Source organism: Streptomyces sp. NPDC091287 (assembly GCF_044768525.1).
In the GTDB taxonomy this organism is placed as follows: Bacteria; Actinomycetota; Actinomycetes; order Streptomycetales; family Streptomycetaceae; genus Streptomyces.
On the sequence record NZ_JBIVUV010000005.1, the window covers coordinates 330,371 to 388,041 of the forward strand.

A 57,671-nucleotide genomic window follows, 5' to 3' on the forward strand; every position below is an offset into this window, starting at 1 on the left:
CAGCCGCCCTGGGGCAGGCAGACCACGGTGATCCCGGCGGCGGCGAGCTGGTCGGCGGCACGGGCCGCGGCGTCCAGGGGCAGGTGGGCCAGGCCCCCGCAGGGGCCGAGGGTGACGCCGGGGCGCAGGCCCGCGGCCATCGCGGCGAGCCGGGCCAGGCGGGCGGGGTCGTCGCCGTCGGTGTGCAGGTCCACGGGGCAGCCGTGCTCGGCCGCGATCTCCAGGACGGCCTCGGTGTAGCCCGTGGGGTCGGGGTCGAGGTCGGGGCAGCCGCCGACGACGGCCGCGCCCATCTTCACCGCGTCCCGGAGCATCGCCAGGCTGTCCGCCCCGGCGATGCCGGTGAGGAGCCGGGGGACCGCGACGGGCATGACGTCGGCGAGGCCGCGCAGGGCGCGCCGGGTCTGCAGGACGGCTTCGAGCGGGGCGAGGCCCTGGACGTCGCCGACGCGGACGTGGGTGCGCAGGGCGGTGGCGCCGTGGCCGAGCTGGAGGAGGGCGGCCTCGGTCGCTCGGCGCTGGATGTCCTCGGCGCGGTGGGAGGCGGGGCCGGGGCTGTCGGGGCCCGCGCTGTCGGCGGTGAGGGCGGTGTCGCTGTGGGCGTGGGGTTCGACCGGGGCGGGGAGCAGGAGATAGCCGCGTAGGTCGATGCGGGGGCCGCGGGCGGTGAGGCTGCCCGCGGTGCCGACGGCCTCGATCCGGCTGCCGCTCAGGCGTACGTCGACGGCTCGTCCGTCGACGAGGCGGGCGCCACCGAGGACGAGGGCGGGGTTGTCGGCGGTGGTGGCTGCGTCGGCGCTGTCGGGCGCGTTGTCGTCGGGCCGCCGTGGCTGGCTGTCAGGCATCGCGCTCCTGGGAGGGGTGCAAGATCACACGGAGTGACCACACCCTAGGGGCGTGCGGGGGCGGCGTCCGGGAGGAGCGGAATAGTCGTACCGGTGCGCCTGCGCCGGCCGCCGGCCGGGCCGGTTCCCGCGGTGGACGCGGCCTGGATCAAGGCCTGATCAGGGGGTGTGGGCGGCCCCGGACGGAGGGCCGGAGAGTGCGGCACAAACGGATTTGGGCAACCGGCGGGGGACCGTGTAATGTCTTCATCGCTCGCCCCAATAGCTCAGTCGGTAGAGCGTCTCCATGGTAAGGAGAAGGTCTGCGGTTCGATTCCGCATTGGGGCTCTGGTGATCGGGAAACCCCGCTTCGGCGGGGGGACTCATCATCAAAGCGGTGTAGCTCAGTCGGTAGAGCAAGCGGCTCATAATCGCTGTGTCACCGGTTCAAGTCCGGTCACCGCTACTAACGGTAGCCGATTGCTGGGTCGGTCCTTCGATCGGCTACCCTTTTATGCGTTCATCCGTCCACCGTCCGTCCAAGGAGCACTCACGTGGCTGCCACCGACGTCCGCCCGAAGATCACGCTGGCCTGCGTGGAGTGCAAGGAGCGGAACTACATCACCAAGAAGAACCGGCGTAACAACCCGGACCGTCTTGAGATGAAGAAGCACTGCCCGCGCTGCAACTCGCACACCGCGCACCGCGAAACGCGCTGAATCAGGCTCGTACACGAGGCCGTCCCCTCCTGGGGGCGGCCTCGTGTCGTTGTAGGGGGTCGTTCCCGCACAGGGGCGTGCCCTCATTCGTCTTTCACCAGGTTTCTCAGGAGGTAGCGAGCTCATGGCGCTCGACCAGTCCTTCGTGGGGCGGACCTATCCGCCCACTCCGGCGTACGAGGTCGGCCGGGAGAAGATCCGCGAGTTCGCCGAGGCGGTGGGCGACACCCACCCGGCGTACGTCGACGCGGAGGCCGCCCGTGCGCTCGGTCACGCCGATGTGATCGCGCCGCCCACGTTCGTCTTCTCGATCACCTACCGGGCCGCCGGAGAGGTGGTGCAGGACCCACAGCTGGGCCTGGACTACAGCCGGGTCGTCCACGGCGACCAGAAGTTCAGTTACGTGCGTCCGGTGCGGGCGGGGGACCGGCTGACGGTCACGTCCACGATCGAGGCCATCAAGTCCCTCGCGGGCAACGACATTGTGGACATCCGCGGGGATGTGCACGACGAGGCCGGCGAACTGGTGGTCACGGCGCTCACGAAGCTGGTGGCACGCGCCGCCGAGGAGGCGTGATGACGGCGAAGGTCTCTTACGGATCGGTCGAGGTCGGTACGGAGCTGCCGGCGCAGTCGTTCCCGGTGACCCGGGGCATGCTCGTGCAGTACGCGGGCGCCTCGGGCGACTTCAACCCGATCCACTGGAACGAGAAGTTCGCGCTCGAGGTCGGACTGCCGGACGTGATCGCACACGGCATGTTCACGATGGCCGAGGCGATCCGGGTGGTCACGGACTGGGCCGGCGACCCGGGCGCGGTCGTCGACTACGGAGTGCGTTTCACGAAGCCGGTCGTCGTGCCCAACGACGACAAGGGCGCGCTGATCGAGGTCAGCGGCAAGGTCGCGGCGAAGCTGGACGACAACCTGGTCCGGGTGGACCTGGTCGCTCTGTGTGACGGCAAGAAGGTGCTGGGGATGTCCCGGGCCGTGGTCCGGCTCGCCTGAGACGTATCGGCGCTGTGGTCGGAAGTGAGGGGCGTTCCTCCTGCGGAGGGGCGCCCCTCACTTGTGCTCGTTCCCCCGGGGGCCGCCTTGCCAGGTTGGTTATTGAGCAATAACTTACTTTCATGGCAAGGATGAGTGCGGAGGAGCGGCGCGAGAGCGTCGTCCGGGCGGCTATCACCGAGTTCGCCCGCGGTGGCTACAACGGGACGTCCACCGAGGTGATCGCCCGGCGGGTCGGCGTCTCGCAGCCGTATCTGTTCCGGCTCTTCCCCAACAAGCAGGCCATCTTCCTCGCCGCCGCCGAGCGCTGCCTGGAGGAGACCCGGCGGGTCGTCGCGGAGGCTTCGGAGGGGCTGGAGGGGGAAGAGGCGCTGAGCGCCATGGCCGAGGCGTACCAGCGGCTGATCGTCGACGACGGCGAGAAGCTGATGATGCAGATGCAGACGTACGCGGCCGTCGCCGCGGCGGAGGCCGCGGGTGATCGCGCGTTCGGTGAGTCCCTGCGGACGGCCTGGGAGCGGATGTGGAGCGACGTCCACCTCGCGCTCGGCGCCGACGAGAACGAGACGACGTCGTTCCTGGCGTACGGGATGCTCATCAATACGCTCGCCTCGCTCGGTTTCCCGTCCGATCACCGCGTCTGGTCGGGGTTCCACATCTCGTCCAGGCCCGCCGAGTGAGCAGCGCGGTCCGGGGCCGCCCGGTTTTCTGACCGTGAAAGTTAGTGATCAATAACTAATCAGCAAGGGGAGACATGTCAGCAGGGGGAGAAGTGAACGCACGGCACGGCACGACCGGCCGCGGGGGAGCGGTCTGGGTCCTCGTCATCACCAGCGTCGCCGGATTCATGGCGGCCCTTGACAACCTGGTCGTCACGACCGCCCTTCCCTCCATCCGCGAGAGCCTCGGCGGCGGCCTGGAGGAGCTGGAGTGGACGGTGAACGCGTACACCCTGACCTTCGCCGTGCTGCTGATGCTCGGGGCCGCGCTCGGGGACCGGTTCGGCAGACGACGGCTGTTCATGGCCGGACTCGCCGTCTTCACGGCCGCCTCCGCCGCGGCGGCCCTCTCCCCGGGCATCGGGGAACTCATCGCCTTCCGGGCGGTCCAGGGCGTGGGGGCGGCGATCATGATGCCGTTGACGCTCACCCTGATCGGCGCCGCCGTCCCGCCCGAGCGGCGGGGAGCGGCGCTGGGCGTCTTCGGGGCGGTGACCGGGGTCGCGGTCGCCAGCGGCCCGCTGATCGGCGGCGCGCTCACCGAGCACATCTCCTGGCAGTGGATCTTCTGGCTGAACGTGCCGATAGGCCTGGTGCTGCTGCCGCTGGCCCGGCTGCGGCTCACCGAGTCCTACGCGCCGAAGGCGCCCCTGGACATCCGCGGCACGGTCCTGGTCAGCGCGGGCCTCTTCGGCATCGTCTACGCCCTGGTCAACACCGCGAGCCACGGATGGACCGATCCCGTCGTCCTGACCGGGCTGATCGCGGGCACGGTGCTGCTCGCCCTGTTCGTCCGCCACGGCATCCGGGCGGAGAACCCGATGCTGCCGATGCGGCTGTTCCGCAGCCGGGCCTTCCTCGGGATCAACGCCGCGAGCCTGCTGATGTTCCTCGGGATGTTCGGATCGATCTTCCTGCTCAGCCAGTTCCTGCAGAACGGCCTCGGGCACTCGCCCACCGAGGCCGGGCTGCGGATGCTGCCCTGGACCGGGATGCCGATCCTCGTGGCCCCCCTGGCCGGCTATCTCGCCGACCGCTTCGGGGGCCGTCCGGTGGTGGTCAGCGGGCTCGCGCTCCAGGCCGTCGGGCTCTCCCTGTTCGCCCTGATCATCGAGCCCGGGGTGAGCTACCCCGCCCAGTTCCCGGCCCTGATCATCGGCGGAGTCGGCATGGCCATGTACTTCGCGCCCGCCGCGAGCCTGGTGCTCTCCAGCGTCCGGCCCGGCGAACAGGGCATCGCCTCCGGAGCCAACAGCGCGCTGCGGGAGGTCGGCGGGGCGCTCGGGGTCGCGGTACTCGCCGCCGTCTTCGCCGCGCAGGGCGGCTACGGCTCACCACGGCTGCTCGCCGACGGGACCGTGCCCGCCGTCTGGATCGGGGCCGGTGCGGTCGCCCTGGGCGCGCTCGCCGCGCTCCTGATCCCGGGCCGCCGCAGCGCCGGCCGCCCCGCCCCGGAACCGGCCGCTCAGGGCCCGGCGCAGCCGGAGCGGGCAGCCGCCTGAGCCCCCGGACCCGCTCGTACGGTCCGTGGCCCCGCACGAGCGGCGGGGCCACGGACCGTACTCTTGTCCCCGTGCAGGAACTCCACGACGCCCCCCTCGCCCCCCTGACCACCTTCCGGCTCGGCGGCCCCGCCGCCCGGCTGCTGACCGCCACGACCGACGCCGAGGTGATCGCAGCCGTGCGCGAGGCCGACGCGAGCGGCACCCCGCTGCTGGTGATCGGCGGCGGCTCCAACCTGGTCATCGGGGACAAGGGCTTCGACGGCACCGCCCTGCGGATCGCCACGAAGGGCTTCGCGCTCTCGGGGACGTCCCTGGAGCTGGCAGCCGGCGAGGTGTGGACCGACGCCGTCGCCCGGACCGTCGAGGCGGGCCTCGCGGGCATCGAGTGCCTGGCCGGCATCCCCGGATCCGCGGGCGCGACGCCCATTCAGAACGTCGGCGCGTACGGACAGGAGGTGTCCACCACCATCACGGAGGTCGTCGCCTACGACCGGCGCACCGAGGAGACGGTGACGATTCCGAACGCCGAGTGCGCGTTCTCGTACCGTCACAGCCGCTTCAAGGCCGAACCCGACCGCTTCGTGGTGCTGCGTGTCCGATTCGAGCTGGAAGAGGCGGCCGGGCTCTCCGCGCCCCTGAAGTACCCCGAAACGGCCAGGGCCATGGGCGTCGAGCAGGGCGAACGCGTCCCGCTGACGGCCGCCCGCGAGACCGTGCTGCGGCTGCGCGCCGGCAAGGGCATGGTGCTGGACCCGGAGGACCACGACACCTGGTCGGCGGGGTCCTTCTTCACCAACCCGATCCTCGAACCGGCCGCGTTCCAGGACTTCCTCATTCGGGTCGGCGAGCACCTCGGCCCGGACGTGACGCCCCCGGCCTTCCCCGCCGAGGACGGACGCACCAAGACCTCGGCGGCCTGGCTGATCGACCGGGCCGGATTCACCAAGGGTTACGGCAGCGGCCCCGCCCGGATCTCCACCAAGCACACCCTCGCCCTCACCAACCGGGGCGCGGCCACCACCGAGGACCTGCTCGCCCTGGCCCGCGAGGTCGTCGCCGGGGTGCACGAGGCCTTCGGCGTCACCCTGGTCAACGAACCGGTGACGGTCGGCGTCAGCCTGTAGGAGACGTACGGGAGCCTGTAGGAGACGTACGGGAGCCTGTAGAAGACGGACGGGGTCAGTACGCGACACCCACGCCCTGCTTCACGGCCGCCGGGTCCTCCGCCAACGCGAGCATCGCGTGTGCCACATCGGCCCGGGAGATGGACCGGCTGCCGCGCGGCGTACCGCCCACGACCTGCCGGTAGACGCCCGTAAGCGGCCCGTCCGTCAGCTTCGGCGGCCGTACCACGGTCCACTCCGTCGCACTGCGGGCCAACGCCGCCTCCATCCGGGCGAGATCGGCGTACAGCTCCGCCAGGACCGCGCCGACCGCCTTGCGCATCAGCCGGTCCACCAGGGGATCGCCCGCCGGCTCCGGACCCACGGGCACCGCGCTCACCACCAGCAGTCGCCGGGCGCCCTCGGCCTCCATCGCCGCCAGGATCTGCCCGGTCAGCCGTTCGGCGATGCCGTTCGCCTTCCGGCCGCGCGAGCCCAGCCCCGACAGGACCGCGTCCCGCCCCGCCACCGCCGCCCGCACCGCCGCCGGATCGTCCAGCCGGACGACTGCGTGCGACGCCGCGCGGTCCAGCCGCTCCGGGAGCCGGTCCGGGTCGCGGACCACGACCGTCACCTCGTGGCCCGCCGCGAGGGCCTGCCCGACGATCTCCTGACCGACGCCGCCGGTCGCCCCGAACACGGTGATTCTCATAGCGCCCCCTGGTGGGTGAGTGTTCACTAACCTCTAGGGTGGGTGGCTCCCCACCCGGACGTCAAGATCTCCGGGTCACGGCCTGTTGGAGCACGCATGGACCAGAAGCCCGCCCGCGTCCGGATCGTCGACGCGGCGCACGAGCTGATGCTCTCCATCGGCCTCGCCCGGACCACCACCAAGGAGATCGCCCGGGCGGCCGGCTGCTCGGAGGCCGCGCTCTACAAGTACTTCTCCGGCAAGGAGGAGCTGTTCGTCACCGTGCTCGCGGAGCGGCTGCCCCGGCTCGGGAACCTCCTCGGAGACCTGCGCGCGGGCGAGGGCAGCGTCGAGGGCAACCTCACCGAGATCGCCCGGGTGGCCGCCCTGTTCTACGAGCAGACCTTCCCCATGGCCGCGTCCCTGTACGCCGAACCTCAGCTCAAGCGCCGTCACGAGGAGGGCGTGGGCGGGCTCGAAGCCGGGCCCCACCTGCCGATCCGGCAGCTCGACGCCTATCTGCGCGCCGAACAGGGCGCGGGCCGGGTCCGGGCCGAAGCGGACACCTACGCCGCCGCCTCGCTGCTGCTGGGCGCCTGCGCCCAGCGGGCCTTCGCCTACGCCGCGCTCCCCGGCGGTACGCCCCCACAGCCCCTGGACGAATTCGCCGCCTCCCTGGCCCGCACGCTGCTGGGCGGGATCAGCTAGCCAGCCAGTCGTCGATCCCGGACAGCAACTTCTCCCGTACGTCCACGGGGGCCGCCGATCCGCGCACCGACTGGCGGGCCAGCTCGGCCAGCTCCTCGTCGGTGAAGCCGTGGTGGCGGCGCACCAGCTCGTACTGGGCGGCCAGCCGGGAACCGAACAGCAGCGGGTCGTCCGCCCCCAGCGCCATCGGCACGCCCGCGTCGAACAGAGTGCGCAGGGGGACGTCGGCGGGCTTCTCGTAGACGCCGAGCGCCACATTGGACGACGGGCAGACCTCGCAGGTGACCCCGCGCTCGGCGAGCTTGCGCAGCAGCCGGGGGTCCTCGGCGGCCCGGACACCGTGTCCGATGCGCGAGGCGTCCAGGTCGTCGAGGCAGTCGCGCACGCTGGAGGGCCCGGCGAGCTCCCCGCCGTGCGGAGCCGCCAACAGGCCGCCCTCGCGGGCGATCGCGAAGGCCCGGTCGAAGTCGCGGGCCATTCCGCGCCGCTCGTCGTTGGAGAGCCCGAAGCCGACGACGCCCCGGTCCGCGTAACGGACGGCGAGCCGGGCCAGGGTGCGGGCGTCCAGCGGGTGCTTCATCCGGTTGGCGGCGATCACCACGCGCATGCCCAGACCGGTGTCCCGGGCGGCGCTGTCCACGGCGTCGAGGATGATCTCGATGGCCGGGATCAGCCCCCCGAGCAGCGGGGCGTACGAGGTGGGGTCGACCTGGATCTCCAGCCACCCGGAACCGTCCGCCACGTCCTCCTGGGCGCTCTCGCGCACCAGACGGTGAATGTCCTCGGGGGACCGCAGACACGACCGGGCGATGTCGTAGAGCCGCTGGAAACGGAACCAGCCGCGTTCGTCGGTCGCCCGCAGTTTGGGCGGTTCGCCGCCGGTCAGGGCGTCGGGGAGATGGACCCCGTACTTGTCGGCGAGTTCGAGCAGGGTGGTGGGCCGCATCGACCCGGTGAAGTGCAGGTGCAGGTGGGCCTTGGGCAACAGACGTACATCACGCTCCATTGGAAGATCCTGCCGCACGGGCGGGCCGGAGCGGTAGCCGCTTTCCCGTCCAGGGGTGCCGCTCGAACAAAAAGCGCCCCCGGCCGGTGGAGGATTCCAGCGGCCGGGGGCCCTTCTGTTCGAGCGGTTCCGGAACCGGTCAGGCCTTGGCCTCGCCCAGCAGCTTCTGGATCCGCGAGACGCCCTCGATCAGGTCCTCGTCGCCCAGGGCGTAGGACAGGCGCAGGTAGCCCGGGGTGCCGAAGGCCTCGCCGGGCACGACGGCGACCTCGGCCTCGTCCAGGATCAGGGCGGCCAGCTCGACGGTGGTCGCCGGACGCTTGCCGCGGATCTCCTTGCCGAGCAGGTCCTTCACCGCCGGGTAGGCGTAGAAGGCGCCCTCGGGCTCCGGGCAGAACACACCGTCGATCTCGTTGAGCATCCGCACGACGATCCCCCGGCGGCGGTCGAAGGCGGTGCGCATCTCGGCGACGGCGTCCAGCGGGCCGGAGACGGCCGCGAGCGCGGCGACCTGGGCGACGTTGGAGACGTTGGAGGTGGCGTGCGACTGGAGGTTGGTCGCGGCCTTCACCACGTCCCGCGGGCCGATGATCCAGCCCACCCGCCAGCCGGTCATCGCGTACGTCTTGGCGACGCCGTTGACGACGATGCACTTGTCGCGCAGCTCGGGGACGATCGCCGGCAGCGAGGTGAAGGTGGCGTCGCCGTAGACGAGGTGCTCGTAGATCTCGTCGGTGAGCACCCACAGACCGTGCTCGACGGCCCAGCGGCCGATGGCCTCGGCGTCGGCCTCGCTGTAGACGGCGCCGGTCGGGTTGGACGGCGAGACGAACAGGACGACCTTGGTCTTCTCGGTACGCGCGGCCTCCAGCTGCTCGACGGAGACCCGGTAGCCCGTGGTCTCGTCGGCCACGACCTCGACCGGGACACCGCCGGCGAGCCGGATCGACTCGGGGTAGGTGGTCCAGTACGGGGCGGGGACGATGACCTCGTCGCCCGGGTCGAGGATCGCGGCGAAGGCCTCGTAGATGGCCTGCTTGCCGCCGTTGGTCACCAGGATCTGGCTGGCGTCGACCTCGTAGCCGGAGTCGCGCAGGGTCTTCTCCGCGATGGCGGCCTTGAGCTCGGGGAGCCCGCCGGCCGGGGTGTAGCGGTGGTACTTCGGGTTGCGGCAGGCCTCGACCGCGGCATCGACGATGTAGTCGGGCGTCGGGAAGTCGGGCTCGCCGGCCCCGAAGCCGATCACCGGACGCCCGGCGGCCTTGAGGGCCTTGGCCTTGGCGTCGACGGCGAGGGTCGCGGACTCGGAGATCGCACCGATGCGGGCCGAAACCCGGCGCTCGGACGGTGAAGTTGCAGCGCTCATGGCCCCATGCTCCCAGACCGCGAAAGCCGTCGGCACAGGGGTTTCAGGGACCGGACAGGACCCGGACAGCATGCGGACAGGACCGGTCGGTTGTGGTCTGTTCGACGCGGCGGCCCGGAACACGTACACTCACCTGTCGTTGGCCTTCACCAGCCGCACCGTTCCTGCACCCGGTCACCGGGAAAGATGCGGTAGGTTGGTGGAAACCACAAAGGGTCGTAGCTCAATTGGTAGAGCACTGGTCTCCAAAACCAGCGGTTGGGGGTTCAAGTCCCTCCGGCCCTGCTACACACTCCTTCGCCAGGATGTGTGCGCATGTACGTACTTCATTGCACAGCCGTGCGGCTCCACCGGGCGCGGCACGGCCACGACCCGGAATCAGGTGAGTAGCGTGACGGACGCCGTGGGCTCCATCGACATGCCTGATGCTGAGGATGAAGCTCCCGAGTCGAAGAAGAAGACTCGGAAGGGCGGCAAGCGCGGCAAGAAGGGCCCTCTGGGTCGGCTCGCGCTGTTCTACCGCCAGATCGTCGCCGAACTCCGTAAGGTTGTCTGGCCGACTCGTAGCCAGCTCACGACGTACACCTCCGTGGTGATCGTGTTCGTCGTCGTCATGATCGGTCTTGTTACCGTTCTCGACATGGGCTTCGCCCGGGTCATCAAGTACGTCTTCGGCTGATCTCGCGGAAGGCGTCCGACCCGGCGCCCCTTTCGCACGTTCCACCCTTTGTATCCAGGAAGAAGCAGCCATCGTGTCTGACCCGAACCTGAACGACGCCGTCGAGCCCGAGGCTGGCGCCTTCGAGTCCGCCAAGGACGAGCTCGACATCGTTGAGGCTGCTGACTCCGTGGACCCGGACCAGGCCGAGGCCGCCGACGTCGCCGCGGGCGAGCCCGCCGAGCAGGCCGCCGTGAACGTGGAGGCGGAGGAGTCCGACGAGGACGACGCCGCCGAGGCAGCCGAGTCCGTCGAGGCCGACGACGAGAGCGCCGACGAGGAAGAGGCCGAGCCGGCCGCGCCCGTCGACCCCGTCGCCGCCCTGCGCGACGAGCTCCGCACCCTCCCCGGCGAGTGGTACGTCATCCACACGTACGCCGGTTACGAGAAGCGCGTGAAGGCCAACCTGGAGCAGCGTGCCGTCTCGCTGAACGTGGAGGAGTTCATCTATCAGGCCGAGGTGCCTGAAGAGGAAATCGTCCAGATCAAGAACGGCGAGCGCAAGAACGTCCGGCAGAACAAGCTCCCCGGCTACGTGCTGGTGCGCATGGACCTGACGAACGAGTCCTGGGGCGTCGTGCGGAACACGCCGGGCGTCACCGGCTTCGTGGGCAACGCCTACGACCCGTACCCGCTGACCCTGGACGAGATCGTCAAGATGCTCGCCCCGGAGGCCGAGGAGAAGGCCGCCCGCGAGGCCGCCGAGGCCGAGGGCAAGCCGGCTCCGTCCCGCAAGGTCGAGGTCCAGGTGCTGGACTTCGAGGTCGGCGACTCGGTCACCGTCACGGACGGCCCCTTCGCCACGCTGCAGGCCACGATCAACGAGATCAACGCCGACTCGAAGAAGGTCAAGGGTCTCGTCGAGATCTTCGGCCGCGAGACCCCGGTCGAGCTCAGCTTCGACCAGATCCAGAAGAACTAGCTCTTCCCGCCGGTTTCTGGACACATGCCTACCCAGCAGGTCAGAGGGGCTTCGCAGCCGCTCTGACCTGCTTGGTTTTTGGTCGCGCAGCTATACCCGTTATCGTTGTGCGGTATGCCTCCATCCGGATGACCGGAATCGGCGGCGAAACACTCTCATAGGACCCGGAGAGAGCAATGCCTCCCAAGAAGAAGAAGATCACGGGGCTTATCAAGCTTCAGATCAACGCCGGTGCGGCGAACCCGGCCCCGCCGGTCGGCCCCGCGCTCGGTCAGCACGGCGTCAACATCATGGAGTTCTGCAAGGCCTACAACGCCGCGACCGAGTCGCAGCGTGGCATGGTCGTGCCGGTGGAGATCACGGTCTACGACGACCGCTCCTTCACCTTCATCACGAAGACTCCGCCGGCCGCCAAGCTGATCCTCAAGGCCGCGGGTGTGGACAAGGGCTCCGGCGAGCCGCACAAGACCAAGGTTGCCAAGCTGACGGCCGCCCAGGTCCGCGAGATCGCCACGACGAAGCTCCCCGACCTGAACGCCAATGACCTCGACGCCGCGTCGAAGATCATTGCCGGCACCGCCCGTTCCATGGGCATCACGGTCGAAGGCTGATTCAGCCCCGTAACCCCCAGTGGTAGGACCAAGCGCTGGTCCGCACCACGACTCCACACTCTGAAACCACAGGAGTAGAAGTGAAGCGCAGCAAGAACCTCCGCGCTGCGGACGCCAAGATCGACCGGGAGCGCAACTACGCCCCGCTCGAGGCCGTCCGTATCGCCAAGGACACCGCCTCCACGAAGTTCGACAGCACCGTCGAGGTCGCCTTTGCCCTGGGTGTCGACCCGCGCAAGGCCGACCAGATGGTCCGTGGCACCGTGAACCTCCCGCACGGCACCGGCAAGACCGCCCGGGTCCTGGTCTTCGCGACCGGTGACCGTGCTGCGGCCGCGGAAGCCGCTGGAGCCGACATCGTCGGCGCCGACGAGCTCATCGACGAGGTGGCGAAGGGCCGTCTGGACTTCGACGCCGTCGTCGCGACCCCGGACCTCATGGGCAAGGTCGGCCGCCTGGGCCGCGTGCTCGGTCCGCGTGGTCTGATGCCGAACCCGAAGACCGGCACCGTCACCCCCGATGTCGTGAAGGCTGTCAACGACATCAAGGGCGGCAAGATCGAGTTCCGCGTCGACAAGCACTCGAACCTGCACTTCATCATCGGCAAGACCTCGTTCGACGAGACCAAGCTGGTGGAGAACTACGCAGCGGCGCTGGACGAGATCCTCCGTCTGAAGCCGTCCGCCGCCAAGGGCCGCTACATCAAGAAGGCCACGCTGGCCACCACGATGGGCCCCGGCATCCCGCTGGACGCCAACCGCACCCGCAACCTCCTCGTCGAGGAGGACCCGGCCTCCGTCTGAGCTTCCATGCTCACCCGGTAGCCGCGTCGTACGCGTGCACTGTGTGAACGGGCCCCGCAACCTTTCGAGGTGCGGGGCCCGTCCTCGTATCCGTAAGGAGCCATGTCTGTCAGTGCCCTGTGCCACTGTTGTGCGGGGGACGACGGACGATACGAGGGGTGGACGGGTACATGAGGACGAGCACGGCACGACGCATGGGCACGGCTCTGGCCGCCGCGGCGGCACTGACGTCGATAGCGGCCTGCAGTGGCTCCGACGGCTCGAAGGGCTCCGACGGCGCCGGTGAGGGCAAGGCGGGCGCCGTCTCCAAGGCGAGCCCCGTGGCCGCGCTGAAGCAGGTGCAGCAGAAGACCGGAGGCGCCCAGTCGGCGAAGGTCGAGGGCACCACCGAGATGGGCAGCGCCATGTCCATGAAGCAGTCCGGGTCCATCGGCTGGGCCGACGGCCTGTCGGGCGCGCTGACCATCACGTACACCGGCGGCACCATGGGCGACGCCCTGAAGCAGGCCGGCGGTGACGGATCGGTCGAGGCGCGCTACTTCAAGGACGAGTACTACGCCAACATGGGCGACGCCATGGCGGCCAACACCGGCGGCAAGCACTGGATCCGGTATTCCTACAAGGACCTCGCCGAGCTGGGCGGGGCCTCCGGCGACGTCATGAAGGACCAGATCCAGAACAGCACGCCCGAGCAGGGTGTGAAGGCGCTCCTGGCCTCCGGCGACGTGAAGAAGGTCGGCCAGGAGGACGTCCGCGGGGTCCCCGCGACGCACTACTCCGGCACGGTCGACGTGGCTGACCTGACCGCGAAGAACAGCAACCTGGACGCGAAGCAGCTGGCCGCCTTCAAGGAGCAGCTCGCCCTGGCCGGGGTGACCACCCAGACCGTCGACATCTGGGTCGACAAGAACGACCTGCTGGTGAAGAAGACCGAGCGCGGCGAGATGAAGACCGGCGCGTTCAACTCGACGCTCTTCTACAGCGACTACGGCACCGAGGTCCCCTCCGAGAAGCCGGCGGCCTCGGACACCGTGGACTTCAAGGAGATGCTGAAGCAGGGCGGCGCTACCCCGGGCGCCGCCTCCTGACACCTCCCGCAAGGGACGAACGGGGACGGATTTGCTCGTCCCGCATCCGGTCGCGTACTCTCACCAAGAAGCCAAAGACCGCTGGTCGTCACTGCGCCTCGTCAGAGGGACAGTGACCGAAGGTTCCGCTAGATCGGACGACCTGCGCAGGTGACTGTGGAACGCTCCCGGACTCTGTTCGGTCGAGCCGCGCCCTGGCACTTGTGCTGGGGCGTTTCGTCTTTCCCGGCCCCTTCTGAGCGGTCCTCATCACCCGGAAGGAGGCCGACGCTCATGGCAAGGCCCGACAAGGCTGCCGCGGTAGCCGAGCTGACGGACCAGTTCCGCAGCTCGAACGCCGCCGTGCTGACCGAGTACCGGGGTCTCACCGTGGCACAGCTCAAGGAGCTGCGCCGTTCGCTCGGTGAGAACGCCCAGTACGCCGTGGTGAAGAACACGCTGACCAAGATTGCGGCCAACGAGGCCGGGATCGACACGCTGGACGACCTGTTCTCGGGTCCGACGGCGGTTGCCTTCGTCACCGGTGACCCGGTGGAGTCGGCGAAGGGTCTTCGTGACTTCGCCAAGGACAACCCCAACCTCATCATCAAGGGCGGTGTCCTTGACGGTAAGGCGCTGTCCGCCGATGAGATCAAGAAGCTCGCGGACCTCGAGTCCCGCGAGGTTCTGCTCTCCAAGCTGGCCGGTGCCTTCAAGGGCAAGCAGACTCAGGCTGCGCAGCTCTTCCAGGCACTGCCGTCGAAGTTCGTCCGCACCGCGGAAGCGCTTCGCGTCAAGAAGGAAGAGCAGGGCGGTGCCGGTACTCCGGCTCCCGCCGAGGCCGCCGAGTAATTTCGCTCAGCGGTCCAGCGGGCTCCACGTACGCCCGCCGACATATACATCCGGCACCTGCCGAATAGTGGAAGGACGCCTATCATGGCGAAGCTGTCCCAGGACGACCTGCTCGCGCAGTTCGAAGGCATGACCCTCATCGAGCTCTCCGAGTTCGTCAAGGCCTTCGAGGAGAAGTTCGACGTCACCGCCGCCGCGGCCGTCGCCGTCGCCGGCCCCGCCGCTGGTGGCGCCCCGGCCGAGGCCGAGGCCGAGCAGGACGAGTTCGACGTCATCCTCACCGGTGCCGGCGAGAAGAAGATCCAGGTCATCAAGACCGTGCGTGAGCTGACCTCGCTGGGTCTCAAGGAGGCCAAGGACCTCGTCGACGGCACCCCGAAGCCGGTCCTCGAGAAGGTCGCCAAGGACGTCGCCGAGAAGGCCGCCGAGTCCCTCAAGGCCGCCGGCGCTTCCGTCGAGGTCAAGTAACACCTCGGGAGTCCTCCGGACTCCCTGGGCACCTCAGGTGTCCGCGCCAAGGGCGATCACCCATCCGGGTGGTCGCCCTTCGGCGTGCCCGTGGCGGGTGCCTTGCTCTTCCGCCGACGACGAGTAGGGTGATCTTCGCCGTGCGCCTCTCGCGGGCCCCTCAGGGGCGTCCTGCGGGCATCCCGGGGGCGGCCGGTGAAGGCTCCTGGAGGTCCGATCGGACCGGCGGGCCTTGACGAACCGGACGCGGCGCGCAATTCTCAGGACGCGTCATCACTTCGATCCGTATCCGAGGCATGGATCGAGCGTGAAGAGGGCAGTAAAGAAGAGCGCACCCCGCGCGAGGGCTAGGGCTAGACATAGGTGTTGAGAACAGCTGTTGAGAGCAACGTGGGTCTCTGAGAACCCCGACTGGACATCAGTGTGCCGCTTGGCTACACTGACCCTTTGCGCTGCCTGTTAGCTGCCTCCTGCCCGTCACCAGGGGCATGCCCACGCTGAAGCACCGATGGCCGACTCCCTCCGACCTGGTCGTTTTGCGACCGATTCGGAACGGTTTGTCTTTGTGTCCAGAGTGGGACCGGTACGCGCGTAGTGAGTCCGAGCCCTCGGAAGGACCCCCTCTTGGCCGCCTCGCGCAACGCCTCGACCGCGAATACGAACAACGGTGCCAGCACCGCCCCGCTGCGCATCTCTTTTGCAAAGATCAAGGAGCCCCTCGAGGTTCCGAACCTCCTCGCGCTGCAGACCGAGAGCTTTGACTGGCTCCTGGGCAACGCCGCCTGGAAGGCTCGCGTCGAGGCTGCTCTGGACAGTGGACAAGACGTCCCCACCAAGTCCGGCCTGGAGGAGATCTTCGAGGAGATCTCACCGATCGAGGACTTCTCCGGGTCGATGTCGCTTACGTTCCGCGACCACCGCTTCGAGCCCCCGAAGAACTCGATCGACGAGTGCAAGGAGCGCGACTTCACGTTCGCCGCGCCGCTCTTCGTCACGGCCGAGTTCACCAACAACGAGACCGGCGAGATCAAGTCCCAGACGGTCTTCATGGGCGACTTCCCGCTCATGACCAACAAGGGCACCTTCGTCATCAACGGCACCGAGCGTGTCGTCGTGTCGCAGCTGGTCCGCTCGCCGGGTGTCTATTTCGACTCCTCCATCGACAAGACGTCCGACAAGGACATCTTCTCCGCCAAGATCATCCCGTCCCGGGGTGCCTGGCTGGAGATGGAGATCGACAAGCGCGACATGGTCGGTGTCCGCATCGACCGCAAGCGCAAGCAGTCCGTCACCGTTCTCCTGAAGGCTCTCGGTTGGACCACCGAGCAGATCCTGGAGGAGTTCGGCGAGTACGAGTCGATGCGCGCCACCCTGGAGAAGGACCACACCCAGGGCCAGGACGACGCGCTGCTCGACATCTACCGCAAGCTGCGCCCCGGCGAGCCGCCGACGCGCGAGGCCGCTCAGACGCTGCTCGAGAACCTCTACTTCAACCCGAAGCGCTACGACCTCGCGAAGGTCGGCCGCTACAAGGTGAACAAGAAGCTCGGCGCCGACGAGCCGCTCGACGCCGGTGTCCTCACCAGCGACGACATCATCGCGACCATCAAGTACCTGGTGAAGCTGCACGCCGGTGAGACCGAGACGACCGGTGAGTCGGGTCGCGAGATCGTCGTCGAGACCGACGACATCGACCACTTCGGCAACCGTCGTCTGCGCAACGTCGGCGAGCTCATCCAGAACCAGGTCCGCACGGGCCTGGCGCGGATGGAGCGGGTCGTGCGTGAGCGCATGACCACCCAGGACGTCGAGGCGATCACGCCGCAGACCCTGATCAACATCCGGCCGGTCGTCGCCTCCATCAAGGAGTTCTTCGGCACCAGCCAGCTGTCGCAGTTCATGGACCAGAACAACCCGCTGTCGGGTCTCACCCACAAGCGCCGCCTGTCGGCTCTTGGCCCGGGTGGTCTCTCCCGTGAGCGGGCCGGCTTCGAGGTCCGCGACGTGCACCCGTCCCACTACGGACGCATGTGCCCGATCGAGACCCCCGAAGGCCCGAACATCGGTCTGATCGGTTCGCTCGCCTCGTACGGCCGCGTCAACGCGTTCGGCTTCATCGAGACGCCGTACCGCAAGGTCGTCGACGGTCAGGTCACCGATGACGTCGACTACATCACGGCCGACGAGGAGGACCGCTACGTCATCGCCCAGGCGAACGCGACCCTCTCCGAAGAGCTGCGCTTCACCGAGCCCCGCGTCCTGGTCCGCCGTCGTGGCGGAGAGGTCGACTACGTGCCCGGCACGGACGTCGACTACATGGACGTCTCGCCGCGCCAGATGGTGTCCGTCGCCACCGCGATGATCCCCTTCCTGGAGCACGACGACGCCAACCGTGCCCTCATGGGCGCGAACATGATGCGGCAGGCGGTGCCGCTCATCAAGTCCGAGGCCCCGCTCGTCGGCACCGGCATGGAGTACCGCTGCGCCACCGACGCCGGTGACGTCCTCAAGGCGGAGAAGGACGGTGTGGTCCAGGAGGTCTCCGCGGACTACATCACCGTCACGAACGACGACGGCACGTACACCACGTACCGCATCGCCAAGTTCATGCGCTCCAACCAGGGCACCTCGGTCAACCAGAAGGTCGTCGTCGCCGAGGGCGACCGGATCATCGCCGACCAGGTGCTCGCCGACGGACCGGCCACCGAGAACGGTGAGATGGCCCTCGGCAAGAACCTGCTCGTGGCGTTCATGCCGTGGGAGGGTCACAACTACGAGGACGCGATCATCCTGTCGCAGCGCCTCGTGCAGGACGACGTCCTCTCCTCGATCCACATCGAGGAGCACGAGGTCGACGCCCGTGACACCAAGCTCGGCCCGGAGGAGATCACCCGGGACATCCCGAACGTCTCCGAAGAGGTCCTCGCCGACCTCGACGAGCGCGGCATCATCCGGATCGGTGCCGAGGTCGTCGCCGGCGACATCCTCGTCGGCAAGGTCACGCCCAAGGGCGAGACCGAGCTGACCCCCGAGGAGCGTCTGCTCCGCGCGATCTTCGGTGAGAAGGCGCGCGAGGTGCGCGACACCTCGCTGAAGGTGCCGCACGGTGAGATCGGCAAGGTCATCGGCGTCCGCGTCTTCGACCGCGAAGAGGGCGACGAGCTGCCGCCGGGCGTGAACCAGCTGGTCCGCGTCTACGTCGCGCAGAAGCGCAAGATCACCGATGGTGACAAGCTCGCCGGCCGTCACGGCAACAAGGGCGTCATCTCCAAGATCCTGCCGATCGAGGACATGCCGTTCCTGGAGGACGGCACCCCGGTCGACATCATCCTCAACCCGCTGGGTGTCCCGTCCCGAATGAACCCGGGACAGGTCCTGGAGATCCACCTCGGCTGGCTCGCCAGCCGCGGCTGGGACGTCTCCGGCCTCGGTGACGAGTGGGCCCAGCGCCTGCAGGCCATCGGCGCCGACCAGGTCGCCCCCGGCACCAACGTCGCCACGCCCGTCTTCGACGGTGCGCGCGAGGACGAGATCACCGGCCTCTTCCAGGCCACGATCCCCAACCGCGACGGCGACCGCCTGGTCCAGCCCTCCGGCAAGGCCCAGCTCTACGACGGCCGCTCCGGCGAGCCGTTCCCGGACCCGGTCTCGGTCGGGTTCATGTACATCCTCAAGCTGCACCACCTGGTCGACGACAAGCTGCACGCGCGTTCGACCGGCCCGTACTCCATGATCACCCAGCAGCCGCTGGGTGGTAAGGCACAGTTCGGTGGTCAGCGCTTCGGTGAGATGGAGGTGTGGGCCCTTGAGGCTTACGGCGCCGCATACGCCCTCCAGGAGCTCCTGACGATCAAGTCCGACGACGTGACCGGCCGCGTGAAGGTCTACGAGGCCATCGTCAAGGGCGAGAACATCCCCGAGCCCGGCATTCCCGAGTCCTTCAAGGTGCTCATCAAGGAAATGCAGTCGCTCTGCCTCAACGTGGAGGTGCTGTCCTCGGACGGCATGTCCATCGAGATGCGCGACACGGACGAGGACGTCTTCCGCGCGGCGGAGGAACTCGGTATCGACCTGTCCCGGCGCGAGCCGAGCAGCGTCGAAGAGGTCTGACGGGCCGGCCGGCCGCCTCATCCCGAGGCGGCCGGCCCTCCCCGGACCCGTTCAGACCATTGATTGAGACGAGACCCCGAAAGAGGGATTGACGACAAGTGCTCGACGTCAACTTCTTCGACGAGCTGCGGATCGGCCTTGCCACCGCGGACGACATCCGGACCTGGTCGCACGGCGAAGTGAAGAAGCCGGAGACCATCAACTACCGCACGCTCAAGCCCGAAAAGGACGGACTCTTCTGCGAGAAGATCTTCGGTCCGACCCGGGACTGGGAGTGCTACTGCGGCAAGTACAAGCGTGTCCGCTTCAAGGGCATCATCTGTGAGCGCTGCGGCGTCGAGGTCACTCGCGCCAAGGTGCGCCGTGAGCGGATGGGCCACATCGAGCTTGCCGCTCCCGTCACCCACATCTGGTACTTCAAGGGCGTTCCCTCCCGCCTCGGCTACCTGCTGGACCTCGCGCCGAAGGACCTGGAAAAGGTCATCTACTTCGCCGCGTACATGATCACGTTCGTGGACGAGGAGCGTCGTACCCGCGACCTGCCGTCCCTGGAGGCCCACGTCTCCGTCGAGCGCCAGCAGACCGAGAACCGCCGCGACTCCGACCTGGAGGCCCGCGCCAAGAAGCTCGAGACCGACCTGGCCGAGCTGGAGGCCGAGGGCGCCAAGGCCGACGTGCGCCGCAAGGTGCGCGAAGGCGCCGAGCGTGAGATGAAGCAGCTGCGCGACCGTGCGCAGCGCGAGATCGACCGCCTCGACGAGGTGTGGAGCCGCTTCAAGAACCTCAAGGTCCAGGACCTGGAGGGCGACGAGCTGCTCTACCGCGAGCTGCGTGACCGCTTCGGCACGTACTTCGACGGCTGCATGGGCGCCGCGGCGCTCCAGAAGCGCCTGGAGTCCTTCGACCTCGACGAGGAGGCCGAGCGCCTCCGCGAGATCATCCGCACCGGCAAGGGCCAGAAGAAGACCCGTGCGCTCAAGCGCCTCAAGGTCGTCTCCGCGTTCCTGCAGACCAGCAACAAGCCCAAGGGCATGGTGCTCGACTGCGTGCCGGTCATCCCGCCGGACCTGCGTCCGATGGTGCAGCTGGACGGTGGCCGCTTCGCGACCTCCGACCTGAACGACCTGTACCGCCGTGTGATCAACCGCAACAACCGCCTCAAGCGTCTCCTTGACCTCGGCGCCCCCGAGATCATCGTGAACAACGAGAAGCGGATGCTGCAGGAGGCCGTCGACGCGCTGTTCGACAACGGCCGCCGCGGTCGCCCGGTCACGGGTCCCGGTAACCGTCCCCTGAAGTCCCTGAGCGACATGCTCAAGGGCAAGCAGGGTCGTTTCCGTCAGAACCTCCTCGGCAAGCGCGTGGACTACTCCGCGCGTTCCGTGATCGTCGTCGGTCCGCAGCTCAAGCTGCACCAGTGCGGTCTGCCGAAGGCGATGGCGCTGGAGCTCTTCAAGCCGTTCGTGATGAAGCGCCTGGTGGACCTGAACCACGCGCAGAACATCAAGTCGGCCAAGCGCATGGTCGAGCGTGGCCGCACCGTCGTGTACGACGTCCTCGAAGAGGTCATCGCCGAGCACCCGGTGCTGCTGAACCGTGCGCCCACCCTGCACCGCCTGGGCATCCAGGCCTTCGAGCCGCAGCTGGTCGAGGGCAAGGCCATCCAGATCCACCCGCTCGTCTGCACCGCGTTCAACGCGGACTTCGACGGTGACCAGATGGCCGTGCACCTGCCGCTCTCCGCGGAGGCGCAGGCCGAGGCCCGCATCCTGATGCTGTCCTCGAACAACATCCTGAAGCCGGCCGACGGTCGTCCCGTCACCATGCCGACCCAGGACATGGTGCTGGGTCTCTTCTTCCTCACCACGGACGAAGAGGGCCGCAACGTCAAGGGCACGGACCGCGCGTTCGGCTCCACGGCCGAGGCCACCATGGCCTTCGACGCCCGCGAGCTGTCGCTCCAGGCGAAGGTCGACATCCGCTTCCCGGTCGGCACCATGCCGCCGCGTGGCTGGGTGCCGCCGGTCGCCGAGGAGGGTGAGCCGGAGTACCAGCCCGGGGACACCTTCCGGCTGCGGACCAGCCTGGGCCGCGCGCTCTTCAACGAGCTGCTGCCCGAGGACTACCCGTTCGTCGACTACTCGGTGGGCAAGAAGCAGCTCTCCGAGATCGTCAACGACCTGGCCGAGCGCTACCCCAAGGTCATCGTGGCGGCGACGCTCGACAACCTGAAGGCGGCGGGCTTCCACTGGGCGACCCGTTCGGGCGTCACCGTGGCCGTCTCCGACATCGTCGTGCCCGAGGCCAAGAAGGCCATCGTCAGGGGCTACGAGGAGCAGGACGAGAAGGTCCAGAAGCAGTACGAGCGCGGTCTGATCACCAAGGACGAGCGCACGCAGGAGCTCATCGCGATCTGGACCAAGGCGACCAACGAGGTTGCCGAGGCGATGAACGCGAACTTCCCGAAGACGAACCCCATCTTCATGATGGTCGACTCGGGTGCCCGAGGAAACATGATGCAGATGCGTCAGATCGCGGGTATGCGTGGTCTGGTGTCGAACGCCAAGAACGAGACGATTCCCCGTCCCATCAAGGCGTCCTTCCGCGAGGGCCTCACCGTTCTGGAGTACTTCATCTCCACGCACGGTGCCCGTAAGGGTCTGGCGGACACCGCCCTGCGTACCGCCGACTCGGGTTACCTGACCCGTCGTCTGGTGGACGTCTCGCAGGACGTGATCATTCGCGAGGAGGACTGCGGCACCGACCGCGGCCTCAAGCTGAAGATCGCGGTCAAGGGCGCCGACGGCGTGCTCCGCAAGACGGAGGACGTCGAGACCTCGGTCTACGCCCGCATGCTCGCCGAGGACGTCGTGGTGGACGGCAAGGTCATCGCGCCTGCCAACGTCGACCTCGGAGACGTCCTGATCGACGCCCTGGTGGGCGCCGGCGTCGAGGAGGTCAAGACCCGCTCGGTCCTGACCTGTGAGTCCGCGGTCGGCACCTGTGCCTTCTGCTACGGACGCTCGCTCGCCACCGGCAAGCTGGTCGACATCGGTGAGGCGGTCGGCATCATCGCCGCCCAGTCCATCGGTGAGCCCGGCACCCAGCTGACGATGCGTACCTTCCACACCGGTGGTGTGGCCGGTGACGACATCACCCAGGGTCTGCCCCGAGTCGTCGAGCTCTTCGAAGCCCGTACGCCCAAGGGTGTCGCCCCGATCTCCGAGGCCAAGGGCCGCGTGCGGATCGAGGAGACCGAGAAGACCAAGAAGCTCGTCGTCACCCCGGACGACGGCAGCGATGAGACGGCGTTCCCGATCTCGAAGCGTGCCCGTCTGCTCGTGGGCGAGGGCGACCCGGTCGAGGTGGGCCAGAAGCTCACCGTCGGTGCGACCAACCCGCACGACGTGCTGCGCATCCTCGGCCAGCGTGCGGTCCAGGTCCACCTGGTCGGCGAAGTCCAGAAGGTCTACAACTCGCAGGGCGTGTCGATCCACGACAAGCACATCGAGATCATCATCCGGCAGATGCTCCGCCGCGTGACGATCATCGAGTCCGGCGACGCGGAGCTGCTTCCGGGCGAGCTGGTCGAGCGGTCGAAGTTCGAGACCGAGAACCGTCGTGTGGTCACCGAGGGCGGTCACCCCGCCTCCGGCCGTCCGCAGCTGATGGGTATCACCAAGGCCTCGCTCGCCACCGAGTCGTGGCTGTCGGCGGCGTCCTTCCAGGAGACGACCAGGGTCCTCACCGACGCGGCGATCAACGCCAAGTCGGACTCCCTGATCGGCCTCAAGGAGAACGTCATCATCGGTAAGCTCATCCCGGCCGGTACGGGCCTGTCCCGCTACCGCAACATCCGGGTCGAGCCGACCGAGGAGGCCAAGGCCGCGATGTACTCGGCCGTCGGCTACGACGACATCGACTACTCGCCGTTCGGCACCGGCTCCGGCCAGGCCGTCCCGCTGGAGGACTACGATTACGGTCCGTACAACCAGTAAGCGAGTGCTTGCCGCTTGAACGACCGGAGGGCGGTCACCCCGTACGTCATGGGGTGGCCGCCCTCCGGCGTGTGCGGGGTGGGGCCTTCCCGGGCCCTGTGGGGCCCGGACACGGCCGGGCGGCGGGCGACGGGCCCCCAAGGCGCGGACCTGCGCGTAAGGGGCCGGCGGGGGTGGTCACGGGGTCGGGTCGGAGGGTGCCGACGCCCCGGCGTGTCGGCGTGGACAGCATTTGTTTTGACCCAGCTCCGTGAGGTAGGTACGCTCAAGCCTTGTGCCTGGGGTGTGCCTGGGCTCGGGTGCGTGTCCTCAACCGCACCGCGAGTCCGTCAGTAGCCACCGCAATCTGTGCCGACTGCCGCCCTTGGGGCGTAAGTCCGCAGTATTCGACACACCCGACCGCGTGGGTCGGCGATGTTCCAGGTTAGTTTCACGAACGGCACACAGAAACCGGAGAAGTAGTGCCTACGATCCAGCAGCTGGTCCGGAAGGGCCGGCAGGACAAGGTCGAGAAGAACAAGACGCCCGCGCTCGAGGGTTCGCCCCAGCGTCGCGGTGTCTGCACGCGTGTGTTCACGACCACCCCGAAGAAGCCGAACTCGGCGCTCCGTAAGGTCGCGCGTGTGCGTCTGACCTCCGGCATCGAGGTCACGGCCTACATCCCGGGTGAGGGACACAACCTGCAGGAGCACTCCATCGTGCTCGTGCGTGGTGGCCGTGTGAAGGACCTGCCGGGTGTTCGTTACAAGATCATCCGCGGCTCCCTTGACACCCAGGGTGTCAAGAACCGCAAGCAGGCCCGCAGCCGCTACGGCGCCAAGAAGGAGAAGTAAGAATGCCTCGTAAGGGCCCCGCCCCGAAGCGCCCGGTCATCATCGACCCGGTCTACAGCTCTCCTCTTGTCACCTCGCTGATCAACAAGATCCTCCTCGACGGCAAGCGTTCCACCGCCGAGCGGATCGTGTACGGCGCCATGGAAGGCCTCCGCGAGAAGACCGGCAACGACCCGGTCATCACGCTGAAGCGCGCGCTTGAGAACGTCAAGCCCTCGCTCGAGGTCAAGTCCCGCCGTGTCGGTGGCGCCACCTACCAGGTGCCGATCGAGGTCAAGCCCGGTCGCGCCTCCACCCTCGCTCTGCGCTGGCTCGTCGGTTACTCCCGTGCCCGCCGCGAGAAGACCATGACCGAACGCCTCATGAACGAGCTGCTCGACGCCTCCAACGGCCTCGGCGCTGCGGTCAAGAAGCGTGAGGACACCCACAAGATGGCCGAGTCCAACAAGGCCTTCGCGCACTACCGCTGGTAGTCGCTACCCCCATCGAGACCGAGAGAAGATTGAGCCTTATGGCCACCACTTCGCTTGACCTGGCCAAGGTCCGCAACATTGGGATCATGGCCCACATCGACGCGGGGAAGACGACCACCACTGAGCGGATCCTCTTCTACACCGGTGTGAGCTACAAGATCGGTGAAGTCCACGACGGCGCTGCCACGATGGACTGGATGGAGCAGGAGCAGGAGCGCGGCATCACGATCACGTCCGCCGCGACGACCTGCCACTGGCCGCTCAACGATGTTGACCACACCATCAACATCATCGACACCCCGGGTCACGTCGACTTCACCGTCGAGGTGGAGCGTTCGCTCCGCGTCCTCGACGGCGCCGTCACCGTGTTCGACGGTGTGGCCGGCGTCGAGCCGCAGTCCGAGACCGTCTGGCGTCAGGCGGACCGCTACGGCGTGCCGCGTATCTGCTTCGTCAACAAGCTCGACCGCACCGGTGCCGACTTCTTCCGTTGCGTCCAGATGATCGTGGACCGCCTCGGCGCGACCCCGATCGTCATGCAGCTCCCCATCGGGGCGGAGGCCGACTTCACGGGTGTCGTCGACCTCGTGTCGATGAAGGCCTTCGTGTACCCCGAAGAGGCCGCCAAGGGCGAGATGTACAACACCGTCGAGATCCCGGACAACCTCAAGGAGTCGGCCGCCGAATGGCGCGGCAAGCTCCTGGAGGCCGTGGCCGAGAACGACGACGACATGATGGAGCTGTACCTGGAGGGCACCGAGCCCACCCAGGAGCAGCTGCACGAGGCGATCCGCCGCATCACGCTGGCGTCGAAGGGCACCGCCGACTCCGTCACCGTCACCCCGGTGTTCTGTGGCACCGCGTTCAAGAACAAGGGCGTTCAGCCCCTGCTCGACGCGGTCGTGCGCTACCTGCCTTCCCCCCTGGACGTCGAGGCCATCGAGGGCCACGACGTGAAGGACCCGGAGAAGGTCATCCAGCGCAAGCCCTCGGACGACGAGCCGTTCTCCGGCCTGGCGTTCAAGATCGCGAGCGACCCGCACCTGGGCAAGCTCACCTTCGTCCGGATCTACTCCGGTCGCCTGGAGGCCGGCACCGCGGTGCTGAACTCCGTCAAGGGCAAGAAGGAGCGCATCGGCAAGATCTACCGCATGCACGCGAACAAGCGTGAGGAGATCGCATCGGTGGGCGCCGGCGACATCATCGCCGTCATGGGTCTCAAGCAGACCACCACCGGTGAGACGCTGTGCGACGACAAGAACCCGGTCATCCTGGAGTCCATGGACTTCCCGGCGCCGGTCATTCAGGTCGCCATCGAGCCGAAGTCCAAGGGTGACCAGGAGAAGCTGGGTGTCGCCATCCAGCGCCTCTCGGAGGAGGACCCCTCCTTCCAGGTGCACTCCGACGAGGAGACCGGCCAGACCATCATCGGTGGTATGGGCGAGCTTCACCTCGAGGTGCTCGTCGACCGCATGAAGCGCGAGTTCCGCGTCGAGGCGAACGTCGGCAAGCCCCAGGTCGCGTACCGCGAGACGATCCGCAAGGCCGTCGAGCGCATCGACTTCACGCACAAGAAGCAGACTGGTGGTACCGGCCAGTTCGCGAAGGTGCAGATCGCCCTCGAGCCCATCGAGGGTGGCGACGCCTCCTACGAGTTCGTCAACAAGGTCACCGGTGGCCGCATCCCCCGTGAGTACATTCCCTCGGTGGACGCGGGTGCTCAGGAAGCCATGCAGTTCGGCATCCTGGCCGGTTACGAGATGGTCGGCGTCCGCGTCACCCTTCTCGACGGTGGTTACCACGAGGTCGACTCCTCGGAGCTCGCCTTCAAGATCGCCGGTTCGCAGGCGTTCAAGGAGGGTGCCCGCAAGGCCTCTCCCGTGCTCCTTGAGCCGATGATGGCCGTCGAGGTCACCACGCCCGAGGACTACATGGGCGATGTCATCGGCGACCTCAACTCCCGCCGTGGCCAGATCCAGGCCATGGAGGAGCGCAGCGGCGCTCGCGTCGTGAAGGGCCTCGTGCCCCTCTCGGAGATGTTCGGCTACGTCGGAGACCTCCGCAGCAAGACCTCGGGTCGCGCAAGCTACTCGATGCAGTTCGACTCCTACGCCGAGGTTCCGCGGAACGTCGCCGAGGAGATCATCGCGAAGGCCAAGGGCGAGTAACTCTCCCGAGCTCACGCTTTAGGCTTGTCACCGGAGCCGGGCGGGCATTGCGCACAGCGCGTCAGCACTGTGCGGAATGCCCCCGGCGCCGGCACCCCAGCAAAGATCACCTGGCGCCGATGAAGCAAGGCGTACAGAACCACTCAGGAGGACCCCAGTGGCGAAGGCAAAGTTCGAGCGGACTAAGCCGCACGTCAACATCGGCACCATCGGTCACATCGACCACGGTAAGACGACCCTCACGGCCGCCATTACCAAGGTGCTGCACGACGCGTACCCGGACCTGAACGAGGCCTCGGCCTTTGACCAGATCGACAAGGCTCCCGAAGAGCGCCAGCGCGGTATCACCATCTCCATCGCGCACGTCGAGTACCAGACGGAGTCGCGTCACTACGCGCACGTCGACTGCCCCGGTCACGCGGACTACATCAAGAACATGATCACGGGTGCGGCGCAGATGGACGGCGCCATCCTCGTGGTCGCGGCCACCGACGGCCCGATGCCGCAGACGAAGGAGCACGTCCTCCTGGCCCGCCAGGTCGGCGTCCCCTACATCGTCGTCGCGCTGAACAAGGCCGACATGGTGGACGACGAGGAGATCCTGGAGCTCGTCGAGCTCGAGGTCCGTGAGCTCCTCTCCGAGTACGAGTTCCCGGGCGACGACCTTCCGGTCGTCAAGGTCTCGGCGCTCAAGGCTCTTGAGGGCGACAAGGAGTGGGGCCAGACCGTCCTCGACCTGATGAAGGCCGTCGACGAGTCCATCCCGCAGCCCGAGCGTGACGTCGAGAAGCCGTTCCTCATGCCGATCGAGGACGTCTTCACGATCACCGGTCGCGGTACGGTCGTCACCGGCCGCATCGAGCGTGGTGTCCTGAAGGTCAACGAGACCGTCGACATCGTCGGTATCAAGACCGAGAAGACCACCACCACGGTCACCGGCATCGAGATGTTCCGCAAGCTGCTCGACGAGGGCCAGGCCGGTGAGAACGTCGGTCTGCTCCTCCGTGGCATCAAGCGCGAGGACGTCGAGCGCGGCCAGGTCATCATCAAGCCCGGCTCGGTCACGCCGCACACCGAGTTCCAGGCGCAGTCCTACATCCTGTCGAAGGACGAGGGTGGCCGTCACACCCCGTTCTTCAACAACTACCGCCCGCAGTTCTACTTCCGTACCACGGATGTGACGGGCGTTGTGACCCTTCCCGAGGGCACCGAGATGGTCATGCCGGGTGACAACACCCTCATGGACGTCTCGCTGATCCAGCCCGTCGCCATGGAAGAGGGCCTGAAGTTCGCCATCCGTGAGGGTGGCCGGACCGTGGGCGCCGGCCAGGTCACCAAGATCATCAAGTAGTTTCTGCTTGGTCCTTGGACCTGGTGGCTCACTGAGCCGCAAGAAGGGCCCCGCACCTCGAAAGAGGTGCGGGGCCCTTCGCCGTGTGCGGGGCCGCCGGGGTTACGGGGCCGGGGCGGGGCGGACATGGGTGTAGGGCCCCGGTACCTCAGGGCGGTGAGGTACGGGGGCCCTACGGTTCACGGGGCGGCGGGTCCGTCAGGTGCCCGCCGCCCGGGCGTTGGGGTCGGTCAGACGCCCGCGATCGACTGGATCCAGGACCGGTACGCGGTGACGTTCGTGTACGCGGTCGTGGTCTGCCGGTCGCTGGTGGAGGCGACGCCGACCTGGATGCCGTTCGCCGTCATCGGGCCGCCGGAGTCGCCGCCGGCGGTGATGCCGTTGCCGCGGCGGGCGCAGATCGCCGAGCCGCCGTACGCGTCACCGCAGCCGCCGGTGACCGTCACGTTGGCGACCTTCAGGTAGCGGGACTGGCAGTTGGCCTCGGAGCCGCACTGCGAGGTGGCGCCCCAGCCCCAGACCTGGACGCTCTGCCCGACGCTCACCGAGCCGGGCGAGCCGAGGCGGGAGTAGGTCGCCTGCACGGAACGGTCCAGGCGCACCAGCGCCAGGTCCGAGCTGTGGGTGTAGGTCTGGGCGCCGTTCGCGACCACACCGCCGCTGTGCTGGTCGAGGCTGCCGATGCGGAACGACAGGCCGCCGCCGGTGACGCAGTGCTTGGCGGTGAGGATCCAGGTCGGCGCGATGATCGTCGCCGAACAGGTCTCTCTGCCGTTCGAGAAGAGGCGGGCGGCCCAGGGCGCGTTCTGGGCGTAGCCGCCGCCGATGATCTGGGTGGTCGGGGGCGGGGCGTCCTGGAGCGGGGCCTCGGGAGCGGCCGAGGCGGAGGGTGCGAAGAGGGCGAGGACGCAGGCCGCTGCGGCGGCGGCAGCGGGCACGAGCCTGGATATACGCATGATTCCTCGTTTCGCGCGACACGCTGGGGTGTGCGTGTCCGTGGGGGATGGTGGGCAACAGGGTGCCGGAGCGCGACGAGGCCGGGGTACTAACGTTTGGGCATAACGCGGCGTTATGGGGCGGGAGTTGGGCCTAAAAAGCTTCCACCGCTACGGACGCCACACCCAGGGCGCGGCGTCCGGCCCGAACCCCACGACGGTCGGCCGTCCGCCCGCCGCGCCGAGGTGGAGGGCGACGCCGTCCAGGGCGATCGGCCCCCGGGACCGTACGGCGGTGCCCACGGCGGTACGCAGCTGGATCCGGCCCGCCGCGGAACGGCCGAGCAGGACCGGGCCGCCCGGCGAGGCGGCGACGGTCACCGGACCGTACCCGCCGAAACGGGGCGCGGGTGCGCGGTCGGCCCGCACGGCGACGAGCCGCTCCCGCGCGGCCGGCCGGTAGTACAGCTCCACGGACCCGTCGGGCGCGGCCAGTGCGCCGGGCGCGTGCGCGGGCACGGGGGAGTCGGTGAGCTGGGTGCGGGCGGTGACGTCCGTGTCCGGGGCGTCCTGGGTCCAGTGGTGCACGGCATGGTGCCCGGCCGCGTACACGTGGACGCGCCCCGCCGCGTCCACGACCGCCGTCAGCCCGTCCTGCACCTCGCCGCCGCCCAGATCCCGCCACCCGCTCCAGCGCCCGGTGACCGCGTCCCGCACCCGGGTGCTCAGCCCCTTCTCCGCGTTCCGTACGAAGAGGTGGACGCGGCCGTCCGGGGCGGCCACGGCGACGGGCACACCGACGCGGCGCCCGTGGTCGCTGCCGGTGGCCGGGTTGCCGAGCCCCCGCCAGGCGCGGAAGGGGCCGCCCGGCGAGCGCTGCTCCAGCAGCACGATCTCGCGGTCGTTGTCCGAGCCGTGCCCGGCGAGCGCCGCGAACCGCAGCCCGAACAACAGGTGCCGGCCGTCCGCCGTCGCCGCCGAGCCCAGCACCGGGGCGAGCGGGCCGCCGCCGAGGTCGTCCGGCGCGTTCCAGGCCCCGCTGCCGGGCACGCTCTCGCGCCACCGGACGGCACGCAGCCCCAGCACCCCGTAGACGGTGAGCCGGCCGTCCGGACCGGAGGCGACCTGTGCCCGGGGGCCCGGGTAGCGGTGGTGGGTGGAGCGGACCCAGCCCTTGCGGCTGGCCAGCGGCCGGTCGCCGCCGATGTTGTAGTCGCCGCAGCCCGAGGGGTTGCCGCACTCCCAGTCGGGCGCGCCGCCGTACGGGAGAAGGTGGGCGGCCTTGCGCTCCAGCACCTCCGGCGGCAGGTTCTTGGGCCAGTGGTGGTTGTAGTACCCCCGGAACGCCGCGACGACGAACCCGGGCACCGGCTCCCCGCGCCCCGTCGCCGCCGCCACCCAGCGGATCAGGGCCGCCCAGGCGAAGCATCCGGCCGGGGTGTGGTCCGCGTGGTCGGAGTACCCGCGCTGCTCACTGTCCCGGAGCCGTTCGTACTCGCTGGTGGACCGGAGGTCGGGGTCCGGGTCGAGGGTGTGCACGACGGTCGGCCGGTACTCCTCCAGCAGCCCGACGAGGACGTCGATCAGGGACTCGTACGTATACGAACCGGCCTTCTGCAGAGGGGAGTCGTCGGCGACGACGGTACGCAGCACCCGCCGCCGGTCCTCCCAGAGGCTGGGCAGCCCGAGGCGGCCGCGCCCGGTGTGCATCGCGGTGTTGAGGAAGATCAGCTCGACCCGGCGGGCCCCGACGGCCAGGACGTCCCGCTCGGCCCGGTGGCCGCCGCGCAGGGTGAGCACCGACCTCTGCCAAGGGGTGAACCGGTCGAGCCCGAGCAGCTCGGCGTACGCCTGGCGCAGGCCCTGGTGGCGGGCGGAGGCGTAGGCGGCGTGGTCGGGCTCCGGGCGCGGGGCGCCGGGGACCTTGTTGAGGCCGTCGGCCTCGCCCGCGGTGAGGTAGACGCAGACCACGGGGGTCCCGGCGTCGAGGGCCTCACGGGTGTCCGGGTTCATCAGGTACAGGTCGTCGTCGGGGTGGGCCAGCACCTGCATCAGCTGCGCCCGCCGGGTGCTCGCTATGGCCAGGCCCGGGGCCGGGTCGGGCACCGGCCCGCGACGCCGTGGAGCCGGCACGGCGCATCCGGCGGTGGCGGCGGCCGCGGTGGCCGCGAGGAGGAGCGTGCGCCGGGGCATCCGTATCCGGGACAGCACAGATCGATCCACCACGCCACGCACCCCGTCCGTCCCGCTTCCCCCGCAGCGGGCGAACGGCCGCCCTGTCCTGCGTACTCCCTGGTTCCGTCGCGGGCCATCGGCCGGTCGAGGCGTGCCCGCGGGGGAGTAGACGGGGATCGGGGCGGAAGGGTTGCGCGGTCAGGGAGTGGAGATTCGCACGCTGCACGCCTGGCTCAGCAGCGAGCTGGGTCGATTTCCCCCGCCTGCGGCCGGTGTTCGAATTGGCCACACCAGCGTCGTGCCAGACCCGCAGAGAGCTCTACTGAGCCTGGAGAAGGCCTGTCTCCGGCCGGGTGAGCCACCTCAAGTGATCGACCAGCCGCCCGACGTGGGAGCCGCGCAGGATCACCCCTACCTCGATGTTGTCCCGCAGCGCGCGACCGGTGAGGTTCGCGCTGCCCAGGAGCGCTGTGTGCCGGTCGGCTGCGATGACCTTGGCATGGAGGCTCCGGCGGGCCGAGGTATCGGTAGGGTGCCAAACCTGGACCCGGCTCCCCAGGGAACCGAAGGCGCGGACCGCTGAGGTCGACTCCTCCAGGAGCAGATCGGTGTGAACTCCTCGCGCGGCGGCTGCCCGCAGTTCGGACACGATCTCGTGGATGCCGAACGCCGCGAAGCTCGCGATGACAAGAGCCTCCCGCGCGGACCGTATGACGTCGACGGCGACGGAGCTCGTGAGACGAACGGGTATGGCAGGGCTGGTCGGGCCGCTGACGACCAGTTCGGTCGGTTCGTCCTCGGTGTCCTCGCGAGCGGCAGCCACCGCTCCGAGCGACAGAGCGAGGGCACTACCGGGTAGCTGGGGAGCTTCCTGCTGCCAGGCGATCCGCATCTCGGTCAGCTGGAAGGCCAGGCCGGCGGCTTGCTGGGCCGCGGCCCAGCGGTGGAATCCTTCGTCCGCCGGTCCGTCGGCCTGGTGCAGTTGCTGCTGGAGGGTGGTGAGCCGCTCGCTCGGAAGGCGTTTGCCCAGTGCGGCGAGCAGCATGGGCAGGCGGTCGCTCATGCGAGGAACGCGTTGGTGTTGCCGGCCAGCGTCTCCACGAGCAGCGTGCGGTCCAGATAGTGATTGCCCCGTTCACACGACGTCTCCGCCGCGAAGAGACAGGCGTGACAGGCGGCTCCGTGCAGGCGACCGTGCACTCGGGGATCGTGTTCCGCGCACATCGGGTCGGAGCTGCAGAGCCGCGCCTCCTCGATGGCCTGGTCGATGACGGGCCCGAGTCGGTTTTTCCGGCCGAGGGAGACGAGTCCGCCCAGGGTCCCCTCGCTGTCGGGCGCGGCGGTGTAGAGGAGGATTCCCGCCATGGGGTTCGTGCCCGAGCGCGCGTACACACGCTCGGCGATGCCCGAAGCGCCGTATCCGCATTCCAGGGCGAACGCGCGGATCAGCACGTGGGCGATGGTGTGCAGCAGCACATACCGGATTCCGGGCCACTGGGGTTCGATGCCACGGGCGAGGCACCACGTCACGTGGGCCGACTTCAGCATCTGCTCGCGGGCAGCCACGTCGGCACGTTTCTCCCACGCGGCGAGGCGGTCTTCCCGGAGTGCGAGGAAGACTCCTTCGCCCCGCAGTTCCGCGCACGGCACCCAGGACGGCTGTTCCCTCGTCAGTCGTGCCGCCTTGGTGGACGGGACGTCCTCCTGAGGCAGCCACTCAGGCGCGTCGATACGGGTGAACCCGGTGAGCGCGGAGACTTCACGCAGGCGGTGGACGAGAACGACGCGATCCAGCCAGGCGGAGGCGGTGGCGGGCACTCGCTCCTGCTCGGTGGTGAAGTCGGGCAGCTCGTAGCGGTGAGGTGCGGTGAAGGCCTTCCACTCGGGCGTGGTCAGATCGAATTCCTCGTCGTCCGGCTCGGCCGGCGTCGAGGATCCCGCGGACGCTGCCGCGGCTTCGCCGGTGACGGCCGCCCACACCTTCTCGACGCCGTATCCCTCCAGCTCGGGCCAGCACGCCTGGGTGGGTAGCAGCATCTTGGCGGCCTCGGCCGGAATGCCCGAGAGAGGGGCGAGAGACGACCAGTGTTCCCGTACGGTCTGGGTGAGCGGTTCATCCGCCCGGGGCAGGCTGAACACCCGCAACTGGGAGGCGAACCAGCTGTTGGTGGCGCCCAGTGCGATCGTTCGGGCCCGTTCGCCGCACTCTTCGAAGGTGCCCAGATGTGGGTGGTGGCCCCGGCACGCGGGCAGTTCCTGTTCACCCCGCTTGCCCATCGCCTCTGCCATCGAGCGGGCAGGCACCTGCGCACACGAGCACTGAACGAAGATGTTGGCCGCTTCACCCGTGGTGCCGCGTTCGACCAGGCTGAGGGTGCAGTCCGCGGCGTGGGCCGCCCCGCGGTGGACGAAGTACATCCAGGGGAAGTCGTCCATGTGCCCGTGGGGGCAGGCGATGAGAAACCGCGCGGGGACTGCCGTCGGCCGACTGCCACGGGTCCCGAAGCAGGTGTGGACGTAACGCGTGTTCTCGGGCCTGAAGTGGTCCTCTTTCAGTTCGAAGAGCCCTGAGGAGGCGGGCGACAGCTGGTTGCACTGCTCGCGGGAGCAGCGCAGCCAGCGCGGGAAGAGGGCCACCGGGACGCCGACCCGCGTCCAGTCCCCGAAGGGGTCGGATGTCTCCTGCATCTGCGGCGGAGTGCGGAGCGTGGTGACCTGAGCGCCCAGCCGCCGGCGCACGGCGGCCAGCAGCCGGTCCTCGGTGAGGGGTGTGGCTTGTACGAGGTCCCAGTGATCGAGCCCGAGAACCATGGCCGAGAGGTTGGGCAGGTCGGCGACCGCCCCCACCCCGTAGGTGTGCAGGAGCTGACTCGGGCGGAGCTCGCCCACGCGCAGGGGGCCATTGGCGGGGGCGGTCACGGCTGCTCCGGAAGTGTTGCGGGGCTGTCGGCGGGATCAGGCTGAGGCCGGGGTACGAACGAGGGCTCGGTGGCAGGGTCCTGGCCGACGTCCCCGACAAACATCAGCTGGACCGGGGGCTCCACCTCGCGCAGGGAAGTGGGGCAGGTCATCAACCGCCAGCTTCCCCCGTCCGGCTTCTTGAGCAGCGGGGTGACGTCTCCCTGGCGCGGGGCGGTGCTGTAGCCGAGCACGGCCCCGGGAGCGTTGCGCCGCAGGTCCCAGTGGTCGAGGCGCTGCTTGAGGCGCGCCGCCAGCTCCGAGCCGGCGTGCTGGTTGGCCGTCACGTCCTCGGCGCGACGCTGGAGGGTCCGGACGACGTGGTCGGCGAGCTCGCCGCGGATGTCGAAGAACTGGGCGCCTCGGTTGCCGTTGTACTGCTGCTTGAGGTTGCGTACCAGCGACGCCAGCACCCCGGTCAGGCCGCGGTCCAGGGCGCGGTCCGCGAACGGGGTGACGGAGAGGGCCTCCACGTGCTGGTAGACGGTGGCGTGGAACGATTCGAAGGTCTCGTAGTGGGAGAGGTCGCGCGGCCGGGCCCAGTTGAGGACGGTGAAGACGAGCCCGGGGGCACGGCGGCCCACACGGCTGGTCGCCTGAATGTACTCGGCTGTGGATTTGGGCTGGTTGTTGACCACCATCACGCCGAGACGCGAGACGTCAACTCCCACAGCGATCATGTTCGTGGCCAGCAGGACGTCGATGGGGCGGGCCGCCCCTTTCTTCGGTGCTCCCGCGGAGGAGATCTCCAGCCTCTCCAGGATGTCGGGGATGGCGTCGGAGGACATACGCGATGTGAGCTCCGCGGGTTCTCCGATGTAGCGCACGGCGAGGCCGCGCTTGTCGGCGCGGGTCAGCCGGGTGGAGATGTCGTCCTCGACCAGCCTGCGCATCCCGCCCAGGTCACGCAAGCTGTTGAAGTAGCCGACCAGCGTCATGTACGGGTCGGTGAGCTCCGTGCGTCCGTAGCGTTTATGGAGCTTCTGGGCGGCGGCGAGCTGGGCGACGTAGACCCGGATCGCCACGGACTTCGTCCGTACGCCCTGCGCGCAGATACCGACGTAACGACGGCCCGGGGTGTCCTTGGTGTCCCGGCGGCGTGCGAAGAAGTTGTCGTCGGCGCTGAGCCCGGGCGGAGGGAACACCGCGGTCCTGCGGTTGAACAGGTCGTTGATCTGCCGTTCCGCCCGCCGGACGGTGGCGGTGGACGCGATTACCTTGGGGCGTACGGTGTGGCCCGGCGTGATGTCCCAGCAGGCGAGCCGGTCGATGGCTGCCTCGTAGAGCCCGGTCAGCGAGCCGAGCGGCCCGGAGATCAGGTGCAGCTCGTCCTGCACGATGAGGTCCGGCGGTCGCAGCCGCGGGGCGTCCTTCGTGGTGGCGGCGGGATGGTTGCCTTGAGCCGGGTGGCTGTGGCGCTCCCACTCGCTGTCGAGCGCGTCGGCCGTGACGTAACCGTGGCGGGTGCAGCGCTTGCCGACCTGACCGAACAGGGCTTGGGTCTCGCCCTTCCATGGAAGTTGCGCGAACTTGTCGACGGTCGCGATGACGAGACTCGGTGGCAGCCGGTAGATCTCCTCGTCGACGACGAGGACCGGCAGGCCACGTTCGTCCGCGCCGACACCGAAGGCGCCTTCTCCGAACGGGCAGGCGAAGACGTCGGGACAGGTGATGACGGTGCGGCGCAGCGTGGTGTCGACCGTGATGTCCCGGCCCGCGTCGAGCTTGCTGCCGCACCAGGGGCAGCTCGTCAGCTGGTGGGGCGATCCGGAACGGCCGCGCCGGCCGCGCCCGCTCTCCTTGCGGCGGTCCTTGAGCCACGTGCTGGCCTGGTCGGTGTTGTTGGGCGTGACGCTGCCGCCGACCCACAGCCCGATGCGGAAAGGAGCTGTACCCCACAGGCCCGGGTTCGCACGGCGGATGGTCTCGCATGCGCAGATGAGGGCCGCGGCGCGCTGGAACTGCTGAATGGTGAGCAGACGCAGTGTGTAGCGCATCAGTACGGCGACACCGTGCTCGGCGTCGAGCCCGCCGAGACCGGGCAGGCGGCGTCGTATCGCCAGGGTGAACGCCGTGAGGCCGAGATAGGCCTCGGTCTTTCCGCCACCGGTAGGGAACCAGAGCAGATCGGTGAGAGCTTCCCGGTTGTCGGCGCGCTCCGGGTGCGCCGGGTCTGCCAGGGCCGGCAGGTTGAGCAGCATGAAGGCCAGTTGGAAGGGGCGCCAGCTGCGGTTCTTCGGCTCGTCCGCCGCCTGGACCGCAGTGTCCAGGGTGAGTTCGGGCCTGCGACGGCGTTCGGCCGCGGCCATGGTGTGTACGCGCTGCTGCCACATGGCGTGGTTGGCGAAGCGGAAGGCGTCGAGGGCCGGTCCCGCGTCGAGCAGGTGGATGCCGGCTTCGATCCGGTCGGCTGTCTTCTCGGCTCGCCGAAGATTCTCCCGGGCGTCCGTCTCGTATCCGTCGAGCCGGGCCGTGGGGTCGGTGATGCTCTGCCGGGCTCGCTCGATCCAGGCCCGGTAACCGTCGACGAGAGGCAGCAGAGCCGTGCGCAGGCCGGCCGGGGGCAGTTCGGAGAGCACCTGCATGTCGAGGACCAGGCCCTGCAGCTCGACCAGGTCCTGGTCCTGGCTCCCCAGAGGGTCGGGCACGTCCGTGTGCGGAATCTCGTACGTCGGTGCGGCGGCCGTACTGACCATCTCGGCGCGCTGCGCGTCCTGTTCGCTCGGCTGGGCGTGGACGCCGGTGCCGTGGCCGACCGCGAACTCGGGGAGGAATCGGTATCCCATGGCCAGGGAGCGGCGTTCCGCCTGTTCGGCGGGGTCGCTTCCGGAGCGGGGTGCGGTGCGCCGGGGGAGGAACGGGGCCGTGCCGGGCGGCCCGCTGAGCGAAAGCTCCGCCTGGAACAGCCAGTTACGTGAACCGCCTTGCGTGTCTTGCGCGTTGACCAGAAACAGCGAGACGAGGCGATCGCCCTCGTGGGTACGGCAACGGCCGCGGACCACCACGCCGGGAAAGTCCTGCGGCAGCACTTCCTGCGCTTCTATGGAGCCGTCGGCCAGCAGCTTGACGACCACCGAACCCTCATGTGCCGTCCGGTGCCATACCGAGCGGCTGACGGTGTTCTCGGGGTCGTTGGACGGCCCCGGCTTGTAGCGCGCCCAGGAACAGCGGACCCGCAACTCCTCCACGGCCCCGTCCACCCGCACGGTGAGACCCAGGGAGGAGGGCTGCAGGCTGGGGACATTGGGCGACTCCGGGTCGGGGTCCCCCTCCTCCGCGTCGGGGATCGCCGCGAGGCCCGCTTCGTCGAAGTCGGAAGGGTCCACCGGGAGTCCAGTGAGCTTCGGCCGCCCGTCCACCACGCCGCCGCCCGGTGCGAGGCGGCCGATGATGTAGTGCTCGGCCGGATTGCCCCGCAGCTCTTCCTCCGGGCCTCCGATCGGGCCTAGGAGGTCCGTCACGACGAGCTGCGCCAGCTCGTCCCGGAGCTTCTGAGGAGTGGGCGCGCCGAGCACGCTCCCGGTGCTGTCGGCGCCGGACTGCGGCGAGAGGTCATGTGGCTGGCTCACGTTGCTCACGATAGGCCCGACCACGGACAACGGGCAGGCGGGTCGGGCCGAAACTTGATCTGCCGCCTCCTCCGCTGTCCGGGGACATGGGTACTGTGTGCAACCGGTCGGAGCCGAGCGCGTTACGGGGTGTGCATGAATGAACGTCCGGCGAAACACGGTCTCTACGGAGTGCCGCTCCAGAGCGGCGACGCCGGGTACCAGGCCCCATCGGGACTCGGTCTCCCGCCAGGGCCCGTCGCGGGCGAGATTCCGCCGCCGACGGTTCCGCCGGACTCCGCAGGTCTTCCCGCCGCCCCTTGGCTGGAACCCTTGGAGTTGGGGGACAACAACCACAAAGGCGACTTCGGGGAGCAGTTCGTGCGGGCTCTCGCAACGGCGGCGAACCTCAACGTGTCGAACTCCCGTGACCGCCTGGGCATCGACTGGGAGCTGACCTACCCCGGCCGCGGCGGGACGAGGAAGTTCCCGCAGATCCAGGCCCAGGTGAAGTGTTGGAACCGGCCGGAGCAGGCCGGCGAGGAGTGGCGTTACCAACTTGCGGTGCGCAACTACAACCTGCTGTCCGGCCGGGACTACTACACCCCCCGGTTCCTGTTCCTCGTTGTCGTCCCCCGGAACGCCGACGAGTGGATCGAGGCCTCCCACGAGGGCCTGCTCCTGCGCTACGCCGCGTACTGGGCGTGCTTCCACGACCGCGATCCGGTCGACCCGGCCGGCGGCGACCGGTTGACCGTGTCCGTGCCGAAGGCCAATCTGCTCACCACGGAAACCTTGCACGATCTCTTCGGTGCCGAGTTCCGAGCGACGCTGGGGGTGTCATGATCGCTGTCTCCGATCCGGAGTTCAGTCAGGTCAACGATCTGAGCACTGCGTCCTTGCTGCGCTATCTGCGCGGCCGGGGCTGGTCCCCGTCGCGTGACTACGGGAGGGGCCAGTTGTGGGTGCTCACCGCCTCGGACGAATCCGGTGACCCCTATGAGGTGATGGTGCCGCTGGACCGGGGCCCCCGGGACTACGCCGATCGCGTCGCCGACCTGGTGGAGACGTTGTCCGCGGTGGAGGCGCGCCGGCCTGCCGACGTGCTCCGGGAGATGTCCTTGCCGTCCGCCGACTGGCAGTTCCTCCGCCTGACGCCGCCGGGGCCGTCCGGGACCGCGCCGTTGGTCGAGCTGGTGCCCGCCCTGGCCGGGCTGCGCGACCTGATGACCGCTGCGGCGGCCGCCGAGGCCGCCCCCGAGCCCCAGCCCGTTCAGCCCGCGAACAAGCCTCAGGTGGTCAAGGACCACGTGTCCTCCGTACGGCTGGACCAGACGCGAGTGGGCAGCTATGTCGTCGCCGTGCACACTCCGCTGCCCGGGGGGCCGGCCCAGGGCTTCCTGTTCGACCACGACTCTCGTGAGGAGCCGTTCGCGAGGCGAGTGACCCGGAAGCTGTACGCGGCTCTGGTCTGTGCCCGTGAGGCGGCTGACCTCACTGTCCGGGACGACGAGTTGGTCGATTTCACCCGCTTCGCTCATGGCGGGCTTTCGGCCAATCTCTGCGAGGCGCTCGTCAAGATCGGAGGGGAGGACGGGCCGGGGTTCTCCTTCGACTTCACCTGGTCCCCCGACCTGCCGGTCGAGCAGCCCACCGGCCGCATCGGGCTGGCACCGCCCCAGCTCGCAGCCCTGGACGCGGGAGCCAAGGACCTACGGGCGCGCCTGGGCCGAAGGGACATGACGCTGCTGGGATCCGTGGTGCGCCTGCATCGCGAGCTTCCTTACGGCGCGGGTGCGGTCACGGTCGCGGGGTACTTCGAGGACCGGGACGACAGCAGGCCGCGCCGCGTCAGGATGACCTTGGACCACCATGACTACGGGAAGGCCGCCGAGGCCCACCGTCGGGGTGACGAGGTGCTGGTGCGGGGGGACCTTGTCGCCCTGGGCAATGCTCCACGTTTGGACAATGTTCGGTCGTTCATCGTGCGACGCATGTCCGAGTGAGGAGACTCAGGGGCGGTGCATGAGTGGGCCCCTTGAGGAGCTCGGGGGCCGCGATGGGTTCAGGGGGTACGGGGATGGCATGGGACGAGTGGGAACAGCTCAAGGCCGAGGCCGCTGAGCGGCATACGGTCCAGGTGCGGCTCAACCAGGTGGGCGAGGACCCTGGTGGGGGCCTCGGGGGAATCCGGTCGAGCAAGGCTTCCTGGACACATGCGGGCGAGAGTGTCGGCAAACTGGCAGGGGACGCCCGAAAGGCCCTGTCGGCGTTGAAGCATGAACAGTCCGGCGCCGCGATCAGCGCTGATGTACTGAGCGGGGCAGCTCAGAAGGACGTCTACCAGTCCTGGAGCAAGTACATCGCCGGGATGCGTGACAGGTGCGTCGCTCTGCAGGGCCTGTTGGAGAAGACGGGAAACGACCAGTTCAAGAACGACGACGCGATTCGTGCTGCGTTTGATGGGTTGGCCAAGAAGTACGAGGATACAGACGGCGGCGGTCCCGACAGTCGGGCGCGGTGATTCGGGCTGTGGACTACGCAACACTCAAATCTCTCAGGGTCTCTGATTTCGAGAACGCGGCAGATGGTTACCGCAAGGCCGGCAGCATAGCCAGTCAGGCCAAGGACGATCTCTACAACCAGGTGATTCCTGGGATGCAGAAATCCCTCCGTGGTGAAGCGCTGAACGCTGCAGTGACGCAACTTCGCGAGCTGTCCAAGAATTTCCAGTACACCCAGGTCGAGTGTGGCTTGATCAGTGCCGCACTCAACGCATTCGCTCTGGAACTGCGGCTGGCGAAAGTCAAGCTCGAACTTGCAGTCGGCGACGCGACAGACGCCCACCTCCAGGTCCGGGAGGACGGTTCGGTCAGCTACGGGGCCTGGAGCGGGCCGGCGGGCCGTGAGAACATCCCTGGCGGCACCGTGTCGGGTGGGGCCGGGCTGGTTCAGGGGCCGGGTATCAACCCGAACCATAATGCAGCTCAAACCTACGCCAACCGCATCGCCGAGGCCGTAAGAGAGGCCACCGAGGTGGATGCGAAATGGTCGGCGAAGCTCAAGAATCTCGAAGCGGATGACGATCTTACGGTCTCCGGTCGCGACTGGATTAATACCCGACACGACGTGAGAGGCACTCTCAAGGGTGCTGAAGATTATCTGAATCTTATTCTTGAGCCACCCAAGAACGGGACTCCTGAAGAGAATGCGGCATGGTGGGGCGGACTTACTGAGGAGCAGAGGAGTGACTATGCATCTCTCAATATCGCCACGGTCGGAACACTGGACGGGCTGCCCTCGGAGGTTCGAGATGAAGGCAACAGGTATACCTTGCGGGCCACCTCTGCCAGATGGGAGATGGAGCGTGAGCGATTGATTTTGATGCGGGACCTGCTCTCCCAGGACGGGCGGTATGTGAACCGTTCCATCAAGAACAGGGTGAAAGATATGGACAAGAAGCTGGCCGGCTTGAATCAGGTCCAGCAGCATCTCGACTCCACGGGGGAGAAGGATATTCCGGAGCTGTATCTCCTCGGTATCGGCACCGAAAAGAATGGGCACGCCATAGTTTCGGTCGGAAATCCCGACGAGGCAGACAATGTGATGACGTACGTGCCTGGTATGAATACCAAACTCGAAACAGTCGGTGGTGATATCGAAAGAGCGGAGAGTCTTTACAGTCAGGCGGTTGCGCTGGGTGATCCGGAAAAGAAATATGCGTCACTGATGTGGCTGGGATACGATGCTCCTCAGAACCCTGTGGCGGTAGCCAAGGAGGGTTTGGCGAATGACGGTGCGCCGGTTCTCAACGATTTTCTGGACGGGTTGCAGGCTTCGCATCAGGGTGAACCTGCTAACGACACCCTGTTGGGGCACAGCTACGGGTCGCTGGTTTCTGGGAAGATGCTTTCCGGGGACGAGACCCCGCCCGTTGATGCCGCCATTTTCGTCGGTAGCCCGGGAGTCGGCGTGGATCATGCGGCTGACTTGAATCTTCCGCCGGAGAACGTGTGGGCAGGGAAGTCACGAAACGATGTTGTGGCGAGCCTGCCGACGCGATCCATCTATAATCCCTGGAGTTGGGGCGAGCGGCCCTTCGGGGTTGACCCCACGGACCCAGGATTTGGTGGGCAGCAGTTCGGAGTGCAAGACGGAAGCAAGTGGCCTCCGTTCGCTGCACACAGCCTCTACTGGGACGAGAACTCCGAATCCCTGAAAAATATGGCGCTGATCGTGAACGGTGAGTATCCGATGAGTGGGGCGGAACCGCAGTGAAAACTGGGCGTCTGCTCTGCCTGATCGTCAGTATTTCTTTCCTCGCGGCCGGGTGCGGCGCAGGTGACGGCGATTCGGCAGGGCGTAGTGAATCGAGTGGTTCCGCTGCTCGGAATGGAGGCACGGGAATGAACATGAATCAGGCGGAGCGAACTGCTGAGTCGCTGATTCGCGAAGCCATTCGCGGGGTGACTCCCGAGCCGACCCTTGAGTCGTTCGGGGGAGGTGTGAAGTCCTGCAAGGAACCCAGTGATGGCGGATCCGAGGAGCGTGTCACCCTGACGCGGAACTTCTGGCTGAAAGGCATTCCGCGGGATTCAGCAGAAGACGTCGTCCGCAAGGTCTACGGGAACTGGAAGGAAGCGGGTCATGTCGTTGACGCGGAGCCGGAGTACGGGCGTCGCGTGGTTGCAGCCAACCTGAGGAGCAAGCCCGACGACTTCCTCATGCAGGTAGCGATGGGGATGGGCGGCCAGCTCAGTGTCGGCGTCACCTCTCCCTGCTTCTGGGACAGCGAACCGGTGCCATCGTCCCTTGGCCACCCGGCTCCCCGGACCGATGCCGAGCTGCGGGAACGCCAGGAAGCTGTGAACGGAGTGCGAGCCGTTTCGAGCCAGATTCTGGACAGCCTTGTCGACGGGCGGCCTTCCAGCGAGGAGCCGGCCGTTCTCGTGCGTCCGCAGGACGGTTCGTGCTACGCCGATCACCAGTGGACGTACACCTGCGAGGACGCTCCGTCCGCGGAGCGTGCCTTCCACCACATGGTGCGCTCGCTGAGGGAGCGGGGGTGGGAGACGCGGGAGCCGAGCGCGGAGGAGGCGGCGCAGGCCGGAGACGCAGTGGTTGCTCTGACACCGGACGATCACGAGGCGGGGGCCGGAGTGACCCGGGCCCACGGAGACGCCGTCATCAGCGTCTCCGCCGCGTGGGAACGTGAGTGGCCGCCTCCCTATATGCGCCGGGACGTTCAGGAGGACCGCTCGGTGTAGGACCGCTCGATCACGGGCGTGGACGAGCTCCCGCATCAGGCGTAGGGCTGCTGCGGTTCGTCGACGTCCGCGCGGGCCGGGCCGCGCTTGAGGGCTGGAACCGTGAGTGGTCGATTGCCCGGGCTTGTGCTCACGGACAAGTCAAGCGGCGGCCTGCGCGTGGTCGGTTCGGCAGTCGCGGCAGCGTCCTGGCATGGGGGAGCGGAAGGCACGTTCGCAGCCGTCGCAGGTCTGGAACGGCGTGACGGTGACGCGGCGGACGGGCACGGCGAGGTCGTGGGCGCCGGGGAGCGGTGGAGGCAGCAGGACGGTGAGCCGGTGCCTGAGAAGCTTCGCGGGGTGTCGGAGCGGCTGAGGTGGGTCGTTGGTGAGGACGTGGCGGATGGTGTCGGGGCGGGCTTCGCGTTCGAGCCAGGCCGCGACTGCCGGGGCGAGTTGCTGGATGTCGTCCTTGGTGAGCGTGAACTCCGGTGAGTGGCGACGGAGGTCGGCCAGGAGCGCGGTGGCGGCACGGTGCAACTCCGGGGTGAGTTCGCATGGCTGCGGGAGGGGCCGGGGCGGCGGCTTGGGCGCGGTCGGGGGCGGGACCAGCGGGACGAAGAGCGGGGCGGCCGACTGCTGGGGCGGTGGCGCGGGAGCGCACTCGGGCGTGGTCGCGAGGGGCGGTAGGAGCTCGGGGGCGGGTGCCGGGGCCGGTTCGGGCTGAGGCGCGGCGGCCAGGACCTGTGCGGGCTGAAGCGTAGGTGCCAGCGCTGGTACGGGCTCAGGCGGGAGCGGCAGGGTCGGTACAGGCTGGGGCATGGGTGCGGGGGCCGGGGCGGGGACCGGTGACGGGTGTCGGTCCGCCGGAGGGGCCGGTGACGGGGCCTGCCAGGTGGCGGGCTGATGCGGGGCCGCCTTCCGTGGCCGTAACAGCGCTGCGGGCTGGTTGCAGAAGACCGTGCGGGTGACGATCCGGCCGTCCGGCAGGCGGATACGGGCTCGTTGCAGGTAGCCGATGTCTTCCAGCTCGCGCAGGGCGGAGGCGATGAGCTTTTCGCCCTCGGGGAAGCGGGCGGCGAGGGCCTTGACGCCGATCTCGGTGCCTTGGGGCAGTGACTGGATGCGGACGGCGAAGCCCACGGCTGCGGTGCTGAGGCCGGGGTGCTGGGCGAGGTGGTTGCCGACGACGGTGAAGCGGTCGGTGTGCGGGATGACGACGTGGATCACGCCACGGGCCGGGAGAGGTCCGGGAACTTCTGCCAGGGCGCGCGTGAGCGCAGTATTCTGCTGGGTATCCATCGGGAAGGTTGCTTCTTCCTTGGTGGCCAGGCCCTCGGTTGGGATGTGGAGTCCCGGTCGGGGGCCGACCTATGTCTGGTGTGGTCAGCGTGAGCATATGCCGGACAACCGGCACCAAATCCAGTTCAGTTGGCAAACCTCACCCATGTGGGTGACGAGCCCCCTGGGACGCGTCAGGTAGAGGCCGGGGTGGGTTGGGTGGGGTTATTTCTCTTGGTTCTTTGAGTAGTTGATGTCGCGGGTCACCGCGTCGCGGTCGGGCGCGATCCGGTGGCGGCGTTTTGCGGGGCACCGGGTCGTGCTGTGGCGCGATCCGGTGGGCGTCGGTGTCGTGCAGGGGCGAGTGCGGTTCGTCCGGACCTGGGCGGGGCGTTCCCACGGCGTGGTGAAGGCCCGCTACTGAGTGGCGTGTTGAGGGCGGAAGATTTTGCGGGCATGGCGCGCCGCCTGCCATCCCTGCCTACCGTGCCCGGTGGCGGAATCCTTGCTCACGCGGAGACTGTCCGGGGCTTGTCCGGCGTTGTCCTGGCTGTCCCGAGTGACTTCCCGGGAACGGACGCGGTTGTGAAGAGAACGGCAGGCTCGTCGGAAGTGAGGCTCGCATGAGCGTGGTTGGCGACGGTACGGAGCACGGGGACGGCGGGGCCGACGAGCCCGGCTGGGAGGTCGACCCGGACGACGAGTCGGGAGTGGCCGTGGTTACCGCCGTGGGCCGCCAGATCAAAGCCTGGCGCGAGGCGGCGGGCATGCGGGCGGGCGAGTTCGGGGCGGCGATGGGGTACGGGGAGGACCTCGTCTACAAGGTGGAGGGCGGCCGGCGTATCCCCCGCCCGGAGTTCATGGACGGCGCGGACGTGGTGCTGGGGGCAGAAGGCAAGCTCGCGGCGATGAAGGCGGACATCGCGGAGGTGCGGTACCCGAAGAAGATCCGGGACCTCGCGAGGCTGGAGGCCAGGGCGGTTGAGCTTGCCGCGTACGGCAGCCACAACCTGCACGGCCTGTTGCAGACGGAGGAGTACGCCAGGGCGCTGCTCGGTACGCGACGCCCTGTTCTGCCGCCGGACGAGCTGGAGCGCGCTCTGGCCGGACGTATGGCCAGACAGTCCATCTTCGACCGGACACCCGCCCCCGAGCTCAGTTTCGTCCAGGAGGAAGCTTCACTGCGCCGTCCCATCGGCGGCGTGGCGGTGTGGCGGCGACAGCTCGAAAACCTGCTCCGGCTGGGTGAGTTGCCCTTCGTGGATATTCAGGTGATGCCGACCTCCCGGTGGGATCACCCGGGAACGGGCGGGCGGATCCAAGTGCTGAAGTTCGCTGACGGATCGGCTGTGGGGCGGGCGGATGACGAGTTCTCGGGCAGGCCTATCTCGCATCCGAAGCAACTCCGTATCCTTGAACTGCGGTACGGCATCACTCAGGCTCGGGCTCTCACACCGGAGGAGTCCCGGGCCTTCATCGAGCAAGTGCTGGGAGAGACATGACCTACAGCCCCTCTGCCGGCGGAGCGTCTGAGCTGCGTTGGTTCAAGAGCAGCTACAGCGACAGCAGCAACCCGAACGACTGCGTCCAGGTCGCGACCGCTCTGGACACCGTGCATGTGCGCGACTCCAAGGACGTGGAGGGCCCGCGTCTCGCTGTCACCCCTGCCGCGTGGGCGGGCTTCGTCTCGTACGCCGCCGCTGGGCGCTGACCTCGTACGCACTCACGCCCCCGCCCTGGGCCGAAGCCGGACGGGGGCGCGCTGCTGCCACCCTCAGAAGAACCCGTCCTGGACCCCGTCCTCAGGCTTTGGCTCCACCTTCGGCTTGGGTTTCCGCTTCGGAGCGGCCTTCTTTTTGGCCCCGGGGGTGTGCAGCCCGGCCGCTTGCTCTTCCTTGTAGCGGGCGTGGTTGAGCTCCAAGAGGCGATCCAGGATTTCGGTTTGGGCGGTGGGCGCGATGGTGAAGCGGGGGCCCTGAGCGGTTTTCTGGAACCCGTGCAGCAGGTCCAGGTTCTTCCAGCCATGAGCCTCAACCACAGCTTCGTCCACCTCGATGCGAGCGGAGCGCACGGCCGTGATCTCCGCTGCCTGCTCGGCTTCCGTGTGGACCATGTTGTAGAGCTTGGTGAGGCCGACAGCGTGCGCGCTCATAGCCTCTCGGTGGGCCGCTTCCAGAGCATCGCCCGCAGCGGTCAGGCGTTCGGTCTCGTCAGGTCGCGGGAACGTCTCAAACACGTCCGAGGGCGCGTAGCGGAGATCGCCGCGCATGTCTCCGGAGTAGCGCAGCGCCCACCAGTAGTGCAGAGAACTCGACAATGCGGCGAGCTCGGCCGAGCTCGCGGTAGGGAACGTGATGACCTGCTCACTTGTCACCTGGCCGGTGGGGATCCGGACGGGAATCACTGTTTTGCTTACTCGCGCGAGCACCAGAACGCGCTCAAGGTCGACGATTGCTTTAAGCATCGCTGGACGCTTCTCTGCGTATTGCCACCAGTAGTCGCTGTACACCTTGCGGTTGTTTCTGAGCCGTACGGGCTTGACGGCCCGCTCCACGATCGCGAACACGTCCTCGTACTTAGCCGCCCTCTCCTGCGACCACCCGTGAAAGTTGATCACCCACCGGCTTGCCGAGCAGTCCGGCCGTGAGTTCAGGTCCTCCCCGTTGAGATACGGGAAAACGACCTCCGCGTTGCGCGGGTCCTTCTCGATCAGTTCCCGGGCCTCGTCCGTAGACAGGATGAAACCGGTGCCCAGCACGTACGACCCGATGAACGACTGCCCCGCATTAGCCGCCAGCCGGTACGGGTTCCCGCTCACCCGCGACCGCGCGCCCAGCCCTGGCGTGATCCCCCGAACGTCGTTACCGTCCAGCACAGGTTGCTCACCGTCCCCCACGCGCCCGCCCAGCCAGAGCAGCGAGACGACCACGGCCGCAGTGCCGGGCCACGGCTTGGACGGGATGGCCCGGTAGACCTGCCACCCGCCCTCCACCGCCTGGTCGAGCCCGACCTCCCGCGTGTCCCCCTGAGCGATCGTGTTCGTCGCGATGATCCCCGTACGCCTCCCCGGCGCGAGCGCCAGGTTCCGCAACAGGAAGTACGCGCACAGGTCCGCGCTGCCCCGCTTCCCACCGCCGATCCGGTTGACCAGGTACTCGCGGTAGTCCGTGCCCAGGGCGCCCGTCAGCTTCTGGCCCCCGATGAACGGCGGGTTCCCGATCACCGCGTCGAACCCCGAAGCGCCCCCCACCCCCATGATCTCCGGGAACTCCAGCGGCCAGTGCAACGGCCGTACAGCGGCGGCCCGCTCGCCCGTCAGCCAGCGGTCAACCACCCCCCGTGCCTGCTCACCCGCGTACGACCAGCCACCCTCCTGGCCACCCTCCGTGCCGCTGTCCTCCAGCGCCGAAGCGACCAGCCCCACCACCGACTCCAGCCTGTCGCTGTAGGCCCGCTCCTTCGCGGTCTCCTTCGCGTCCCGGAACTGGGCGGCACCTCGCTTGCCGCCCTGCCTCTCCTCGCCCGTACGGTCGGATGCCTCCTCGTCGGAGATGCCCTCCGCCGCCAGGGCCGCACCGACCACCGCGTCGGCGGCCAGCCGCAGCCGGTCCGTCAGGGACTCCGCCTCGCGCAGCTTCGCCGTCTTCGCGTCGATGCTCCGGATGTCGTGGACGGGGGTCGCCTCGATCTCGCGGCGCAGCTCCGCCGCCTTCGAGAGAAGCGTCTCCGTCACATCCAGCGCCCGTGAAGCCTCCGGGCTCAACTGCCGTGCGCCCGAATCCAGATGGAACGACTTGATCTGCTCCACGTCGATGACGCCGACCAGCGAGTCCCCGAACCGCAACGCGTGGTCCAGGAAGGAGAACGGCCGACCCTTCGCCAGCGTCACCAGCCACAGCGACAGCTTCGCCAGCTCCACCGCCATGGGGTCCCGGTCCACGCCGAACAGGCACCGGTCGGCGACCAGTCGGCGTGCCACCCGCAGCAGCTCGTCGCGGTCGTCCTCGCCCACGTCCTTGCGGATCTCGTCCGGCAGGCCGTCCCGGAGCCAGGCGTCCACCACCCGGTCCGAGAGGTACCGGCAGGCGGAGACCAGGAACGCGCCCGAGCCCATCGCCGGGTCCAGCACCCGCAGCTTCAGCAGTTCCTCGGCCGGCTTCGCCTTCCAGGTGCCGGCCGCCGCGCCGTCCGCCGGGCCGGGGGAGTAACAGAGGGGGGCCAGCGTGTGCTCGACGACCTCTTCCGCGAGCTTCTTCGGGGTGTAGTGGGTGCCCGTGTTGCGGCGGTTGCCCGAGCGGACCATCACCATGGAGCCGGCCGGGAACACCCGAGGCTCGCCCCGCAGGTCGTCGTCGACCAGGCCCGCGAAGGGGGCGATCCGCGCCGCCAGCTCGTCGTCGTTGCCCGACGAGGCGTGCAGCTCGGCGGTGACCGCGCCTGCCGCGTCCAGCGCCTTGCGGATCTGGGCGACCGAGGTGACGCCGGTCGCCTCCTTGAGCTCGCGCTCGATCGAACCTGCCGCCTGCCATGTCTCCAGTTCCGCCAGCGGCAGCACCGCCTCGTACTGGCCGTCGCGGCCGAGAGCGATCCCCAGGTACGGCTCGTCGGCGCGCTCGCAGCCGTACTCCAGCAGGCCCTCGTAGACATGGCCGATCTGCTCGACGTCCAGGCCCTTGTACGACATGGCCTCGCGTCCCTTGCCCTTGCGGCGCAGGACGAGGAGGGCGTCGAGGATCTCGAACACCACGCGGTCGGTGACCTTGGCTCCCGCGAGCCAGGGGTACCGGGCCGGGTCGAAGAGGGAGCCGCCGTACGCGGGAATCCACAGCTCGTCGTGGGTCGAGCCACCGTGGATCGCGGCGAACACGGCGAGGAGCCGGGGCCAGGCGGAGGCGCGGCGGTCGCCCAGTTCGCCGCCGTGCAGGGAGCGTTCGGCGTCGAGCGCGTCGTGGAGCGGGGCTACGGCGTACGACTCGGCGTACAGGCGGTCGTCGGAGGGGAGAAGGCGCTGCTCCTCGGCGTAGAGGAGGAAGACGAGCCGCATCATGACGGTCAGGGCACTGTCGTACAGCGGCTTGCCGTCGACCCGGGCGAGCAGTTCGCCGTCCGACTCTCGGTCGAGGCGTGACAGCTCGGCGACCAGTAGGGCGACCGCCGCGCGGACCTGCTTGCCGAGGGTGTCGGTGACCTCCGCCTGCTGGTCGGCGGTACGGGCGAACAGCGCGGTGAGAGAGGAGGTGTGCGCCCCCGCGGGGTCCAGGGCGGGGAGGACGGCGCGGCGGGCGTGCAGCAGGCTCGCGAAGGCGCGCAGCAGCAGCGGCTCCTCCAGCCACAGATCGGCGTCGAAGACGGCGACGGTGGAGGCCTCCTTCGGGCGGGAGTGGACCAGGGCCCACTCCCGGCCGTTGGTCAGCAGGGCCAGTGGTACCTCGCGCCAGCGGGCCAGGTCGGCGGCCCGGTCCACCGGCGACGGGGTGTCGGCCGTCGCCCGGGTCAGGGAGTCGCCCCACCCGGGCGTCCGGAAGAAGAGGACGCGCGAGGACTGGCCGTGCGGGCCGGGGCCCACCAGCACAGCGTCCGGGGTGTTCGCCCCGGCCCGTACCGACTCGGGGACCGCGGCCCCTTCGCGCAGTCCGGGGGTCCAGCCCAGCAGCTCGTCGAGGATCAGCCTCTCCCAGCCGTGGCGCAGGAGCGCCGGGTCCTCCTGGACCTCCTCCCAGGCCTGGCGCAGGCGCTGCCGGGTCTCCGTGGGGACGGTGTCCAGCCCTTGGGGGAAGGCCTCGGTGAGGACCGGCAGGGCGATGAACGGGCCGTCCGGGCGGAGCAGCCGCAGCCACTCCGCGTGCTGCTCGGCGGGGGTCGGGATGTGCCCCGGGACGGGTGCGCGGCGGGCGGCGGGGGGCATCAGCGACGGTCTCCACGGGCGAGGGCGGACGGGACGAGGAACGTGACGGCGACGGGGAACCAGCGGGGCGTCGGATCGGCCCAGCGGGCGCGCAGCGCCTCGGACTCGGACTCGATCAGGGCGGGGATCGTGTCCAGACGCTCGCGCAGGGCCTCACGGTCCGCGCGCAGCTGGCGCCGCTCGTCGTCGACGTCGAAGAGGGAGCCCTGCTCCCAGTATCCGTGGTCGTCGAGGCGGTCCCGGATACTGCGCTCCAGCTCGGCGAGGACCTTGCGTACGCCTTGGACCTCCTCCTCGCAGCGAGTGGCCAGGAGCTTCTCCACGGATCGGAAGCGGGTGTGCGCCCGGTTGCGCAGGGCGCGGGATAGTCGGTCCTCCAGCTGGGGCCAGAGCGCGGTGAGGCGGTCCGTGACCTCCGCGGCCGGCAGCTCCTCGCCCGCCGCCGCGAGCCAGGCGTCCAGCTCCTCCTGACGGGCGGTGTCCAGCTTCCCGCCGGCCAGCGCGCCGCCGGCGGTGATGATCTCCTCATGGAGTCGGGCGCCGCCGCGGCCCGAGATCACGACACGGCCGTGGGCGATGACCGCGGGTGTACGCAGCAGGTCGCCGGGGACCACCCGCGCGGTGACCCGGGACAGCTTCGCCTCCCTGCCGCCCGACCACAGCTCGGCGCGCAGCAGCCGCAGGCACATCTGGACGAGCCGGTGCCCCAGGTGCATCAGGACCACATCGGTGCGCCGCCGGGCGTCGCGCTCGTCGAACACCACCGGTCGCTCCCGACCGGTGAGAGGGTGGCGCAGGCCGTCGTTGCGGGCGTGGGCCCAGGCGCCGGGAAGCTCGGGGAGGCGAAAGCAGCGGGCCGGGGAGTCGCCGCCCGCCGGGTCGGCGGTCTCGGTCAGGTCCTTGCGGTGGGCGAGCTGGAGCCCGGTCCGGACGACCCGCTCGACGGTCTCCGGCGTGAGGTGGAGGGTGTCGCGGCTCCCCGCGAGCTCGGCGACCAGCTTCTCCAGCTCCCGGGCGAGATCCCGGTCGACCTTGAGGACGGCCTGCCCCGACCGCTTGCTGATCTCGGCGTCGGCGGCGGTCCAGTCGGAACGGCGGCCGAGCATCTTCTGTTCGACCTGTGCCGCGATGACCTCGCCGGCGCTGCCCAGGTCCTCACGGATGCGCTCCGTCTTGCGGGCGGCCACGGCGAGGAAGTGGAGCTCGTCCTCCAGCGTGCCGTCCTCGTGCCGGGAGTCCGGGTCGTCGTCGGCCGCCGTGAAGCCCTGCCAGCCCTCGGGAACGAAGTGGAAGACATCCACCTGATCCGCTCGCTGGCCGTGCCGGTCGATACGGCCGTTGCGCTGCTCCAGCCGGTTCGGGTTCCACGGGATCTCCCAGTGCAGGAGACGGTGGCAGTGCGCCTGGAGGTTGATGCCCTCGCTCGCGGCGTCGGTGGCGAGCAGGATGCGGACGGGGGCCAGGGACGGGTCCTCCTGGAAGACCGTCTTGATGTGCTCGCGCTCCTCCGGCTGCTGGCCCCCGTACAGCTGGGCGATGCGGTCCGGCGGGTAGCCGGCGGCGATGAGCCGGTCGTGGAGCCAGCGCTGGGTGTCGCGGTACTCGGTGAAGACGATCACGCGGTCGGGCTCCCAGTCCCCGGCCGGACCGTTCTTGCACACGATGCCGTCGAGCCAGTCGCGCAGGGCGGCGAACTTCGCGTCGGGCCGCTTGGTGGCCGTACGCGCCCAGACGGAGAGCTCCTTGAGCTGGCTGTGCTCGTCCGCGGTGAGCGAGCGCGATGCCTGGCGCACCGCGTTCAGCGCCCGCTCCGCAGCCTCCGCATGCTTCTCATCGCTCTCCGCGGTCTCTTCCACCCGCTCGATCAGAGGTCGCAGCACCTTCTCACTGGGGGCCTGCTCCGTGGCGGGCCCCTTCGTCATCGTCGCGATATGGACGTCGATCGTTTCCGCGAAGGCCTTGGGAGAGGACAGGAACCGCTTCTTGAGCAGGGTGGTGACGAAGTCCGACGCGGAGCGGGCGGCACGGGTGCCGCCGCCCGCCTCACGGCGGGAGCGGGCGTACGCGGACAGCTTCCGGTACGCGGCGCGGGCGTCGTCCGCGTAGCGCACCTCCAGGGCGTGCGGTACCCGCTCGGGGAAGCGCGCCTTGCCGTCCCAGGTCTTCGGCAGCTCGGACTTGAGGCGTCGCACCATGACGCGGCGCAGCTGTTCGTCCGAGGGTTTCACTCCCCGGGCGAACCGGTGGTCGTCCAGCAGCTCCAGAAGGGCGGTGAAGGAGTTCAGGAAGCCGTTGTGCGGGGTGGCGGAGAGGAAGAGGCGGTGCTCGCAGTGCGGTGCGAGGGTGCGGATCGCCTTCGTCCGCTGGGAGTCGACGCCGTACTCGCCCGTCCCGGACGGTGCACAGGTGTGGACCTCGTCGACCACCAGCAGGTCGAAGGCGCGGGGGTACTCGGGGATCTGCGGCAGGACCTCGCGCAGCATGCGCATCGGCCGCTCCCGCTTCAGCCAGTCGACCGAGACGATCAGCCGCGGGTAGTGCGTCCACGGATTGGTGTGCAGCCCCCGCGAGCGGCGCAGCTCCTTGAGCATCGCCGTGTTCAGGATCCTGAAGTCCAGGCCGAACTTGTCCCGCATCTCGTCCTGCCACTGGAGCGTGAGCCCGGCCGGGCAGACGATCAGCATCGTCCGGGCCCGGTGGCGGAGCATGAGCTCCTGCATGACCAGGCCCGCCTCGATGGTCTTGCCGAGACCGACGTCGTCGGCGATGAGCAGGTTCGTCCGGGGCATGGAAAGAGCGCGGACGACCGGAGCGAGCTGGTAGTCCTGGATCTCCGCGCCGGAGCGGAAGGGCGCCTGGAGTGACGTCTTGTCGGCGGAGGCGATGGCACCCCACCGGACCGCGTCCAGGAAGGCGTCCAGCCGCTCGGGGGCGTCGATGCCGTCGGTGGGTGAGGGCAGCGCGTACTGCTGGTGGACGAGAGTGCCCTGCTCCAGCTCCCACACCACCCGTAGCTCCTCGTCGCGGGCGTCGTCCTCGACCGATACCAGGGTCACCAGATGAGGGGCGGACGCCGCGGCCGCGCGTGCCGGGTTCTCGGCGGACACTGCGGATCGCGTGACCTCCGTGACGACCCAGGGGCGGTTGCGTACGGTGACCAGCTGGCCGTGCACCGGAACCCCGGTGACCTCGTCCGTTTCGCTCTCGGTCCGGTCGGTTCCCACGGCCATGTCCGTCATCGATCCCGCTCCCCGCTCTTGCCCCTAATACCCCTGCGAGAAGCTTAGGTGGGTGGCAGGTGGCGCAGAACCTGCCTGCGGATGCTCAGGAACAGTTGGACGCGTGTGCTGCCCGGGCCCGGGCTCTTCGGACGTACCACGGTCAGGCCGCGGGCTCCCGCACCAGGAACACGTCGACGGGGTCCTCCCGCTCCAGGGCGAACCCGTGCCGCTCGTAGAGCCGCCGGGCGGCGCTTCCCCGCAGCACGTTCAGGCGTACGGGGACCCGCTCAGCGTCCGCGCGGTCCAGCAGCGTGCGCAGGACGGCCGAGCCGATGCCGTGTCCCTGGCGGGCGGGGGAGAGGTAGAAGTGCTCCAGCCACCGGTCGTCCGCGGTCGGCCGCAGCGCCACGCACCCCGCGAAGGCGCCGGCGGCCTCGACGATCGAGGTGTGCTCGGGGGAGTAGGAGTCCCGCAGCCGTTTGCGCACCCGGTCTTCGTCGTAGCGGCCGAGCCGCTCCAGGTCCGGGCGCATGACGACGGCCCGCAGCTCGGCGATGGCCTCGACGTCCTCGGGCAGGGCCGGGCGCAGGGTCCAGTCGTGTGGCGTGCTCGTCGGCATGGCGGGATTCTGTCAGGGGCCCGTACGGGGCGTCCCGGCAGGTCCGTGAGGGTCCCGGAGCCGCCGGATGCGCGCCCGCGTTTGAGTACTCGCTCGCTCGGGGTAGGATTCCCGACTCGATTGGCCAGGCCCGCGCCCCGTATGGCACACTGACCAGGTTGCTCGGTTGAGTGTCAATGCTGCGCGCCTCCCGCCGGGAGGACCGGAAGCGAGTCCCACAGTACTCGTCGACCCTGTAGGGGTCGGACGTACGGGAATCTTTCGGGAAGTAATGCAGGGCGCCGGCCAGGCACCCGGTGGGTGTTCCGCCCCCGGTTCCGCGGTCTCAGGGTCCGCACCCCCTTGGTTGGGATTTCCTTCGGGAGATTTTCGTAGAGGGGATGCGACACGCCCGACCGCGTGGGTCGGAGGAGGAGTCCAGAGAACCCCCGGGTTCCAGAGCGTTACGAGAGACAGGACTACTAGTAGCCATGGCGGGACAGAAGATCCGCATCCGGCTCAAGGCCTACGACCACGAGGTCATCGACTCCTCGGCGAAGAAGATCGTCGAGACGGTGACCCGCACTGGTGCGTCGGTCGCGGGCCCGGTGCCGCTGCCCACTGAGAAGAACGTGTACTGCGTCATCAAGTCGCCGCACAAGTACAAGGACTCTCGCGAGCACTTCGAGATGCGCACCCACAAGCGCCTCATCGACATTCTCGACCCCACGCCGAAGACGGTTGACTCGCTGATGCGCCTCGACCTGCCGGCGGGCGTCGACATCGAGATCAAGCTCTGAGGGGACGGGCCGAGATGAGCAAGAACATCAAGGGCGTCCTGGGCGAGAAGCTCGGCATGACCCAGGTCTGGGACGAGAACAACCGGGTTGTCCCGGTGACCGTCGTCAAGGCCGGGCCGTGCGTCGTGACGCAGGTTCGCACCAACGACAGCGACGGCTACGAAGCGGTCCAGATCGCCTTCGGCGAGATCGACCCGCGCAAGGTGAACAAGCCCCTCAAGGGTCACTTCGCCAAGGCCGACGTCACCCCGCGCCGCCACCTGGTGGAGCTCCGCACCCCTGACGCCAGCGAGTACACGCTGGGCCAGGAGGTCACTGCCGAGGTGTTCGAGTCCGGCGTCAAGGTCGACGTCACGGGCAAGAGCAAGGGCAAGGGCTTCGCCGGTGTCATGAAGCGTCACAACTTCAAGGGCCTCGGCGCCGGGCACGGCACCCAGCGCAAGCACCGTTCCCCCGGTTCCATCGGTGGCTGCGCCACCCCTGGGCGTGTCTTCAAGGGCATGCGCATGGCGGGCCGTATGGGTAACGAGCGCGTCACCACCCAGAACCTGACCATCCACGCGGTTGACGCGGAGAAGGGTCTGCTCCTCATCAAGGGCGCGGTCCCCGGTCCGAACGGCGGCCTCGTCCTGGTCCGTACCGCGGCCAAGGGGGCTTGAGGTAATGAGCACCATTGACATCCTTTCGCCGGCAGGCGACAAGGCCGGTACCGTCGACCTCCCCGCGGAGATCTTCGACGCCAAGACCAGCGTTCCGCTGATCCACCAGGTCGTTGTCGCTCAGCTGGCGGCTGCCCGTCAGGGCACGCACAAGACCAAGCGCCGCGGCGAAGTCCGCGGTGGTGGCAAGAAGCCTTACCGCCAGAAGGGCACCGGCCGCGCCCGTCAGGGTTCGACCCGCGCCCCGCAGTTCGCCGGTGGTGGCGTCGTCCACGGCCCGCAGCCGCGTGACTACTCGCAGCGGACCCCGAAGAAGATGAAGGCCGCCGCCCTGCGCGGTGCCCTCTCGGACCGGGCCCGTCACTCCCGTATCCACGTCGTCACCGGCGTGGTCGAGGGTGCCGCCTCCACGAAGGCCGCCAAGACGCTGCTCGGCAAGATCTCGGAGCGCCAGAACCTGCTCCTGGTCGTCGACCGCGCCGACGAGGCCGCGTGGCTGTCCGCGCGCAACCTGCCCCAGGTGCACATCCTGGAGCCGGGCCAGCTCAACACGTACGACGTGATCGTCTCTGACGACGTGGTCTTCACCCAGGCCGCTTTCGAGTCCTTCGTGTCTGGCCCCCAGACCGCTGAGACCGAAGGGAGCGACGCCTGATGAGCGAGGCGACCGTTACCAGCAAGACGTACTCGGACCCGCGTGACGTTCTCGTCAAGCCCGTGGTCTCCGAGAAGAGCTACGCGCTGCTCGACGAGAACAAGTACACCTTCATCGTCGCGCCGGGCTCCAACAAGACCCAGATCAAGCAGGCCGTGGAAGCGGTCTTCTCGGTCAAGGTCACCGGGGTCAACACGATCAACCGGCAGGGTAAGCGCAAGCGCACCAAGACCGGCTTCGGCAAGCGCTCCGACACGAAGCGCGCCATCGTGACCCTCGCCGAGGGCGACCGTATCGACATCTTCGGCGGCCCGACCTCCTGACGGAGGTCGAGTCGTCCGGAATCGGACGAGGACTGAGAAATGGGTATCCGCAAGTACAAGCCGACGACCCCGGGCCGTCGTGGCTCCAGCGTCGCCGACTTTGTCGAGATCACGCGGTCCACGCCGGAGAAGTCGCTGGTCCGCCCTCTGCACAGCAAGGGCGGCCGTAACAACGCCGGTCGTGTGACCGTTCGCCACCAGGGTGGTGGCCACAAGCGCGCCTACCGAGTGATCGACTTCCGTCGTCACGACAAGGACGGCGTGCCGGCCAAGGTCGCGCACATCGAGTACGACCCGAACCGCACCGCGCGCATCGCGCTGCTGCACTACGCGGACGGCGAGAAGCGTTACATCGTCGCTCCCCGTGGCCTGTCGCAGGGTGACCGTGTCGAGAACGGTCCGGGCGCCGACATCAAGCCCGGCAACAACCTGGCGCTGCGCAACATCCCGGTCGGTACGACCATCCACGCCATCGAGCTGCGGCCCGGCGGCGGCGCGAAGTTCGCCCGTTCCGCGGGTGCCTCCGTGCAGCTGCTGGCGAAGGAGGGCACCATGGCCCACCTTCGTATGCCGTCGGGTGAGATCCGCCTGGTCGACGCGCGCTGCCGCGCGACGATCGGTGAGGTCGGCAACGCCGAGCAGTCGAACATCAACTGGGGCAAGGCCGGCCGTATGCGCTGGAAGGGCGTTCGCCCGACCGTCCGCGGTGTCGCGATGAACCCGGTTGACCACCCGCACGGTGGTGGTGAAGGCAAGACCTCCGGTGGACGCCACCCGGTCTCGCCGTGGGGTCAGAAGGAGGGTCGTACTCGTTCTCCCAAGAAGGCGAGCAACAAGTACATCGTCCGCCGCCGCAAGACGAACAAGAAGCGCTAGGAGCGGGTTTAGATGCCGCGCAGTCTCAAGAAGGGGCCCTTCGTCGACGGCCACCTCATCAAGAAGGTGGACGTACAGAACGACGCGGGGACCAAGAACGTCATCAAGACCTGGTCCCGTCGCTCGATGATCGTCCCGGCCATGCTGGGTCACACCATCGCGGTGCACAACGGCAAGATCCATGTCCCGGTGTTCGTCACCGAGTCGATGGTCGGCCACAAGCTCGGCGAGTTCTCGCCGACTCGCACCTTCCGCGGCCACGTCAAGGACGACCGGAAGTCGAAGCGCCGCTAGCGCGGGGTGGAAACGACTATGACTCACACCGAAGGGACAACCATGGAAGCCAGGGCCCAGGCGCGGTACATCCGCGTCACGCCCATGAAGGCCCGCCGAGTGGTGGACCTCATCCGTGGCATGGATGCCACGGAGGCTCAGGCGGTCCTGCGTTTCGCCCCGCAGGCCGCGAGCGT

47 protein-coding genes and 3 tRNA genes (2 of these 50 running past the window's edge) are annotated in these 57,671 nt (G+C 68.7%); 37 read left to right on the forward strand and 13 right to left on the reverse strand.

The window, feature by feature from the left end; genetic code table 11:
• Positions 1–845, reverse strand: partial view of an amidohydrolase family protein gene (locus ACIQRW_RS10480; RefSeq protein ID WP_403757191.1) — the 5' portion only. 451 nt of this gene lie to the left of the window's left edge; 845 of the gene's 1,296 nt are visible here — the first part of the coding sequence; its start codon is at positions 843–845; the stop codon falls past the left edge of the window.
• 255 nt (positions 846–1,100) lie between these two features.
• On the opposite strand from ACIQRW_RS10480, the gene ACIQRW_RS10485 reads away from it, so the two are divergent.
• The 8 genes from ACIQRW_RS10485 to ACIQRW_RS10520 all read left to right on the forward strand — a co-directional run bounded on the left by ACIQRW_RS10485 (position 1,101) and on the right by ACIQRW_RS10520 (position 5,897).
• Positions 1,101–1,173, forward strand: a tRNA-Thr gene (locus ACIQRW_RS10485).
• 45 nt (positions 1,174–1,218) lie between these two features.
• A tRNA-Met gene (locus tag ACIQRW_RS10490) sits at positions 1,219–1,291 on the forward strand.
• 88 nt (positions 1,292–1,379) lie between these two features.
• Positions 1,380–1,544, forward strand: a complete 165-nt coding sequence (rpmG, locus tag ACIQRW_RS10495) for a 50S ribosomal protein L33 (RefSeq protein WP_003956487.1) — start codon at positions 1,380–1,382, stop codon at positions 1,542–1,544.
• Positions 1,545–1,668: 124 nt separating this feature from the next.
• Entirely contained in the window at positions 1,669–2,121 is a 453-nt protein-coding gene (locus tag ACIQRW_RS10500) for a MaoC family dehydratase N-terminal domain-containing protein (RefSeq protein WP_361336222.1), read from the forward strand.
• A complete protein-coding gene (locus tag ACIQRW_RS10505) occupies positions 2,121–2,549 on the forward strand; it encodes a MaoC family dehydratase (protein ID WP_403757193.1) in 429 nt (142 codons plus the stop codon). The genes ACIQRW_RS10500 and ACIQRW_RS10505 overlap by 1 nt, the downstream gene beginning before the upstream one ends.
• Before the next feature lie 131 nt (positions 2,550–2,680).
• Entirely contained in the window at positions 2,681–3,229 is a 549-nt protein-coding gene (locus ACIQRW_RS10510; RefSeq protein ID WP_403757464.1) for a TetR/AcrR family transcriptional regulator, read from the forward strand.
• A 74-nt stretch (positions 3,230–3,303) separates the two neighbouring features.
• Positions 3,304–4,770 carry a DHA2 family efflux MFS transporter permease subunit gene (locus tag ACIQRW_RS10515; protein WP_403757196.1) on the forward strand — a complete coding sequence of 489 codons (1,467 nt, stop codon included), beginning with the start codon at positions 3,304–3,306 and terminating at the stop codon, positions 4,768–4,770.
• A 71-nt stretch (positions 4,771–4,841) separates the two neighbouring features.
• Positions 4,842–5,897, forward strand: coding sequence for a UDP-N-acetylmuramate dehydrogenase (locus ACIQRW_RS10520; RefSeq protein WP_403757199.1), 1,056 nt, complete (start codon positions 4,842–4,844; stop codon positions 5,895–5,897).
• A gap of 55 nt (positions 5,898–5,952) precedes the next feature.
• Here the strand turns inward: ACIQRW_RS10520 and ACIQRW_RS10525 are convergent, their stop codons facing one another.
• Complete coding sequence (locus ACIQRW_RS10525; protein ID WP_403757202.1) at positions 5,953–6,588, reverse strand: NAD(P)-dependent oxidoreductase; 636 nt, start codon at positions 6,586–6,588, stop codon at positions 5,953–5,955.
• A 96-nt stretch (positions 6,589–6,684) separates the two neighbouring features.
• Here ACIQRW_RS10525 and ACIQRW_RS10530 point away from each other — a divergent pair, with 96 nt between their 5' ends.
• Positions 6,685–7,275: a TetR/AcrR family transcriptional regulator gene (locus ACIQRW_RS10530; RefSeq protein ID WP_403757205.1), complete on the forward strand. Its 591-nt coding sequence runs from the start codon at positions 6,685–6,687 to the stop codon at positions 7,273–7,275.
• Here ACIQRW_RS10530 and ACIQRW_RS10535 read toward each other — a convergent pair.
• Both ACIQRW_RS10535 and ACIQRW_RS10540 read right to left on the reverse strand, forming a co-directional pair.
• Positions 7,268–8,281: an adenosine deaminase gene (locus tag ACIQRW_RS10535; protein WP_007445930.1), complete on the reverse strand. Its 1,014-nt coding sequence runs from the start codon at positions 8,279–8,281 to the stop codon at positions 7,268–7,270. The two genes, ACIQRW_RS10530 and ACIQRW_RS10535, sit on opposite strands and share 8 nt — an antisense overlap.
• A 139-nt stretch (positions 8,282–8,420) precedes the next feature.
• On the reverse strand, positions 8,421–9,647 hold the full coding sequence (locus ACIQRW_RS10540; protein ID WP_403757208.1) for a pyridoxal phosphate-dependent aminotransferase: 1,227 nt from the start codon (positions 9,645–9,647) through the stop codon (positions 8,421–8,423).
• A 212-nt stretch (positions 9,648–9,859) separates the two neighbouring features.
• Between ACIQRW_RS10540 and ACIQRW_RS10545 the strand changes: the two genes are divergently transcribed.
• The 14 genes from ACIQRW_RS10545 (at position 9,860) to tuf (ending at position 28,021) form a co-directional block, all read left to right on the forward strand.
• Positions 9,860–9,932 (forward strand) — tRNA-Trp (locus ACIQRW_RS10545).
• 106 nt (positions 9,933–10,038) lie between these two features.
• Positions 10,039–10,326 carry a preprotein translocase subunit SecE gene (gene secE, locus ACIQRW_RS10550; RefSeq protein WP_018960177.1) on the forward strand — a complete coding sequence of 96 codons (288 nt, stop codon included), beginning with the start codon at positions 10,039–10,041 and terminating at the stop codon, positions 10,324–10,326.
• Between the two features lie 73 nt (positions 10,327–10,399).
• Positions 10,400–11,287 carry a transcription termination/antitermination protein NusG gene (gene nusG / locus ACIQRW_RS10555; RefSeq protein ID WP_403757211.1) on the forward strand — a complete coding sequence of 296 codons (888 nt, stop codon included), beginning with the start codon at positions 10,400–10,402 and terminating at the stop codon, positions 11,285–11,287.
• A 176-nt stretch (positions 11,288–11,463) separates the two neighbouring features.
• Positions 11,464–11,898 carry a 50S ribosomal protein L11 gene (gene rplK, locus ACIQRW_RS10560; RefSeq protein WP_073740413.1) on the forward strand — a complete coding sequence of 145 codons (435 nt, stop codon included), beginning with the start codon at positions 11,464–11,466 and terminating at the stop codon, positions 11,896–11,898.
• An 80-nt stretch (positions 11,899–11,978) separates the two neighbouring features.
• Positions 11,979–12,701, forward strand: a complete 723-nt coding sequence (gene rplA, locus ACIQRW_RS10565) for a 50S ribosomal protein L1 (RefSeq protein ID WP_007445923.1) — start codon at positions 11,979–11,981, stop codon at positions 12,699–12,701.
• Between the two features lie 170 nt (positions 12,702–12,871).
• Complete coding sequence (locus ACIQRW_RS10570; RefSeq protein ID WP_403757215.1) at positions 12,872–13,789, forward strand: hypothetical protein; 918 nt, start codon at positions 12,872–12,874, stop codon at positions 13,787–13,789.
• 273 nt (positions 13,790–14,062) lie between these two features.
• Positions 14,063–14,620 (forward strand): 50S ribosomal protein L10, encoded by a 558-nt coding sequence (gene rplJ, locus ACIQRW_RS10575; protein WP_398065598.1) that lies wholly within the window; start codon positions 14,063–14,065, stop codon positions 14,618–14,620.
• Positions 14,621–14,704: 84 nt separating this feature from the next.
• Entirely contained in the window at positions 14,705–15,088 is a 384-nt protein-coding gene (gene rplL, locus ACIQRW_RS10580) for a 50S ribosomal protein L7/L12 (RefSeq protein ID WP_265599883.1), read from the forward strand.
• Positions 15,089–15,712: 624 nt separating this feature from the next.
• Positions 15,713–19,198: a DNA-directed RNA polymerase subunit beta gene (rpoB, locus tag ACIQRW_RS10585; RefSeq protein WP_403757218.1), complete on the forward strand. Its 3,486-nt coding sequence runs from the start codon at positions 15,713–15,715 to the stop codon at positions 19,196–19,198.
• A gap of 98 nt (positions 19,199–19,296) precedes the next feature.
• Positions 19,297–23,196, forward strand: coding sequence for a DNA-directed RNA polymerase subunit beta' (locus ACIQRW_RS10590; RefSeq protein ID WP_069754082.1), 3,900 nt, complete (start codon positions 19,297–19,299; stop codon positions 23,194–23,196).
• A gap of 461 nt (positions 23,197–23,657) precedes the next feature.
• Positions 23,658–24,029 carry a 30S ribosomal protein S12 gene (rpsL, locus tag ACIQRW_RS10595; protein ID WP_003948652.1) on the forward strand — a complete coding sequence of 124 codons (372 nt, stop codon included), beginning with the start codon at positions 23,658–23,660 and terminating at the stop codon, positions 24,027–24,029.
• Positions 24,030–24,031: 2 nt separating this feature from the next.
• Positions 24,032–24,502 (forward strand): 30S ribosomal protein S7, encoded by a 471-nt coding sequence (gene rpsG, locus ACIQRW_RS10600; protein WP_007445917.1) that lies wholly within the window; start codon positions 24,032–24,034, stop codon positions 24,500–24,502.
• 38 nt (positions 24,503–24,540) lie between these two features.
• Positions 24,541–26,670 carry an elongation factor G gene (fusA, locus tag ACIQRW_RS10605; RefSeq protein WP_215105403.1) on the forward strand — a complete coding sequence of 710 codons (2,130 nt, stop codon included), beginning with the start codon at positions 24,541–24,543 and terminating at the stop codon, positions 26,668–26,670.
• 157 nt (positions 26,671–26,827) lie between these two features.
• Positions 26,828–28,021 (forward strand): elongation factor Tu, encoded by a 1,194-nt coding sequence (tuf, locus tag ACIQRW_RS10610; protein WP_007445914.1) that lies wholly within the window; start codon positions 26,828–26,830, stop codon positions 28,019–28,021.
• Positions 28,022–28,251: 230 nt separating this feature from the next.
• On the opposite strand, the gene ACIQRW_RS10615 is transcribed toward tuf, so the two are convergent.
• The 5 genes from ACIQRW_RS10615 to drmA form a co-directional block, all read right to left on the reverse strand.
• Positions 28,252–28,977 (reverse strand): trypsin-like serine protease, encoded by a 726-nt coding sequence (locus tag ACIQRW_RS10615; protein WP_032790008.1) that lies wholly within the window; start codon positions 28,975–28,977, stop codon positions 28,252–28,254.
• Positions 28,978–29,127: 150 nt separating this feature from the next.
• Complete coding sequence (locus tag ACIQRW_RS10620) at positions 29,128–31,149, reverse strand: PIG-L family deacetylase (RefSeq protein WP_403757467.1); 2,022 nt, start codon at positions 31,147–31,149, stop codon at positions 29,128–29,130.
• 301 nt (positions 31,150–31,450) lie between these two features.
• Positions 31,451–32,194, reverse strand: a complete 744-nt coding sequence (gene drmC, locus ACIQRW_RS10625; protein WP_403757222.1) for a DISARM system phospholipase D-like protein DrmC — start codon at positions 32,192–32,194, stop codon at positions 31,451–31,453.
• Positions 32,191–34,050 carry a DrmB family protein gene (gene drmB, locus ACIQRW_RS10630; RefSeq protein ID WP_403757225.1) on the reverse strand — a complete coding sequence of 620 codons (1,860 nt, stop codon included), beginning with the start codon at positions 34,048–34,050 and terminating at the stop codon, positions 32,191–32,193. The genes drmC and drmB overlap by 4 nt, the downstream gene beginning before the upstream one ends.
• Positions 34,047–37,658, reverse strand: a complete 3,612-nt coding sequence (gene drmA, locus ACIQRW_RS10635; protein ID WP_403757228.1) for a DISARM system helicase DrmA — start codon at positions 37,656–37,658, stop codon at positions 34,047–34,049. Before drmA ends, drmB begins: the two co-directional genes overlap by 4 nt.
• 135 nt (positions 37,659–37,793) lie before the next feature.
• Here drmA and ACIQRW_RS10640 point away from each other — a divergent pair, with 135 nt between their 5' ends.
• The 5 genes from ACIQRW_RS10640 to ACIQRW_RS10660 all read left to right on the forward strand — a co-directional run bounded on the left by ACIQRW_RS10640 (position 37,794) and on the right by ACIQRW_RS10660 (position 42,904).
• Positions 37,794–38,483, forward strand: a complete 690-nt coding sequence (locus ACIQRW_RS10640) for a DUF4365 domain-containing protein (RefSeq protein ID WP_403757231.1) — start codon at positions 37,794–37,796, stop codon at positions 38,481–38,483.
• Entirely contained in the window at positions 38,480–39,643 is a 1,164-nt protein-coding gene (locus tag ACIQRW_RS10645; protein ID WP_403757233.1) for a hypothetical protein, read from the forward strand. The genes ACIQRW_RS10640 and ACIQRW_RS10645 overlap by 4 nt, the downstream gene beginning before the upstream one ends.
• Positions 39,644–39,717: 74 nt before the next feature.
• Positions 39,718–40,161 (forward strand): hypothetical protein, encoded by a 444-nt coding sequence (locus ACIQRW_RS10650; protein ID WP_403757236.1) that lies wholly within the window; start codon positions 39,718–39,720, stop codon positions 40,159–40,161.
• Positions 40,162–40,169: 8 nt separating this feature from the next.
• On the forward strand, positions 40,170–41,915 hold the full coding sequence (locus tag ACIQRW_RS10655) for an alpha/beta hydrolase (protein WP_403757239.1): 1,746 nt from the start codon (positions 40,170–40,172) through the stop codon (positions 41,913–41,915).
• Between the two features lie 128 nt (positions 41,916–42,043).
• The gene (locus tag ACIQRW_RS10660; protein ID WP_403757242.1) at positions 42,044–42,904 is read left to right on the forward strand and encodes a hypothetical protein; all 861 of its coding nucleotides are present in this window, start codon (positions 42,044–42,046) and stop codon (positions 42,902–42,904) included.
• A 141-nt stretch (positions 42,905–43,045) separates the two neighbouring features.
• Here ACIQRW_RS10660 and ACIQRW_RS10665 read toward each other — a convergent pair whose 3' ends face one another.
• Entirely contained in the window at positions 43,046–44,185 is a 1,140-nt protein-coding gene (locus ACIQRW_RS10665) for a hypothetical protein (protein WP_403757245.1), read from the reverse strand.
• A 602-nt stretch (positions 44,186–44,787) separates the two neighbouring features.
• On the opposite strand from ACIQRW_RS10665, the gene ACIQRW_RS10670 reads away from it, so the two are divergent.
• Complete coding sequence (locus ACIQRW_RS10670; protein WP_403757248.1) at positions 44,788–45,666, forward strand: helix-turn-helix domain-containing protein; 879 nt, start codon at positions 44,788–44,790, stop codon at positions 45,664–45,666.
• On the forward strand, positions 45,663–45,875 hold the full coding sequence (locus ACIQRW_RS10675; RefSeq protein WP_403757251.1) for a DUF397 domain-containing protein: 213 nt from the start codon (positions 45,663–45,665) through the stop codon (positions 45,873–45,875). The genes ACIQRW_RS10670 and ACIQRW_RS10675 overlap by 4 nt, the downstream gene beginning before the upstream one ends.
• A gap of 63 nt (positions 45,876–45,938) precedes the next feature.
• Here the strand turns inward: ACIQRW_RS10675 and ACIQRW_RS10680 are convergent, their stop codons facing one another.
• From ACIQRW_RS10680 to ACIQRW_RS10690, 3 genes are all read right to left on the reverse strand, one after another.
• A complete protein-coding gene (locus tag ACIQRW_RS10680) occupies positions 45,939–50,069 on the reverse strand; it encodes an Eco57I restriction-modification methylase domain-containing protein (RefSeq protein WP_403757254.1) in 4,131 nt (1,376 codons plus the stop codon).
• Positions 50,069–53,308, reverse strand: coding sequence for a DISARM system SNF2-like helicase DrmD (gene drmD, locus ACIQRW_RS10685; RefSeq protein WP_403757257.1), 3,240 nt, complete (start codon positions 53,306–53,308; stop codon positions 50,069–50,071). The genes ACIQRW_RS10680 and drmD overlap by 1 nt, the downstream gene beginning before the upstream one ends.
• Before the next feature lie 142 nt (positions 53,309–53,450).
• Entirely contained in the window at positions 53,451–53,909 is a 459-nt protein-coding gene (locus ACIQRW_RS10690) for a GNAT family N-acetyltransferase (RefSeq protein ID WP_403757260.1), read from the reverse strand.
• Between the two features lie 470 nt (positions 53,910–54,379).
• On the opposite strand from ACIQRW_RS10690, the gene rpsJ reads away from it, so the two are divergent.
• The 7 genes in view from rpsJ to rplV are tightly spaced (at most 42 nt apart) and all read left to right on the forward strand, a layout consistent with a single transcriptional unit that may run on beyond the window.
• Entirely contained in the window at positions 54,380–54,688 is a 309-nt protein-coding gene (gene rpsJ / locus ACIQRW_RS10695; RefSeq protein ID WP_003948644.1) for a 30S ribosomal protein S10, read from the forward strand.
• Between the two features lie 14 nt (positions 54,689–54,702).
• Positions 54,703–55,347, forward strand: a complete 645-nt coding sequence (gene rplC / locus ACIQRW_RS10700; protein ID WP_003966960.1) for a 50S ribosomal protein L3 — start codon at positions 54,703–54,705, stop codon at positions 55,345–55,347.
• A gap of 4 nt (positions 55,348–55,351) precedes the next feature.
• Positions 55,352–56,002, forward strand: coding sequence for a 50S ribosomal protein L4 (rplD, locus tag ACIQRW_RS10705; RefSeq protein ID WP_003966959.1), 651 nt, complete (start codon positions 55,352–55,354; stop codon positions 56,000–56,002).
• Positions 56,002–56,325, forward strand: a complete 324-nt coding sequence (gene rplW, locus ACIQRW_RS10710) for a 50S ribosomal protein L23 (protein ID WP_007446738.1) — start codon at positions 56,002–56,004, stop codon at positions 56,323–56,325. The genes rplD and rplW overlap by 1 nt, the downstream gene beginning before the upstream one ends.
• A 39-nt stretch (positions 56,326–56,364) precedes the next feature.
• Positions 56,365–57,201: a 50S ribosomal protein L2 gene (rplB, locus tag ACIQRW_RS10715; protein ID WP_018510594.1), complete on the forward strand. Its 837-nt coding sequence runs from the start codon at positions 56,365–56,367 to the stop codon at positions 57,199–57,201.
• A gap of 12 nt (positions 57,202–57,213) precedes the next feature.
• Entirely contained in the window at positions 57,214–57,495 is a 282-nt protein-coding gene (gene rpsS, locus ACIQRW_RS10720) for a 30S ribosomal protein S19 (RefSeq protein WP_103509564.1), read from the forward strand.
• Positions 57,496–57,537: 42 nt separating this feature from the next.
• A protein-coding gene (rplV, locus tag ACIQRW_RS10725) for a 50S ribosomal protein L22 (protein WP_026290933.1) crosses the window boundary here: on the forward strand, positions 57,538–57,671 show its start. Its footprint extends 214 nt past the window's final position; only the first 134 of its 348 coding nucleotides appear in the window; it begins with the start codon at positions 57,538–57,540; its stop codon lies off the right edge, out of view.

Excerpts from the sequence above, each read along its gene's own strand:
- ACIQRW_RS10675 (WP_403757251.1), top strand. The coding sequence starts at position 45,663 with ATGACCTACAGCCCCTCTGCCGGCGGAGCGTCTGAGCTGCGTTGGTTC.
- ACIQRW_RS10615 (WP_032790008.1), bottom strand. The coding sequence starts at position 28,977 with ATGCGTATATCCAGGCTCGTGCCCGCTGCCGCCGCCGCAGCGGCCTGC.
- rplL (WP_265599883.1), top strand. The coding sequence starts at position 14,705 with ATGGCGAAGCTGTCCCAGGACGACCTGCTCGCGCAGTTCGAAGGCATG.
- rpsS (WP_103509564.1), top strand. The coding sequence starts at position 57,214 with ATGCCGCGCAGTCTCAAGAAGGGGCCCTTCGTCGACGGCCACCTCATC.
- ACIQRW_RS10500 (WP_361336222.1), top strand. The coding sequence starts at position 1,669 with ATGGCGCTCGACCAGTCCTTCGTGGGGCGGACCTATCCGCCCACTCCG.
- ACIQRW_RS10525 (WP_403757202.1), bottom strand. The coding sequence starts at position 6,588 with ATGAGAATCACCGTGTTCGGGGCGACCGGCGGCGTCGGTCAGGAGATC.
- rplK (WP_073740413.1), top strand. The coding sequence starts at position 11,464 with ATGCCTCCCAAGAAGAAGAAGATCACGGGGCTTATCAAGCTTCAGATC.
- rplB (WP_018510594.1), top strand. The coding sequence starts at position 56,365 with ATGGGTATCCGCAAGTACAAGCCGACGACCCCGGGCCGTCGTGGCTCC.
- fusA (WP_215105403.1), top strand. The coding sequence starts at position 24,541 with ATGGCCACCACTTCGCTTGACCTGGCCAAGGTCCGCAACATTGGGATC.
- ACIQRW_RS10510 (WP_403757464.1), top strand. The coding sequence starts at position 2,681 with ATGAGTGCGGAGGAGCGGCGCGAGAGCGTCGTCCGGGCGGCTATCACC.
- rpsJ (WP_003948644.1), top strand. The coding sequence starts at position 54,380 with ATGGCGGGACAGAAGATCCGCATCCGGCTCAAGGCCTACGACCACGAG.
- rplJ (WP_398065598.1), top strand. The coding sequence starts at position 14,063 with ATGGCAAGGCCCGACAAGGCTGCCGCGGTAGCCGAGCTGACGGACCAG.
- ACIQRW_RS10530 (WP_403757205.1), top strand. The coding sequence starts at position 6,685 with ATGGACCAGAAGCCCGCCCGCGTCCGGATCGTCGACGCGGCGCACGAG.
- ACIQRW_RS10660 (WP_403757242.1), top strand. The coding sequence starts at position 42,044 with ATGAACATGAATCAGGCGGAGCGAACTGCTGAGTCGCTGATTCGCGAA.
- ACIQRW_RS10535 (WP_007445930.1), bottom strand. The coding sequence starts at position 8,281 with ATGGAGCGTGATGTACGTCTGTTGCCCAAGGCCCACCTGCACCTGCAC.
- rplW (WP_007446738.1), top strand. The coding sequence starts at position 56,002 with ATGAGCGAGGCGACCGTTACCAGCAAGACGTACTCGGACCCGCGTGAC.
- ACIQRW_RS10650 (WP_403757236.1), top strand. The coding sequence starts at position 39,718 with ATGGCATGGGACGAGTGGGAACAGCTCAAGGCCGAGGCCGCTGAGCGG.
- ACIQRW_RS10515 (WP_403757196.1), top strand. The coding sequence starts at position 3,304 with ATGTCAGCAGGGGGAGAAGTGAACGCACGGCACGGCACGACCGGCCGC.
- drmC (WP_403757222.1), bottom strand. The coding sequence starts at position 32,194 with ATGAGCGACCGCCTGCCCATGCTGCTCGCCGCACTGGGCAAACGCCTT.
- ACIQRW_RS10640 (WP_403757231.1), top strand. The coding sequence starts at position 37,794 with ATGAATGAACGTCCGGCGAAACACGGTCTCTACGGAGTGCCGCTCCAG.
- drmD (WP_403757257.1), bottom strand. The coding sequence starts at position 53,308 with ATGACGGACATGGCCGTGGGAACCGACCGGACCGAGAGCGAAACGGAC.
- rplD (WP_003966959.1), top strand. The coding sequence starts at position 55,352 with ATGAGCACCATTGACATCCTTTCGCCGGCAGGCGACAAGGCCGGTACC.
- rplC (WP_003966960.1), top strand. The coding sequence starts at position 54,703 with ATGAGCAAGAACATCAAGGGCGTCCTGGGCGAGAAGCTCGGCATGACC.
- ACIQRW_RS10670 (WP_403757248.1), top strand. The coding sequence starts at position 44,788 with ATGAGCGTGGTTGGCGACGGTACGGAGCACGGGGACGGCGGGGCCGAC.
- ACIQRW_RS10680 (WP_403757254.1), bottom strand. The coding sequence starts at position 50,069 with ATGCCCCCCGCCGCCCGCCGCGCACCCGTCCCGGGGCACATCCCGACC.
- ACIQRW_RS10665 (WP_403757245.1), bottom strand. The coding sequence starts at position 44,185 with ATGGATACCCAGCAGAATACTGCGCTCACGCGCGCCCTGGCAGAAGTT.
- ACIQRW_RS10620 (WP_403757467.1), bottom strand. The coding sequence starts at position 31,149 with ATGCCCCGGCGCACGCTCCTCCTCGCGGCCACCGCGGCCGCCGCCACC.
- ACIQRW_RS10570 (WP_403757215.1), top strand. The coding sequence starts at position 12,872 with ATGAGGACGAGCACGGCACGACGCATGGGCACGGCTCTGGCCGCCGCG.
- rpsG (WP_007445917.1), top strand. The coding sequence starts at position 24,032 with ATGCCTCGTAAGGGCCCCGCCCCGAAGCGCCCGGTCATCATCGACCCG.
- ACIQRW_RS10505 (WP_403757193.1), top strand. The coding sequence starts at position 2,121 with ATGACGGCGAAGGTCTCTTACGGATCGGTCGAGGTCGGTACGGAGCTG.
- ACIQRW_RS10540 (WP_403757208.1), bottom strand. The coding sequence starts at position 9,647 with ATGAGCGCTGCAACTTCACCGTCCGAGCGCCGGGTTTCGGCCCGCATC.
- ACIQRW_RS10645 (WP_403757233.1), top strand. The coding sequence starts at position 38,480 with ATGATCGCTGTCTCCGATCCGGAGTTCAGTCAGGTCAACGATCTGAGC.
- ACIQRW_RS10690 (WP_403757260.1), bottom strand. The coding sequence starts at position 53,909 with ATGCCGACGAGCACGCCACACGACTGGACCCTGCGCCCGGCCCTGCCC.